The sequence below is a fragment of the Sulfitobacter sp. 1A13353 genome (assembly GCF_043557255.1).
In the GTDB taxonomy this organism is placed as follows: Bacteria; Pseudomonadota; Alphaproteobacteria; order Rhodobacterales; family Rhodobacteraceae; genus Sulfitobacter; species Sulfitobacter faviae.
On the sequence record NZ_JBIFFS010000005.1, the window covers coordinates 221,612 to 277,047 of the forward strand.

Here is a 55,436-nt window from a genome sequence, read left to right on the forward strand (position 1 = left end):
TAGCACCTTGTCGGTATCCAATGTGCGCTTGCGCAGCCAGTTTGGGGCCCAGAAATGCTCATACCCCAGCAGCATCCGCAGGGCGAGCAGCCCCACCAGAAGGGCCAGCGCAGTGGGAAAACCGGGAATGCCGCCCAAGGGGGTAAGCTCCATCAGCGGCAGAACGGCAAGGGCGGGGCCATAGCCGCGCTGGTCGAGCGCGTCGATCAATTGGCCAACTTCAACGGTCTCTTTCCCCTCGGAGGCGTCTTTCAACTCATCGACAACATCCGTCAGCGCCGTTGAATCATCGGCCATGATGCGCACTCCTTCTTTGCTGCTCTGCCAAGGCAACGCGGTAGGGCAGGCTCTGTTCCGAGGGGTGCCACGCAAAAGGGCGCGGAATGAACCGCGCCCTTTCGATCTTCTCTCTCGCCCCCGCGGGGCCGGTGGCTGATCAGCAGCTGTAGTACATGCCGAATTCAACGGGGTGCGGGGTCTGTTCGAATTTCAGAACTTCTTCCATCTTCAACCCGATATAGCCTTCGATCTGGTCGCGGGTGAACACGTCACCGGCCAGCAGGTAGTCCATGTCGTTGGACAGCTCGTCCAGCGCTTCGCGCAGCGAACCGGCCACTGTCGGAATGTCCGCCAGCTCTTCCGCGGGCAGATCATAGAGGTTCTTGTCCATCGCCTCGCCCGGGTCGATCTTGTTCTTGATGCCGTCAAGGCCGGCCATCAGCAGGGCGGAGAATGCCAGATAGGGGTTCGCCGCCGGATCGGGGAAACGGGCCTCGACACGCTTGGCCTTGGGGCTTTCGGTCCACGGGATACGCACGCAGCCCGAACGGTTACGCGCGGAGTAGGCGCGCAGAACCGGCGCTTCGAAACCCGGGATCAGACGCTTGTAGCTGTTGGTCGTCGGGTTGGTGAAGGCGTTGAGCGATTTGGCGTGGGCCAGAATGCCGCCGATGAACCACAGCGCTTCTTGGCTGAGGTCGGCGTATTTGTCACCCGCAAACAGCGGCTTGCCGTCTTTCCAGATCGACATGTTCACGTGCATGCCCGAGCCGTTGTCGCCAAAGACCGGCTTCGGCATGAAGGTCGCCGATTTGCCATAGGCGTGAGCCACGTTGTGGATCACGTATTTGTACTTCTGGATTTCATCCGCCTGTTTGGTCAGCTCACCAAAGATCAGACCCAGCTCGTGCTGGCAGGAGGCAACCTCGTGGTGGTGCTTGTCGACCTTCATGCCAAGGCGCTTCATGGTCGAGAGCATCTCGGCGCGCAGGTCTTGCGCTTCGTCCACCGGATTGACGGGGAAGTAGCCGCCTTTGAGGCCCGGGCGGTGGCCCATGTTGCCCATTTCATAGTCGGTGTCGGTGTTCCACGAGCCGTCGGACGCGTCAACTTCGTAGGATACCTTGTTGACTTCGTTCGAGAACTTGACGTTGTCAAAGAGGAAGAACTCGGCCTCGGGGCCGAAGTAGGCGTTGTCGCCAATGCCGGAGGAACGCAGGTAGGCTTCGGCCTTCTCGGCAGTGCCACGGGGGTCACGCTCATAGCTTTCGCCGGTGTCGGGCTCAACGATGGAGCAGTGCAGGCAGATCGTGGTTTCGGCATAGAAGGGGTCGACATAGGCGGTGCTAACGTCGGGCATCAGCTTCATGTCGGAGGCTTCGATGCTTTTCCAACCTGCGATGGACGAGCCGTCGAACATGAAGCCTTCTTCGAGGAAGTCTTCGTCGACCAGATCGCTCACGATGGTAACGTGCTGCAAGGCGCCGCGGGTGTCGGTAAAGCGGATGTCGACATATTCGATGCCTTCATCTTTGATTTTGCTCAGGAATTCCTGGGTATCCATCGTGTAGGTCCTTTATGGTCTATTCGTAGTCTGGGCCCGAGGGCCGTTGTCAAAGCGCGTCTGAACCGGATTCACCGGTACGGATGCGAATTGTTTGTTCAACAGGGGAAACGAAGATTTTGCCGTCACCGATTTTCTCCGTCTTGGCGGCGTCGACGATGGCCTCGATAGCGGCATCGACTTGATCGTCATCCAATACCACTTCGACCTTCACTTTGGGAAGGAAATCTACAACATACTCCGCACCGCGATAGAGCTCGGTGTGGCCTTTCTGGCGGCCGAAGCCTTTCACTTCAATCACACTCAGACCTTGAACGCCCACGTCTTGGAGGGCTTCTTTGACTTCGTCGAGTTTGAACGGCTTGATGATGGCTTCGATCTTTTTCATGGTAATCCCCTGACAATTCCCGCGCATTTATGCTCTGGTTTCGACAGAGCATCCCGCCCGCGTAACGTCCAGCGCCGGGCAGGGGGTAACATGGCGCGGCGGATGCATTTGCCAAGGGTCGCTGAGAATTTGCGCAGCGCGCCTAAAAAATAAGCATTCGTGAATCGGCTCCGGGCTGTACCTTTGGGCGCCAGTTGCTAGATCCCCTTGCATGCGTATTTCCGAGATCACCCGCGAGAGCCTGAACGTCGATTTACTGCGCAAAGAGCCGGGGCATAAATATGACCACGGCCATGCGCTCGTCCTGTCTGGCGGGCCGGGCCAGACCGGGGCCGCGCGTATGGCGGCGCGCGGGGCGCTGCGGATCGGGGCAGGGGCCGTGACCTTGGGCGTGCCGCCCGCCGCGCAGCTTGAAGCGGCGATGCAACTCACGGCGGTCATGCTGCAACGGATCCCGGATGGCGCGGCACTGTCCGAAACGCTCGAAGACAGCCGGATCAACGCGCTCTGCCTCGGGCCCGCCTTGGGATTGGGCGCGCGCGCAGCGGAGCTTGTCAAAGCAGCCCTCGCCGCGCCGCATGTCGTGTTGGACGCCGATGCGATCACCCTGCTGTCGCAAGATGCGGATCTGCGCGACGCCCTGCACGACGGCTGCGTTCTGACGCCTCATATGGGGGAGTTCGCCCGGCTCGCCCCAGATCTGGCCGAGGCAGCGAAGGCTGAGGGTGAGGGGGCCAAGGCGCAGGCCACCCGCGAGGCTGCCGCGCGGTTCGGTTGCGTGATCCTGTTGAAAGGCCCGGAGACGATCATCGCGACGCCCGAGGGAGAGGTACGGCGCCACCATGCGACCCAAGACCGGGCAACCCCTTGGCTGGCCACCGCTGGGGCGGGCGATGTCTTGGCGGGGCTTATCACCGGGCTGCTCGCGCGGGGGATCGCCCCGGTCGAGGCAGCCTCCACCGCGGCATGGATACATGCTGAGGCAGCGTTGCTGCATGGGCCGGGGCTGATCGCCGAGGACCTGCCTGACCTGATGCCGCAGGTGCTGCGGGACTTGGGGGTTTAGGCCGCGTGCAGCACCGCGCCGCGGGCGCGGGCGGCATCGGCGGTGCCAAGCTCCAGCCCATCGGCATAGATCACATGCGGGCCGTCGCAGAATATCTGGATCAGGGTCGTCTCTTCCTCCCCCAAATCGGTGATGAATTCATCGTCGACCAAGGCCCGCGCCGCGACTAAGGCGCGTTCGGAATGGAAAAGGGCCCGCGCGCGCCAATCGCGCACCAGCACCATCTGATCACCGGCAAGCGCGACGTCCCGTTCGGGCCGCGTGTGGCCCAGTGAGCCCGCCGCCAGCGCGATGCGCCGCACGCTGCGGGTCGTGCGTTGAATATGAAGGATTTTTGCAAAGCCACTATCGCGCGTGATGACCCGATCCCCGACCGAGAGATACTCAACCGGGATCTCACCATCCAACGTCAAAATAAGGGCGCCCTGCACAAGACCGGTGTCCAGCGCAGCGAAAGGGGAAAACTGCCCCCCATGGCGATCTTTGCCGCCTACGCACCCGACCGTATTCGGTTTCATGGGCGTCTCTTTCTATTGTACCTGCCTCAGGTATCACCAACCATATGCAAACATCCGGTTAATGTCTTGTGCTTTTTTGCTCTCGCATCTGCCGCGCGGGTTTGCTAATCAGCGCGGGCACCGGTTGGTGCAGTGCGGGTGTGGCGGAATTGGTAGACGCACCAGATTTAGGTTCTGGCGCCTTTGGCGTGGGGGTTCGAGTCCCTTCACCCGCACCACTTTTCCCGGTAAATCACAGATATAGCAAGCTTTTCACGGGTGGCCCGCTCAGCCCAGCACCGTGAGCCAAAGCCATACCGTAAGGATCGAACTGCCCGTCGCAATCAGCACGGAGCTGGCCGCCACACGGCGCGCGCGGCCGTACATATTGGCGAAAATATAGGCGTTGAACCCCGGTGCCATGGCCGCCGTCAGCACGCCCGACCGGAAACCGGCCTGCGGCAGCGACAGCATGGTGCCAAAGCTCCAGACCAGCGCGGGATGTACCAGCAGGGCGATGGCGCAGACCATCAGGATCGCTTTCATATCGCCTTCGGGCTTGTATTGCAGCAGCACGCCGCCAAGCGCGAAAAGCGCGGCGGGCAGGGCGGCGCGGACAATGAGCGACAGCGCGTCATCCACCACGCCGGGGATCGGCAGACCGCTGAGGTTGACGGCAAAGCCCCCAAGGATCGCCAGAACCAATGCGTTGCGAAACATTGCTCGGCTGACGTTGCGTAGCAGCGACAGGCCCGATTGCCCGCGGTTGCGCACGAATTCCATCACCGTGATGCCCAAACCGTAGCAAAAGGGCGCGTGGAACGACAGGATCGCATAGTTCCCGGCCAGCGCCTCGGGCCCGTAAGCGCGTTCGGTGATCGGCAGGCCCAGCAGGATCGAGTTCGAGAACAGGCAGCAAAACCCGATCGCCACGCTGTCTTCCCAATCGCGGCGGAACAAGAGCCGTGCGCCAAGGATGCCAAGCGCAAAGCAAAGCGCCGCGCCGCCGTAGAAACTGCCCAGAAGGCGCGGGTCATAGCTGCTTGATAGGTCAATGCGGGCGATGGCTTGGAACAGCAGACAGGGGATCGCGAAGTTTTGGGTGAATTTCATCACCCCGTCGATACCAGACACGGGGAAGAGCCCACGCCAGACCGCAACATAACCAAAACCGATGACCAGAAAGACCGGCAGAATGACGTCTAAAAGAGTTTGCACTTGAAAGGGGCCTTATGGGGTGCGGCGGGGGCGCCGACCCTCAGGCCCGCGCCCGGCGCTGCCTAGTCTGAATGGGGAAGGGGGAAATGAAGGGTCAGCCCGTCATAGGCCGGTTGAATGTGATCCGGCGTCTCTGCGGCGACGGTGTGGTAATCGAGGTCATTGTGCATATTGGTCAGGACCGCCGTCTGCGGCGCCACCCGATCGATCCAGCCAAGGGTCTGCGCCAGGTGGCTATGGGTCGGATGCGGCTCCCGCCGCAGGGCGTCGACGATCCAGCAGCGCAGGTTGTCCATCATCGGCCAGCAGTCCTCGGGGATGGCCGAGACATCGGGCAGGTAGACGATATCGTCAAAGCGAAAACCGAGCGCGTCGATATTGCCATGGGTGACGGTGAAGGGGTTGAACTTCAGGGTGCCACCCGGGCCGTCGATGCTGACCTCGCCAGTGATCTCATGCATGTCGAGGATGGGCGGGTAGCTTGACCATTCGGGCTGCACGAAGGCATAGCCAAACCGTTCGATCAGCGCGTCCCGCGTGGGCGCATCGGCCCAGACCGGCAGCCGCGCGCGCATGTTCATCACCACCATGCGCAAATCGTCCAGCCCGTGAACGTGATCCGCGTGGGAATGGGTGTAGATCACCGCATCGAGCCGCCCGATGCCTGCGTCCAAGAGTTGGCTGCGCATGTCGGGGGAGGTGTCGATCAAGACGGCGGTGCTGCCTGCCTCCGTCACCCGCTCCACAAGGATCGAGCAGCGGCGGCGGGCGTTCTTGGGCTCATTCGGGTCGCAAGCGCCCCAGTGGCCGCCGATCCGTGGGACCCCGCCGGAGGAGCCGCAGCCCAATATGGTCACCCGCAGGTCAGCCATCAGCGCGCAGGCTCCCAAGCGGCGGCTTTCGCGAAGATGCGTTCAAAATTCTCCTGCGTGCGGGCCGCGAAATCGGCGTAGTCGAGGCCAAAGGTCTCTGCCGCGCGGCGGGCGGTATGGGCGGTAAAGGCAGGCTCATTCGGTTTGCCGCGATGCGGCGGCGGGGCGAGATAGGGCGCGTCGGTTTCCACCAGAATACGGTCGAGCGGGGCGGCGGCGAAAATATCGCGCAGATCCTGCGATTTGGGGAAGGCGGTGATGCCGGACATCGACAGGTAGAACCCCAGATCGAGCGCGGCACGGGCCAGTTCAGCGGAGGAGGAGAAGCAATGCATGACGCAGCTATAGGCGCCATTCGCATGTTCCTCGCGCAGGATGCGGGCCATGTCGTCATCCGCATCGCGGGCGTGGATAATCAGCGGCAGGCCACTTTCCCGCGCCGCCGCGATATGAATGCGCAGGGAGGTCTTTTGCACCTCGGCACTCTCGGCGGTGTAGTGGTAGTCGAGGCCCGTCTCACCGATGCCGACCATCTTGGGGTGCTGGGTCAGGGCGAGAAGTTCGTCGACCGAAGCCATCGGCTCTTCCGCGGCGGACATCGGATGCGTGCCTGCGGCGTAGAACACCGGCTCATGCGCCTCGGCAATGGCCCGCACGCTGGGCTCGTTCGTTAGCCGGGTGCAGATGGTGACCATACGCGTCACGCCCGCCTCCGCCGCGCGGGCGATGACGCCGGGCAGGTCTTCTTGCAGGCTCTCGAAGTCGAGGTGGCAGTGGCTGTCGGTGATTTGGGGCGTGTCGGTCATGCTGTCCTTTCGGCTATCTTGGCGCCGTCTGGCCTATTTGCCGCAGGGTATCTAGGACCAGCGCGGCAGGGTCAAGGTTCACCGCCAGCCCGTGACGGGCGCGGTCGGATATCTGCTGCGCCGCGTCGGCCCATGCGCGCCCCTGTGCGGGGTTGGGCGAAAGGCGTTGCAGCACGGCGATCTCATCGGCGCAGGCGGGCTGGGCGGGCGGCGCACCGGTGGCTCCGGTGCGGGCCAGACGCACCAGCAGCAGGTCCAGCAGAGTAAAGAGCAGGTCGAGTTTCGCCTCCCCCCCGCGCTGTGCTGCGGCTTCGGCCAGTTTGATGGCGCGGCCCCGGTCAAGTTGCGGCAGCGAAGAGATCAGCCCGACGAGATCGGCATAGGTTTTGACCCCACCCATCAGCGACAGGCGCAGCGCCCCGCCGACCGACCCGCCAGAAAGCTCGGCCAGTGCGGCGGGATCGTCCTCGACTTCCATGCCTGAGCCGTCCAGCGCCTTGGCCATCTGGCCCGCGTCGAGCGTGCCGAGGCGTAGAGTGCGGCAGCGCGAGCGGATGGTGGGCAAAAGGCTGGAGGGCTGGTGGCTGAGCAGCAGCAGGACGGCGCGCTCTGGCGGCTCCTCCAGCATTTTGAGCAGCGCGTTGGCGGCATTGGGGTTCATCTCATCCGCGTCGTCGATGATGACCACGCGGCGGCCCCCATCGGCGGCGGACATCTGAAAAAAGCCGTTCAGCGCGCGGATGTCATCGACGACGATTTGCTTGCGCATCTTCTTGGTGTCGGGGTTCAGTGTGCGGGTGACGGATTTCAGCCCCGCTTCGGCCCCGGCGGCGACGCGGCGGGCGACCGGGTGCTCGGGGTCGATCTCAAGCGTCTCGGCCGGGGGCAGGTCGAACATCCCGCCATCGGGGTCGGGGGTCGCCAAAAGGAACCGCGCGATGCGCCATGCCAGCGTCGCCTTGCCCACACCGCGCGGGCCGGTCAGCATCCATGCGTGATGCAATTTGCCGCTGTTAAAAGCGTCGAGAAAGGCAGCCTCGGCGGCGCTTTGGCCGATCAGTTTCGGCGTGTCGCGCGGGTGGCGGGCACCTTCCACACGGTCTGGCTGGGGGGCGTCGTCTGTCATGGCCTCGGTCTAGCATGTTTCGCCGCAGAGGGAAGCGGGCAGGGCGCGTGGATCAGCCCAAACGCGCGGTGACGGTCGCGGTCACGTCGCGGGCCACGCTGTCGATGTCGCGGCCCCCGTCGATCACATGGAAGCGGTCGCAGAATTCCTCGGCGAGGCTCAGAAAGCCCCCACGCATCTTGGCTTGAAGTTCCACGCCGAAATCCTCGAACCGCTCCTCTGCCGTCTGGCGCGAGAGGGCGCGTTCAAGGCCATGGGCCGGATCCATGTCGATCAAGAGGGTCAGGTCAGGCTCGACGCCGATCATCAGCGCGTGCAGGTCGTCGACCATCTGACGCAGATCGCCGCGCGAAAGGCCCTGATACATCCGCGTGCTATCGGCGAAACGGTCGCAGATCACGACCTTTCCGGCGTCGAGCGCGGGGCGAATGGTGCGTTCAAGATGATCGCGGCGGGCGGCGGTGAAGAGCAGGATTTCCGTCTGCGCCGACCAGCGGTCGGGGTCACCCTGCAAGACAAGCGCACGAATTTCCTCGGCCCCCGGGCTGCCGCCCGGTTCGCGGGTCAGTACCACGTCATGGCCCTGTGCCGTCAGATGATCCGCCAAAAGCCGCGCTTGGGTGGACTTGCCAGAGCCATCAATGCCTTCGAAAGTGACGAAGAGGCCCGGCGCGCGGGCCTTCTCTGCGCTGGTCACGAAGTTTCCGCTTCCACGGTGGGGGCTGCCTGCGGCCCGGCGTTGAGGCGGTTCATCAGATGCAGGGCGGCGGCGGTCATCTTGACCATGAAACCGCCCGGCGCGATGGAGGCGGAGGCCACCAGCGGCACGCGCATCGCGGGCAATTCGCCGCGGTCGACCACCAGTTCGCCCAATTCGTCCCCCTTGCTGATCGGCGCTTGGAAAGGGCCGGTGTAGATCACCTCGGCCTCGATCTCATCCCCGCCGGTGACAGGCACCAGCATCGACAGATCGTCCTTCAGCTCAAGCCCGACCGATTGGGTCGTGCCAAGGGCCACGGGGGCTTCGGCGATGCGGGTGCCCGCTTCGCCCAGATCGCGCTGCGTGAACTGACGGAAGGCCCAGTTGACCACCGATTCAGCCTCCTGCGCGCGGGCGGCGGCACTGTCGAGACCCGAGAGCACAAAGATCACCCGGCGGTCGCCCTGTTTGGCCGAGCCGACCAACCCATAGCCCGCCTCATTGGTATGGCCGGTTTTCAGGCCATCCGCGCCGATGCCAAGCCCCAAAAGCGGGTTGCGGTTGGTCTTGTTCTGCGGCGCGCGGCCATCAAAGGCGAACTCCCGTTCGGCGAAAAGCGGGTAGAACTGCGGGAAATCGGTGATGATCCGGTTGGCCAGCAGCCCCAGATCGCGAACCGACATCAGATGCCCCGCCTGCGGCCAGCCGTTGGAATTGGCGAAGGTGGAATTGGTCATCCCCATCTGCTGCGCGCGCTGTGTCATCAGCCGGGCAAAGCCGTATTCGGTGCCATCGGGGCTCAGCGCTTCGGCAATCACAGCGCTGGCGTCATTGCCCGACAGCACGATGATCCCGCGGATCAGGTCTTCGACCGAGACACGGTCGGTCGTGTCGAGGAACATGGTCGAGCCGCCATAGGACATCGCGTGCTCCGAGACGGGCAGTTTCTCGACCAAATCGAGCCCGCCGTTCTGCTTGCCACGCTCCACGGCCTCGAAGGCCATGTAAAGTGTCATTAGCTTGGACATGGAGGCGGGCGGCAGCGGCTCATCCGCGTTCTTGGCCAGCAGCACGGTGCCTGTGGTCTGGTCCAACACATAGGCGGCGGTGGCACGGGTATCGAAAGCGGCGGCAGGCTGGAGCGTCAGCACCAGCGCCACGGCGGCGGCAAAAAGGCGGATCATAGGAAGCATTTCCTCCGGTTTGTCAGTTCGACACGGCGTAGGCGTCGGTAAAGCCCTCGGCCTTGACCTTCTTGAGAAGGGTATCGAGTTCGGATTTGCTGGTGGCGGGGCCGATCACCACGCGCCAGAAGGGTTTGTTATTGATCGCGCTTTGCTTGACGGTGGGCACCATGCCCGCGCCGCGCATCTGTTTGGCGGTGCGAGTGGCATTGGCCTCCACGCTGAAAATGCCCAGTTGCACGTAGGGTTTGGACAGTTTCGCACCAGCCGCAGGGCGCGCCGGTTTCGGGGCCGCAGGGGCGGGCGGTTTGGTCGCCGGTTTGGCGGTGGCAGTGGCAGCGGTGCTGGCCGTCGGCGCAGGGGCCAGCGCCGTGGCCGTCACGGGGGCAGGGCTGGCAAGAGTGGCTGCAGCGTCACCGCTGTTCTCGGCCTCAAAGCTCTCTTCCGGGGCGGCGCTTTCCTCGCGGCGCAGGGCGGTCACGTTCAGCGGCGTCGGAGCGCCCGCCAGAATGCCAAGCGCGGCGGCGGCATCCGAAGATATTTGCAGTTTGGGTCCGGGCAATTCACGCTCACGCCGGAACAGGGCACCGATAACGAATTTCCCGTTTGCCTCATTGCGCACGATGACGCGTTCAGGTTCGGTGACGTCCGGATGCGCCACCCAGACCCCGCCGAGCGAGGGGCGCCCGTCCCAAAGACCCTCATCCGTGGCTGAGAAAACCTCAGGCGCTTCGACATCACGTTCCACCAATTTGGTCGAGGTGCTGCGCGGCGCGCTGGCGCCTTCGTTTGCACCGAAGGGGAGTTTGAAATCGCCACCCTCGCAACCGGCCAGCAAACCAACTGTCAGAATGCCCACGCCCAAGCCCGCCGCGCGGCTTTTCTTGATGCGCAACGGTTGATTGTCCCTGCTCATGCCTTTGATGTCCTTGCCTGCTGTCGTCGCGCGCCGCGACCCATGTCCCGCGAGAATGTCGCGCCGTTGGATCGGCACGCCCTGCGCCCCTCTGAAAGGGGCTTTGGCGCAGAGTAACCCGACCGGGCGGCGCTTGAAAAGACCGCGCAGGGCAGATCGGCGAATTTCCCCAAAGGGGTGCGGGGGCTGGCCGCGAAAATGTGCGTTTGCCGAATCGATCCCGGCGCTCTAGGAGGAGCGTGCTGCGGAGGAGTGGCAGAGTGGTCGAATGCACCGGTCTTGAAAACCGGCGTGCGTGAGAGCGTACCGTGGGTTCGAATCCCACCTCCTCCGCCACCATGCATTCCTATTTGATTTGAATGGGCCGCGTTCGGCGACCTGTTGCCGTGGTTGCGGAGAAATATAGCTGCCTATCGTTTCTCTTGTGTTTCTTTCGGACGCGTCTGAATCCTTCCATTGACTGGTACGGAATGTGGAATTTTGTGAATAGCCCTGCCTGTCTCTCAGACAAAGCTGTATTTGAGCGGCAAGCCGATGCGGCTTTTCTCTATCACTGAGTTAAGCTTTTGAAGGTGAAAGCGGTAACCGATCTGCCTTGGAACGGTTTTCAAGAAGCCAATCACGGAACCGCAGCGCTGCAGGGGATGAAGCCTTCAAGCGCGGCAGGATAAGATGATAAGCATATGATGTTTCGAAATCTCGGCAGAAAGGACTAACCAACGCACCGCTTTCCAACTCCTCCTGCACTAGCCACGAGGCGAAAAGAGATACCCCTAAACCATTGATGGTCGAGCTGAGCTGAAAATGACGATCTTCAAGCATCATTTGCGGCTGGCTATGGACCATCTTCATTCCGTTCAAGTCGAACCATTCTTCCCACATTCCAGTATCGTCTACATGCAATAAGGTGCAGCCTGTCACATCTTTTGGTTCGGTGATCGGATGTTTTGCAAGATACTCGGGGCTGCAGACCAATGCCATCCTTTCGGGCCAAAGAGGGTGGACTTCAAAGCCATTCCAGTCGCCCTTTCCCCATTGAATGCCGATGTCCGCAAAGCTCCCGGGCTCGGGCATATAGGCATAGTTATTGTTGTGGTTGTGCATGGATAGGCGCACGTCAGGATATTGTTCGATCAAGTCACCCAACTCTGACGACAACCAGCGGCTAGAGAACATCGGCAAGAGCGCGATACGGATCGCGCCCGCTCGTATCGATAACTGATCGAGCCCAGTTTGGATCATCTCAAGCCCCCGCCCAACATGCTGCGCAAGCTCGACGCCCTCGTCCGTGAGGGTCAGCCCTTGGCCGGTGCGGTGGAAGAGCTGGTAGCCAAGATCCGATTCCAATTTTTTAATGTGATAGCTCACTGAGCTTTGGCTGATGTTCAAGAGTTGCGCGGCGCGGGTGACATTCCGAGTCTCGGCGGTGAGGCTAAACACCTGTACAGAATTGATATTCCTGATCGGTTTCACGGTGCCAAACTCCTCCGAAGTCTTCGCCCTCTCGAAATCTAACCATCTAAAAATTAGATATCCAAGCGGAATCTTTGAATTTGATTTGCGCCATGGGCCGTCGCTACGCTTCTCGAACCGCAGGAGGAGCGGGGAGGGGAATATATTATGGCGACACCTGTTTTGAGGGTCGAATCTCTGTGCAAGTCGTTTGGCGGCGTGCATGCGATCCGAGACCTGTCCTTTGATGTGAACGAGGCGCAGATCCTCGGTTTGATTGGACCGAACGGTTCCGGAAAATCGACCACTGTGAATAGTCTGGCGGGGTTGTTCCCAATCACATCCGGCGCAATTAGCTTGGCCGGCGCCAAGATCGATAATCTGCCTGAATATGATCGTGTGGCGAAAGGCCTGTCGCGGACCTTTCAGACAGCCAGTACATTCACGGAATTCACGGTACGTGACCATGTCGTGCTGGGCTGCAACGTTACGCGCACCTCGCATCCGCTGGCGTCTGTATTCGGCATGGGCCGGAAATCCAGCGAGGAAGAGGAACTGGCCGCGCGTGTCGACCGGATCCTCGAGATCACCGACCTCGCGCCGGTACAGGATCACCGCGTGGGCACCATTAGTTCGGCCCAACAACGCTTCCTGATGATCGCAACGGCACTGGCTTCAAATCCGAAAGTGATCTTGCTGGATGAACCCGCCGCCGGGCTGGTCTCGCATGAGCGCAAGACCTTAAGCGACCTGATCAAGAAGATCCGCGATCTGGGGACCTCTGTCCTGGTGATTGAACACCACATGGCGCTGATCATGGAGGTCTGCGATCGGATCGTTGTGCTCAACTTTGGCCAAAAGGTCGCCGAAGGCACGCCTGAGGAAATCCGCAACAATCCAGTCGTCATTGACGCATATCTCGGCGAGGCGGCCTGACATGTTGAACGTATCCAACCTGCGCGTCAGCTATGGCGCGATCGAAGTCATCCACGGCATCGACTTGCAGGTCAATCAGGGCGAATGCGTCGCGCTGATTGGCGCGAATGGCGCGGGCAAGTCTTCTACGCTCAAGGCGATCTGCGGGCTGGTTCCGGCTACTGCAGGAACCATTGAGTTCGAGGGCCAAGATATCACCAACCAAAGCGGCCACTCCATCGTCAAAGCGGGGATCACCATGTGCCCCGAAGGGCGTCAGATCTTTCCGCAAATGACAACGCTGCAGAACCTCAGGATGGGAGCCTATCCGCGTAAGGATGCAGAGCAGGCATCCGATGTTGAAGAGATGATGGACATGTTTCCTATCCTGCGCGACCGCGCCAGCCAGGCGGCGGGCACGTTGTCGGGGGGTGAGCAGGAGATGTTGGCCATTGGCCGGGCGCTTATGGCGCGGCCCAAGCTCTGCATCTTTGATGAGCCATCGTTAGGGCTCGCCCCGAAAATCGTCGCGGAGGTGGGGGAGACCATCGCGAGAGTCAAAGAGATGGGGAAAACCATCCTACTGGTCGAGCAGAACTCGGCCATGGCGCTGCGGCTTGCCGACCGGGCCTATCTTTTCGAAGCCGGAGAGATCGTGCTGAGCGGTACGGGCGCGGAGCTGCAATCACATCCGGATGTCGCAAAGGCGTATCTGGGCCACTGATACCAACGTTTCTGGGAGGAGACAGAACATGAGACTGACAGCAATAACAGCTGCAATGGTCATGACGGCGGGTGCCGCATGGCCCGAGGAAAAGACGCTCGACATCGGGGTTAGCGATGCGCTGACCGGGGGCGGGGCCGTTTACGGACTGCCGCAGACCAATGCGGTGAAACTTGCCGCGAAAGAGATTAACGCCAGTGGCGGGATCAAGGTGGGCGAAGACACCTACATGCTCAACGTCATCGCCTATGACGATAAGGCCAACCCGACCGAGGCCTCCAACGCCGTACGCAAACTGATCGACCGAGATGGCGTTAAGTATATTCTTGGTTTCTGCTGCTCGGGCGCGACCGGGGCTGTGGCATCTTTCATCGAATATGAAGATGCGGTGATGCTCGTGGGCAATGCGGCTGAGCGGTCGATCACGACCCGCGAAATCCCGAACCTCACACGCACGCGTCCACCAGCAGATTATACTGGTGCGGCGGCTGGTACCTTCGTCGCCGAAAAGGGCCACAAGCGGGTTGCCGTCTTGGGCGCGCTGGATGTGGGGTTCTACGCCAGCTACGTCGACGCCTTTGAAAAGGAGTTGGAAAAAGCGGGCGGAGAGATCGTGAGCCGGGAGGCATTTGGTCTGAAAGACCGCGACATGTCTCCGCAGTTGACCAAAATCCGCGGCCAAGAGCCTGACGCGATCCTTGTCGTCGGCTATGTGGAGCCAGCAGCCTTTATCTACCGTCAGGCAGTCGAGCTTGGCATCGACGTGCCGCGCTATGGTTTCACCTCCGGTAGCGAAGAGCAGTTTACCCGTGTGGCCACTTCGGAGCAGATGGAAGGCGTTTGGGACCTGCGCCCGACAGAGTTGACGCTGCTTTCGGCATCTGAAAACGGCAAGGCCTACCACGCCAACTATACCGAAGAGTACGGCATCGCGCCTTCACCAAGCTCACCTTATTCCTATGACCAAACCTATGCTTTGAAGGACGCCATCGAGGCGGCCGGGACCGTAGACGACACTGAGGCTGTGGCTGAGGCGCTGCGCGAGATTGCGGTGCCGGATGAGGTCGTCATGCAATACCTGCCTGTCGATGACAAAATGTTCGATGAAAACGGGCAGGCCTATACCTCCAATGGCGCTTTCCAGTGGCAGGGCGGCAATTGGGTCTTCGTACAAGACCTGCCGTCTGACGCCGCCGCGTATTCAGCATTCCTGAGCACGTTGGACGACTGATCCCTCCCCGGGCGGGGCGCGGGCAGGTTTCCTGCGCCCCATTCTTCTATCTTCTTTAATTCGCAGGGTGCGGCATGGTTGAGGTACTTCAACAGATTATTAACGGCATCGCCATCGGGGGTGTCTATGTGCTGATCGCACTGGGGCTGACCACGGTTTTCGGAATCCTCGGCATCGCGCATTTTGCCCATGGATCGGTCTCTATGTTCGGGGGCTATCTTACGTTCTTTTTCGTCACCAGTTGGGGCATACCCTTGCTACTGGCGATCCTGATTGCGCTTTTGGTCGGGCTTGCCCTTGGCGTATTGATCGAACTTCTGGCCTATCGCCCGGTACGAGATGCCAATCACATCAACGCCTTTATCGTGGCGCTTGGCCTGACCATGATGGTTGAGGGGATCAATCTCGAACTCTTTGGGCATGAGCAAGTCGTCCTCCCGACCGACTTCTCCCGCGTCTTCAACATCGGCGGTGTCACCATTCCTGAGCTGCGGCTTTACGTGATCCTTGCCGCCGCGCTTTTGATCGCCGCAATGACAGTGTTTGTCGAACGCACCAAAACGGGCCAAGCGATCCGCGCCGTGGCCGAGAACCGCGACGCCGCGATCCTTATGGGGGTCAACGTCAAGACGATCCCGCTGGTGGTCTTTGCGATCTCGACAGCGCTTGGTGTCTGCGCCGGGGTCATGGTCGGGTCGCTTTTTGCGATCGCGCCGGGCATTGGCGAGGGCTTGGTCGTCAAGGGGTTTGCCGTGCTCATCTTGGGCGGTCTGGGGTCGATCCCCGGCGCCGTGGTGGGAGGGCTCGTGCTTGGCATCACCGAAGCGCTCGCCGCCGGTTTCATTTCATCCGCTTATAAGGACGTGATCGCATTCGTGGTGATGATCGGCGTTCTGTTGTTCCGGCCTCAGGGCCTGATGGGGAAAGCATAATGGCTCGTAATCGTACCTTCATCCTTTATGGGCTAGCACTGGTTGGCTTTGTATTGTTGCCGCAGCTCATCTCTGTGAAATACTATATCCACCTGAGCGTGCTAGCCTTGATCTGGGTCATCGCAGCGCAAGGGCAGAACTTGATCCAAGGCTACACCGGCTATGTTTCCATCGTGCAGGCTGGCTTCATGGGGATTGGGGCTTATTCGACGGCGCTGATGGGCATGCACTTTGATCTGCCAGTCTGGCTGACGATCATCCTCGCGCCCTTTGTGACTGCCTTCTTCGCGCTGCTGACAGGTTACCCCAGCCTTCGGGTCAAAGGGCACTACTTCGCCATCGTCACGCTGGCGTTCAACATGGTGATTTTCATCGTCCTGATGAACTTCCACGAGCTTACCCAAGGCGAGGCCGGCATCACCGGCATCCCGAAGCCCGGTGGCAAGGATGCACTGTTCAATTGGCGCGACCGGGAGACGTATTACTACTTCGTACTGATCATCGCGGCATTGATGACGGGGTTGGCGGCATTGATCGTGCGGTCGCGTATCGGGCAAATCCTCGTGGCGATCCGCCAGAACGAAGACCTCGTCGGCGCGGTTGGTATCGCGGCTTGGAAATACAAGCTCTTTGCCTTCGTGACCTCCGCGATGTTCGCGGGCCTCGCCGGTGCGATCTACGCCCACTACCAAAGCTTCATCAATCCTGAGATCTTCGGCATTGCGCAGTCGCTTGATGCGATCCTCGCGGTCATCATCGGCGGATCGGGCACCATTGCCGGGCCAATCATCGGCGCGTTCTTCGTGGTCTTCCTGCCTGAATACCTGCGCTTTGCCGATAGTTTCAGGCTGATCCTCTACGGGCTGGTGCTGGTACTGGCGACGATCTTCATGCCGCGTGGCATTGCCGGTATCGCCCGCGACCTGATGGAAAAACGTCGGGGCCAGACATGAGCCAAGCTTTTCTGGATCAGGTCACGTACTTCGCCAAGGGACGTATTGCCGCGGAGGCGGCAGCATGGTCCATCGGCGCCGCGCCGGAGCCCGCGCTTTACCATGAGGCCGCCGCTTTGGGGCTTCTGGGTATTGAGGTGCCAGAAGAAATGGGAGGCAGGGGCTTCGGCTTTGCCACCCGCGCGGCAGCTTTGGAGGTGTTGGCCGGAGCAGATTTCGGTTTCGCGATGTCTCTGGTCAATACGCACAACATTGCCCTCAGGCTCTGTGAAGTAGGACAGGATGCCGCCGCACAATATCTGCCCGACCTGCTTTCTGGCCGGATGCACGCCTGCACCGCTTTGACCGAACCCGGCACCGGCAGCGATTTTGCTGCCATTCGCACCACCGCGCGGCAGGTTGCGGGCGGCTGGGAGCTCGATGGGGAAAAAGCATGGATTATCAACGGGCGGCAGGCGGGGCTTTCGATCGTTTATGCGCAATGCGCAGAGGTGGGCGACAGCGATGGCATCGCAGCCTTCCTCGTTGATCTGAATGCGCCGGGTGTCACCCGTTATGCCATCGACAGTGCCTTTTCGCAGACCAGTCTGGGCACCGGCGGGTTTTACCTTTCGGGGGTTAAACTCCCACATGAAGCCATGCTTGCTGCACCCGGCACAGCTTTCAAAGCGATCCTGCAAGAGATCAATGCCGCGCGGACCTATGTTGCCGCAATGTGCAACGGCATGGTGCAAGCAGCACTGGATAGTGCTGCGGCCTATGGCGCTGAGCGTTGCAGCTTCGGTAAACCGCTGAATGCCATTCCACGCTGGCAGACAGAGTTCGAGGCCGCGCGAACCACCTTGATGCAGGCCCGTCACGCTACGGAGCAGGCTGTCGACAAGGTGTCACAATGCGCGGATGCGCAACTTGCGGCTGCTGAGGCTAAGATCAGTTCGGTCTCCTGTGCGCAGACCCAACTGCCAAGACTCCTGCAACTGATGGGGGCCGAAGGCTTGCGCCCGGAGCACCCCTTTACCCGCCACATCGCCGCCGCACAGATGGCGGGCTTCACCGATGGGGCAACAAATATCCTCAAAGACAGGGTGGCGCGTTTGACCGCCCGGAAGGAGAGCTGAACCATGCGTGTATTCCAGATTGAAGGCGACTGGGGATTCGACAACCTCACGCTGACAGAGTGCGACGAGCCAAGCTGCGGACCGGGAAAGGTCATTGTCGAGATGCGGATGGCGTCGCTCAACTCACGCGATCTGATCGTGCCCGAACGGGGCTATGGCCGAGCGACGGGTGAACTGCCCTTGATCCCTGTGTCCGACGGTGTGGGTGAAGTTGTCGAAGTAGGGCCGGGTGTGACCCGGGTTGCCGTCGGGGACCGTGTCTGCCCGACCTATTTCCAAAATTGGACCGCGGGCGCGCCGAGCCCTGAACGCTTTGCGTCAGCCTTGGGGGGGCCGCTGGACGGGGTTATGGCCGACCGCATCTGTCTATCTGCGGAAGGGGTGGTCAAGGTTCCTGACTACCTGACCGACGCCGAAGCGGCGACGCTGCCCTGCGCCGCGCTCACGGCATGGAGCGCGGTCGTCACCCACGGCCAAACCCGCGCCGGGGACAAATTGCTGGTCCAAGGCACCGGCAGTGTCGCGCTCTTCGCCTTGGCCTTTGCCAAGATGCAGGGGGCGCATGTCACTGTGATTTCCTCCAGCGATGACAAACTCGCGAAAGTCACTGAAATGGGCGCAGACGCGACAATCAATTACCGCAGCGAAGAAGATTGGGCTCGTGCCAGCCGACCCATCACCGCCGACTGCGGCGGCTATGACAATATTATCGAGTTAGGCGGCGCGAAAACATTGCCTCTGTCTCTGAAGGCCGTGCGGCCGGGCGGGACGTTGTCCATGATTGGGGTGCTTTCGGGGCTTAACATCGACGCCTCGCTGGGTCCGATTGTCGCCCGGCAGGTCCGCCTCCAAGGCGTCACCGTGGGCCATCGAGACGGGTTTGAGGCGATGCTGCGCGCCATGGCTCAGCATAACATGCGGCCTGTTCTGGGCGAGACCTTCAAGTTCGATCAGCTGAAAGAGGCACTAACGCATCTGCGCGCCGGCGGCCACTTTGGCAAAACCCTCATCGAGTTCTAACATGTCCGACATTGATACTTCTTGGCAGCCTCGCCACCATCCGGCGGACAAGGCAGCCTTTGTCATGGCCGCCACCGGCGAAAGTGTCAGCTTTGCTGCGCTCGAAGCCCGGGCCAATCAAGGCGCGCATTTGTTGCGCGCTATGGGCATCGAAACGGGTGCGCATATTGCCATTCTGATGGAGAACCGTCGCGAAATGCTGGAGGTCTGTTTCGCGGCAGATCGTGCCGGCGTGTACTACACGACCATCAGTACCCATCTGGGGCCGGAAGAGATCGCTTATATCCTTAAGGATTGCGATGCTCAGCTGCTAATTACAAGCGATCGGTTCGCGGGAATAATCGCAAAACTACAGACGGATTTTGGCAAAGCCCTCGCTGTGCGCGTCGTAGGCGGGGGGGCGGAAGGATTGCCAAGTTGGGATCATGGCGTCGCGGATCGGCCAACCACGCCAATCCCAGACGAGGCACAAGGGCTTGATATGCTCTATTCCTCAGGTACGACGGGGCGGCCAAAAGGTATTAAATGGCCGTTGGAACCCGCGCCGCTTGGAACGCGCACGATGCTGGTCAATCTGCTAGCCGATCTTTTCGGCTACGGGCCGGATACCCGATACCTGTCCACGGCGCCGCTTTACCATGCAGCCCCATTACGACACTCGATGGTCACGATAAAATCGGGTGGTACTGCGGTTGTCATGGACCGCTTTGACGCCGAAGAGGCGCTAAGGCTTATTGAAGAACATCGCATTACCCACAGCCAATGGGTGCCGACCATGTTCGTGCGCCTGTTGAAACTACCTCAGGAGGTACGTGAGAAATACAACCTTTCCTCCATGCAAATGGCTGTGCATGCCGCAGCGCCCTGTCCGATTGAGGTCAAGCATGAGATGCTGGAGTGGTGGGGGGATATTATCCACGAGTATTATGCTGGTACGGAGAATAATGGTTTCACCGCGATAACAAGCGGTGAGTGGCGGGGGCATCCCGGTTCAGTGGGCCGGGCCAAACTGGGGGTCATCCATATCTGCGGCGAGACCGGAGAAGAGCTTCCAGTTGGCCAAGAAGGAGAGATTTTTTTCGAGAATGGCCATCAGTTCGCTTATCATAAAGACCCGGAAAAAACCCGGCGTGCCACAAATGAAAAAGGCTGGACAACCCTCGGGGATATCGGTCGGGTCGACGCGGAAGGTTATCTTTACCTGACAGATCGCAAATCTTTCATGATCATTTCGGGCGGAGTGAACGTTTATCCGCAAGAGACTGAAGATACGCTGCTAAACCATCCGGCCGTGCTCGACGCAGCCGTTATCGGCATTCCACATGAGGATTTTGGTGAAGCCGTTCATGCTGTCGTGCAGTTGCTGCCAGATGTCGACGCTTCAGATGAACTGCGTGACGCCTTGTTTGAATTTTGCCGAACAAAGCTGTCTTCGATCAAATGCCCACGGAGTATCGAGTTCCGCAAGAGGTTGCCCCGGACAGAGACGGGAAAGCTGCACAAGAGGCTCCTAAGGGATGAGTATTTGGCGCCAAGGTGAATGATCAGACCAAAGGGTCGAATGGCGCTATATCGCGCCCGGCTAGCGGATACAGAACGGCCTCCTTAGAGAGTATCGACGGAGGGATGCGGGGTGAATTGCTTGATGAGACCATGTTTGAACGCCGGCATTCGGCGTTGTGTGTTCTGACCTCGGTCTATTACGCGCGAACCCTGACTATTGCAGTCACTCGCTCCTCTGCGAAAAATGGAAGCGCCGCACGATGGGCGATCGCTCAAGCGGCGGCATCTATTGTAAAGACGAAACGGGCTTTGGGTGCGGCTGGGTGAAAATTCGATAACAGGTCACGCCTCCAATAGAGCCCGAATTGGTTTGCGCGTTTGCTTCGAACCATCAACTTAACCAATCGCCTGTTCTAACGCCGCGCGCTCAAAACCACAGGCCAGAAAATACAACAGCCAGCCCACCTGCGCAAAGTGCGAGCGTCGGCACGGGCCGTCGCGCTCCGATCAAACCGTATGAAAGCAGGGTCAGCCCCAATGCGACACGACCAGCCGCCAAGAGAGCTGCCAATGGGGCGTCCGATAGGCTTAGCATATCCGGGTTCGCGACCATGCCCAGTGGGATGATGTAAAGCCCAATGCCAAGCGCCATCGCTGTCAGAGCGACCTTCAACCAATTCTCGCCAATCATTCCCGCGGCGATAAAAACAGCGCCGCAGACCGGGGGCGTGATTGTCGAGAGAAGCGCGAACCAAAAGACAAAGAGATGCGCTTGAAGCGGCGAAAGACCCAGTTCAATGAGCGCAGGACCGGCGACGGAGACGCAAATCACATAGGCCGCCGTGGTGGGCACTTCCATGCCCAAAATGAGGCAAGCAAGCGCCGTGAGCAGCAGGGACGGCCAAAGAAGCCCCCCAGACCCCGCCAGAATGAGAGAGGTGATTTTCACGCCAAGCCCGGTGATCGACAGCACACCGATGATGATTGAGGCGCAAAGGATGATGGAGGCGATCAGGGCAACCTGCCGCGCGGCATTGAGAACTGCACTTGCCATTCGCGTGGCGATCTGGCGCGGCTCGAAAGTGAGCTTTGCGTTGAAGAACAAGAGCAGCGCCGCTGCGAGGATCGCCATAGCCGCCGCATATTCCGGCGTGAACTGCGCGACGAACATCCCCCATAGCAGGACCGAGAAGGGGACGAGAAAAAAGAGCGATGTGACAACCACGTCGCGCAATGCAGGGCGATCCGCTTCTGCGATCCCTTTGAGGGCGAAGCGCTGCGCGTAGGCGTTGATGCCAACCCAGACCGCCACGAAGTAAAGCACGGCCGGAAGCGCGGCGGCAGCCATGATGCCGGTGTAGGGCACGCCGGTCAGCTCGACCATCACGAAAGCGCCTGCGCCCATCAGGGGCGGCATGATTTGCCCGCCTGAGGAGGCCACGGCCTCGACCGCGGCGGCGAGGCGTTTGGGGTAGCCAAGCTTGGTCATCGCGGGCAGGGTGATCGCGCCGGTGGAAGCGACATTTGCGGAGGCCGAGCCGGAGATCGACCCAAAGAGCGCCGACGACAAAACAGACACCTTTGCCGCGCCGCCTTTCAGCCGCCCCGCGGCGGCGGCGGCGACATTCATGAAACCTTGCCCCGCTTCGCCAGCGTTCAGAACTGCGCCGAAGATGACAAAGATCGCCACGACAGAGACCGAGACACCGGTGAGCGTTCCCCAGATGCCGCCCTCGGCAATGGTCAGTGTTCCGAAATAGCTTTCGATCGGCGTGCCGGAATGGCCGAACTCGCCGGGAATATGCTGCCCGAACAGGCCATAGAGCAGGGCGAGTGCCGCAACCAGTGGCAAGGGCCAACCGATCACGCGCCGCGCCGTTTCCAGCACTACCAAGAGGAGCGTAACCGCCACGGCAAGCTGGAAGTTGCTTTCGATGAACCCGTATTGATCGCCAAGCGCATCGCAGTTGAAGGCCACCCAAAGCGCTGCGGCGATGCCCAATGCGGCCAAGAAGCTGCCAGTGATCCGCCGCAGCGGTGTCTGCGCGTCAAAGACCAAAGCGAAGGGCAGAATGAAGGCCATATGCAGCGGCCTGCTGATCAAGTTCGGCACCAGACCCGAAAACACCAGAGCCAAGTGATAGCTAACGAGCGCGATGGCCAGCGCGATCCAGAAACTCGCCGCCAATCGGCTTTCGGGGAGGTTTGTCATCTATGGGGGTCCGGCTTTGGCTGGGCAAGCGCGGCGCGGAAAACCCGCGCCGCGCGTCTTGTTATTGCGAGGTTTCTGTCGCGATCCCGGCTTCTTCGTAATAGCGCAGCGCGCCGGGGTGGAGTTCAGTGGTGATATTGGCCATCAACTCAGGCGTGACATTGCCCCACCAAGGCGATGTATCGGCCATCTTGGCCTTGTTTTCCCAATAGGTCTTGGTCAGCTGATAGGCCGTTTCATCGTCCATCTTGGTTGTCGTGAAGGCGACGACGGGCAGGGATGTTGTGGTCACATCCTGTTCTTGGCCCGCATAGGTGCCCGCCGGAATGACAATGCGGGTCCGTTTGGATTGGGTGATCTGCTCGTCTGACAACGGGACCACGGTCACGGGGGTGGAAGCGGCGGCTTCGACGACATTTGGCGCCGGGAAGGAACCCGCGGTGACAAAGCCGTCAATCTGCCCGTTTTTCAAAGCGGCCACGGCATTGCTCAATTCCGCATCCGCGATCTCGACACTGTCTGCCAGCCCGAACATATCCAGATACTTCGCGCCTTCGGTCGCGCCGAAAGACCCTTTGCCCAGCAGGATGCTCTTGCCTTCCAGATCCGCAAGCGCGGTGGCGCCGCTGTCCTGAGACATCACGAAATGCATGGTCAGCGATGGGATCGGGAAAAGCGCGCGAATCTCATCAAAAGCAGGTGCGGTCTTGCCTTCAAACATAGCCTTGCCGTTTTGGGCCAGACCAACGAGGGAGGGCGGGGTGGTAAAGACATAGTCGGCCCCGCGCGCGCGGACTTCCATGACGTTCTGAACCGATCCTTGGCTCTCTTCCACGGTAACCGAGATGTCTCCGCCGCTGCCCGCTTTCATAGCCTCGGCAAGCTCCACGCCCATTTGATAGTAGGACGAGCCCGATTTGGCCGACTTATAGGTCACTCTGGTTTCGGCGCTTGCGGCGCCCCCGACAAGCCCCAGGGCCAATGCCGCGCCAATAGTTTGTCTCAACGCATTCATGGTTTTTCCTCCTCCAAGCGCAAGGCGAACGATCTCCCGGCGAAACAGGTGCGGGACTGCCTTTGGGTGACTTTGTGGCAGCACACTACGACATTGTCGAGAATGGGGTTTCGCTGTTGGGTGGCTATTACGGACCAATACGGCGGGCCGCTTCGGTCTTGCGAGGTCGAAGATATGGGAAGATGGCAGAGGCGGCAGGTTCGCTGCGCCCCGCAACCAGTTCTGCGATGCGCGGATTGCAGGCCATAGAGGGCGAAAGATATCGACGCTTGAGTTGCGAAGAAGCTCAATTGTCTGCGCTCCTTCGCCAAGGTCGAAGCCCGATCAAAGGTCCATCCCCTTACCACTCGGGCAAGGCACAGTGCGTCAGCTATCGCCCTTCAGAGGGTCGTGGCCCCAATTCATCAGCGAATAGCGCCATTTCGAGTCTTTAACGTCATCCTTCGGCCCGCCTTGGGAGAGATGCCGTTTGATATAGCCGACGACGGTCGCCATGTGATCCCACTGATCGTCGGTCAGATCGTCCTTGTTGGCGCGTTTGATCTTGACGATCCGGCGGCCGGACTTGTGCCCGGTGCTTTCACCGCTTCCGCTGTCGCCCACGGACTTGGACTCCTCGGTCTCCAGCCAGTCCTCAAGCTCCGCCGGTGCCATGTTGACCAGATCGCGCCACTCGTCCCAGATTTCGTCCTTCGATTTCGATGAAGACATTTTCTTTCCCAATCCATTATTGGGAAGAAACCGGCCCGCGCGCGCTTTGTTCCGATCGGCCACAGCGGTCTGCCATGGTCGGCGGGACGCGCGCCAATCTGTCTGCCGTCAGCTTGTCAGTGTCCGAACGGCCCGCGCCTCGGGCGGGCCGGATAAAGCTCAGGAAGCTTGCGAATAGCGCATGCCCTCCGGCACCTCCTGGTCCAGCATCGATGCGATCATGCGGGTCAGGGCGCGACCTTCGGGCAGGATGTCGAGGCGCGTTCCGGACAAGCGCACGAATGGCGTGTAGCGGGTCGCGATGGCCTTTAACTCGGGCGCGAGATCGAAGGCCCCCGCGCCGAAGGTTTCTGCCAAGGCGTTCAGATCAAGAGTGAAGTCGCACATCAGACATTCGATCGCCCGCGCGGTCAGGCGCTCAGCGTCGTTCAAAGCGTAGCCGCGCGTTCCGGGCAAGTCGCCAGCGGCGATGTGCGCGGTATAGGCCGCCGTCGCGGGGGCGTTCTGTACGTAGCCCCCCGGAAAACGCGAGATTGACGAGGCGCCGAGGCCGATCAGGGTTTGGCAATTGTCATCGGTGTAGCCTTGGAAATTCCGGCGCAGGCGGCGGTTGTTCTTTGCTTGGGTCAGCCCATCCTGCGGCGTGGCGAAATGATCAATGCCGATTGCCTCCATGCCCGACGCGGCGAAGCGTGCCGCGGCCCTCTCAGCGAAGTGATAGCGTGCGACGGCGTCTGGCAGTGTCGCCTCGCGGATGAGTTTCTGCCGTTTCGCGACCCATGGCACATGCGCATAGCCGAAAAGCGCCACGCGATCCGGGGCAAGGGACAGGGTCTTGTCGATCGTATCCTCCAGCCGCGCCATGGTCTGATGAGGCAGGCCGTAAACCAAGTCAGCATTGAGCGAGGTGACCCCTTCGGCGCGCAACTGACCGACACAGCGGCGCGTGACCTCGAAGGACTGGAGGCGCCCGATGGCCTGCTGCACCTCAGGGTCGAAATCCTGAATGCCGATAGAGGCCCGTGTGAGGCCCGCGGCGCGCAGGGCGGCGATTTTGGCGGGGTCAATCTGGGTGGGGTCGATCTCGACGGAGAACTCGAAATCCTCGGTCGGGGTGAAGATCTGATGAAGGGCGCGGTTCAGGCGTTCGATGAGGGTAGGCGGTAGGATGGTCGGTGTCCCGCCACCCCAATGCATCCGCCCCATCCGCATGCCCGCAGGCATCGCGGCGCGCAGAAGCTCAAGCTCGGCCTCAAGAGCTTCGATATAGCGCTCGACAGGGCTGAGCGTCTTGGTGCCCTGCGTGTGGCAGGCGCAGAAATAGCACAGGCGCTCGCAAAAGGGGATGTGAACATAGGCCGAGACCGGCGCGCCGGGGTCCAACGCGCCAAGCGCTGAGCGCTGAAACGCGGCGCCGACCGCGGGGGTGAAAGCCGCCGCGGTGGGATAGGAGGTGTAGCGCGGCACGCGCGCGTCGAAGAGGCCGAGAGCCTCGAGCATCTGTATCTGTTCCATGGCACCGGTTTAGGGGGGTGCCGTTCTGCGGTCTTTGCGCTGGATCAATTCGGACGCAAAGATTGCGCATTGCCGTCGGTTGGGTGATCGTCGGCGGCTTGGGCTTTGCTACGGTTTTCACGCTCTTTCTGACACCGATCCTCTACCGCGGTATCGCCGTCTTGGGTGCCGCCCCCGGCGGGGCAGCGCAGCGGCTGAGTGCGGAAGCGGAGGGGGCGGTATAGGCCGTCGCGGGATTGATGCACGCCGCGCCTGCGGTTTCCCGGAACTGCACGAAGGACAACAGGATGACGAGGGCAGCAGCGCGCTATTCCCGCGGCGCGCGCCACAGGTTGGAATAGCAAACGTGCCGGCAACCTATGCAAGCAGCGCATTTCTCCTGCCCTTTTCGATCTCTACTCCGGGCGGGTCGGACTCCCATCTTGGACTTGAGATTGGAGACATCATGCACACCGCCGTTCCAGAACCTCTTTCCGTTCCCCTCCCGCTTCTAAAGCAGACCCTATGCGAACATTACCAAAGACTTAGCCCCGCTTCGCGCGAGCTCAGGTTCATGGGCCAACTTAACGATGATGCCTTGCTGCGCGTGGTGCGGGGGTCCAACCTCGACCTGACGCTCGGCGTCGAATGCGATGATGCTTTGCGTGCGATACTGGAGCTTCATTGCATTGACAGCACCCATGCGGAGATCGGGCTTTCGGTTGAAGACGCCTATCAAGGGCGCGGCTATGGCCGGAGGCTCTTCCATCGCGGTCTGGCCGAAGCGCGCGCGCGAAATATTGAGACGGTGGATGTGAACTTCTTACGCAGCAATATCGCGATCAAAAAACTCTGCATCGAAGAAGGGGGAGAGATACGTTGCCGCGGGGGCGAATGTGTCGCGCAGCTGTCGTTGAACTGAGCAAGAAATTCGAGGCGGGCATGCGTAATCTTCCGGCGGCCAATTTTCACGTTTTAGCTTTTAGGGGATGGTGAACCCGCGCCCGACGGTGTCGGTTTCATCGATTAACCATTTCACATAGCCGATAACTTTGGCTGTGACCGGATATCCTTGGACGCTGGGGCGCGGATCACCATGCCGTGCCGCATACGAGCATCACGCTGACCATGGGGTTTCAAGGCACCTAAAACCGCCGTGCCGTCCAGCGGGCGAGCGCTTCGACCGCGGACCAGAGCAGCAGCGACAGCGCCGCGAGCACGATCAGGGCCGCGAACATGAGCGCGGTTTGGCCGCGGCCATTGGCCATCAGCATCAGATGCCCCAGACCGCGGGATGAGCCGACCCATTCGCCAATCAGCACCGCGAGGGGGCCGTAGACCACCGCAAGACGCAGGCCCGAGATCAGGCCCGGCACGGCATGGGGCAGGCGCAGCAGCAGTGTTTCGTGCCAGCGGTTGGCTCCTGAGAGATGCGCCAGATCGCGCAGGCCCGGGGGCAGCGCCATCAGCCGGTCGAAGAGGGCCGAGGCGATGGGAAAATAGGTGACCAGCGCGATGGTCACGATCTTGGAGGGCATCCCGTAGCCGAGCCAAAGGGTGATGACCGGGGCGAGGGCGAAGACAGGCACGGCCTGAGCCACCACCAGCATCGGGCGCAGCAGCCAGCGCGCGCGGCGCGAGAGGGTCAGCAACAGCGCGGTCTCAATGCCGAGGAAAATGCCTAAGCTTAGGCCCAGCGCAAGATTGCCCGCCGACCACAGCGCATTCTGCCAGAGCAGCGCGGCATTCCCGCCCAGCGCTTGCAAGACAAGCCAAGGTCCCGGCAGGATGAAACGCGGCACGCCGCTGAGGGTGACAACAAGCTGCCATATCGCGACGGCGAGGGCGAAGCAGACCATGCCACGCCATAATTTATGCAACGTAGATACCATCAGGCGATCTGCGCGGGTGAGGCCAGCCCCATGCGGCGCAGCAGATCGGCTTGGGCGGCGAGGGTCTCGAGGGCGTCGATCCGGCGGGGTGGCGGCGTTTTGGGCAGGGGGCAGGGGGCGGCCCCATGGCGGCTCACGATCCAAGCGTGATCGGCGAGCCTCAGGGCCTCCGCCGGGTCATGGGTGATCAACACGACGGTTCGCCCGCAAAGCAGCCGCGCCGCTAGATCCTGCATTTTAAGGCGGGTCACCACATCGAGGGCCGAGAACGGTTCGTCCAGCAGGACCACGGGGCGGTCTTCGTAAAGCGTGCGGGCAAGGGTGACGCGCTGGCGCTGACCGGCGGAAAGCTGGGCAGGTTTGCGGCGCAGCTCCGCGCGAAGCCCGACCTCGGCCAAAAGTGCTGCGGCGCGGGCAGGGTCCGCCCGTTCTCCGCGCAGCCGGGCGGGGATGGTGACATTCTCAACCGCATTCGCCCAAGGCAGCAGTTGATCGTCCTGCGCCATCATCGCAACACGGGGGGCGAGGGGACGGTCGTCATCCGTAGCAATACGGCCCTCCAGCCGGGCCACAGTGGGCAGACCCGCAAGCAGACGCAGCAGCGAGGTTTTTCCCACACCCGAGGGGCCGAGCAAGACGTTCCATTGCCCGGCCTTGAGGATAAGATCGAAATGGTCGATCAAGAGGCCCGCAGCGCCGTGGAGCGCGCCCGATAGATGCACCGTAGGGGCGGTCATGTTGCTGCGGGCGACAGGGCCATGTCCCAAAAGCCAACCTCAAGGGCGGTGGCCGTGTTGAAACGCTCTTGCAAGGTCTTGGCTCGGGGCAGGGTTTGCCAGCTTGCGCCCAGACGCCGCTCTAGCCCCCCGTCGATCAGCGCGCCGACATCGCGGCACAGTGCTTGATACTCTTCACCCCCATAAACCGCGCACCAATCGGCATAGGGGCCGTCATTGCCCCGCAGGGCCAACCCAATCTCACCATAGCCCAGAACGCAGGGGGCGAGGGCGGCCATCAGGTCAAGGAAATCCCCGGAATAGCCCGCCTCCAAAACATAGCGTGTATAGGCGAGGTTGCCGGGGGCCTCTGCCGTGGCCTCAAGCGTGGCGCGGCCGATGCCATGGCCTGCGCAGGTTTCCACATGGAGGGGCATCTCCACATGCACGAGCGCATGGACCGTGGCACTCGCAGCGGCCATTTCATCCAGCGTTTCCGCCTTGGCCGCGGCAAGCGCCCAAGCGCGGGCGAAGTGAATCAGGAAAACATAGTCCTGCCGCAGGTAATGCAGATAGCTGGCCTGTGGCAGACTGCCGTTGCCCAACTGTTCGACAAAGTCATGGCGGGTATAGGCCCGCCAAGTCTCTCCGGCGCCACTGCGCCATGCTGCGAAGGCCTTGCCGTAATCGGGCGCCGTCATGGTTTCGCCTGCGCCGTGACGTCGACCACCAGATCGGCGGCGGGGATCACGGTTTCCACCACGCCGCTTTCCTGCATGAAGGTCTCGAACCGGTCATAGCGCCCGTGGTCCACCGCGGCGGGGCGGGTGGCGAAGCGCGGCCATGTGTCTTCCCATGCGCGGGTGTTCAGCTCGTTGCGCAGCTCGGCGTCGGAGGCAAAGAAGACCTCTCCGCTGGCGGCCGGATCATTCACGATATCGGCGGCGGCCCGTTCGGTGGCACGCAGGAAGCGGGCGATCATGTCGCGGTCCATCTCTTCGGCATGGGCGACGTAGATCAACTCGTCATAGGCGGGCACGCCCTCGGCTTCGGGGTAGAAGCAACGGCCCTCATAGCCTTCGATTTGCATCTGGTTCAGCTCGAAATTGCGGAATGCGCCGATTACTCCGTCGACTTGTCCCGACATTAGCGCGGGCGAGATCGACCAGCCGATGTTGATTTGCTCGACCTCGGCAGGCGCCACGCCATTGTGGCTCAGCATCGCATCCAGCAGCATCTCTTGCACGCCCGCCACGGCGAAACCCACCTTTCTGCCCTTCAGGTCCGCCATCTCCTGCACCGGCCCATCGGCTCGGACGACGAGGCAGGTGAGCGGGGTTTCGACCAGCGTGCCCACACGGCGCAGGTCCAACCCCTCGCGCTGGGCGAGATGCAGTTCCGGCTGGTAAGAGACTGCCAGATCGACCCGGCCCGCCGCCACCATGCGCGGCGGCTCATTCGGGTCGGCGGGGGAGACGAGTTCGACTTCCAGCCCCGCATCGGTGAAATAGCCCTTCTCCTGCGCTAGAATGATCGGCCCGTGATCGGGGTTCACGAACCAGTCGAGCATGACGGTCATTTTGTCTTGGGCCACGGCGGGGGCGGCGATCAGCGTAAGGGCAAGGGGTGCGAGTATGTTTTTCACGGAATGGCTCCAATAGATTGTTTGTTCGGGGAAAAGGTCAGGCATCGGGCAGTGCGATCAGGGCGATCTCGCCCGGCCAGCGTGCGCGGAGGGTGTTGGCCGCGTGATGCGCGCGCAGGCCGGTGCGGCAGGCAAGCACAATGCGCGACGTATCGGGCGGCAGCGTCAGGTCAGGCAGCGCCTCGGGCGGGACATGACGGGCTTGGGGTGAGAAAGGCGCAGGCGCTTCGGCGCGCAGGTCAATGACCATATCGCGCGGGGCGATCTGGCTTTCAGCGATGAAACGCGCGGTGGGTGCAGGCTCGGGCGCATTGTCAAAGCGAAAGCCCGACATGCGCCATTGCGCGGTATCCCAAGTCAGGAGTTGCCCGAGCGGGGAGGGCGACAGCCCCAGCAGCACCGACAACGCCATCTGCGCCTGTGCCGCGCCGATCATCCCGACCACGGGCCCCAAGACGCCCGCCGTGTCACATGTCGCTGCCGTCTGCGGCAGGTCAGGGAAGACGGCGCGGAGCGAGGGAGCACCCCCGCAGAAACCACCGACATAGCCCGACAGCCCAAGGGCCGAGGCTGAAATCAGCGGTTTGCCCTGCGCGCGGGCTTCGTCCGACAGGGTCAGGCTGGCGGCGAAAGTGTCGGCGCAGTCGAGCGCGATATCGCAGTCCGCCAGCAGGGCGGGCGCATTGGCGGGGGTGAGCCATTCGGCACGCGGGGCAAGCGTCACCTCGGGGTTCAGCGCCGCCATCGCCTCGGCGGCGGCACGGACCTTGGGCCTGCCGATATCGTCCATCCGGTAGAGCGGTTGGCGGTGCAGATTGCTCAAGGCCACCTGATCGCCGTCGACCAATGTGATCCGCCCGACACCGGCCCCGACGAGATATTGCAGCACAGGCACCGCCAGCGCTCCGGCCCCGACGACCAGCACATGCGCCGCCGTGAGCCGCGCTTGCCCCCCGGCACCGACCTGCGGCAGAACGGTCTGGCGGACATAGCGGCTCATGCCGTCACCTCAAGCCATTCGCGCACCCGCGCTTCGGGGTCTGCGTTCAGCGTGATATCCGTGACCGCCGCCACCGTATCGGCCCCGGCGGCAAAGGCCCCCGGCGCACGGGCGACAGACATGCCGCCGATGGCGCAAAGCGGAATGTCCCCGATCCGCGCCTTCCATTCCGTCAGCCGGTCGAGGCCCTGTTCGGTCCATTTCATCTTTTTCAGAATGGTCGGATAGACGGGGCCGAGGGCGATGTAATCGGGGGCGAGGGCCAGCGCGCGGTCAAGCTCGGCATGGTCATGGGTCGACAGGCCCAGCTTCAGCCCGGCGGCGCGGATCGCGGGGATGTTGGCACTGTCCAAATCCTCTTGCCCCAGATGCAGCCAATCGGCCCCCAGTTCAATCGCCAGTTGCCAATGGTCATTCACCACCAGCAGTGCGCCGTGCTGGCGGCAGAGGTCGAGCGCGGTGGTGATCTCGGCGCGCAGCACCTCTTCGGGCGCGTCCTTGATGCGCAGTTGCACCAGCTTCACGCCCAAGGGCACGGCCCGCGCGACCCATGCGGCACTATCGAAGACGGGGTAGAAACGCGGCAAGCTCATAGCCAAGCCTTTCCGATGACGGGGGTGGAGGGCACGGCCATGTCGCGCTGGCCCATAGGGCCGGAAGCGGCGGCAAGCGCGCCCGCGCGGCAGGCCAGCGCAAAGGCTTCGGCCATGGCGGCGGGGTCGCGGGCCTCAGCCACGGCGGTGTTCAAAAGCACCGCGTCGAACCCCATCTCCAACGCCTGTGCCGCATGGCTGGGCAGGCCGAGGCCCGCGTCGATCACCATGGCCACATCGGGAAATGCTGCCCGCAGACTGCGCAGCCCGTGCAGGTTGTTCAGCCCCAGCCCCGAGCCGATGGGCGCACCCCAAGGCATCAGCACCCGGCAGCCCGCATCGACCAACCGCGCGGCCAGCACCTGATCCTCGGTGGTATAGGGGAAGACCTCGAAGCCATCGGCGCAGAGCGCCTCGGCAGCCTCGACCAGCCCGAAGGGGTCAGGTTGCAGCGTGTCGGCATGGCCGATGACCTCGAGCTTGATCCAATTGGTGCCAAAATACTCCCGCGCCATCTGCGCCGTGGTGATCGCCTCGCGCGCGGAATGGCAGCCGGCGGTGTTGGGCAGCAGATGCACGCCCAAGCCGCGCACCATGTCCCAAAACGCCTGTCCTGCGCCTTGTTCGCGGCGCAGCGAAACCGTGGCGACCGGCGCGGCGCTTTGGCGAAAGGCAGCCTCCATCACTGCGGGCGAGGGGTAGCGCGCGGTGCCCAGCATCAGCGGCAGGGGCAGGGTGGTGCCGTAGAAATCGCGCATCGTTCAGCCCCCCTGCATGGCGCTGAGCACTTCGAGCCGGTCGCCGTCGCTCAGCATGGTCTCGCCCCGCGCGCCTGCGGGAACGAAGCTGCCGTTGAGGGCGGTGGCGACTTTCGCTTCGCCCCAGCCCAGCTCTGCCAATGCCGCGTCAAGCTGCGCGGCGGTGACCTCACGCGTCTCGCCGTTCACTTCAATCTTCACGGAATAAATCCCCCGTTGTCGCTGTTGCCAGAAAGCCCGCAGCCTGTTCGGCCAAGGCGGGCGCCATGAGAAAACCGTGCCGGAACAATCCGTTCAGATGCAGCACCGCCCCGCGCTGCACGATGCCGGGCAGGTTGTCGGCGAAAGCCGGGCGCAGGTCGGCGCCCATCTCGATGATCTCGCCCTCGGCAAAGCGCGGGTCGAGCGCATAGGCGGCTGAGAGCAGTTCCAGCGCCGAGCGGGCGGTCATGCCGCTGCGGCTGGCGCTTTCGATCTGGGTCGCGCCCAGCATGTAGATGCCTTGCCCGCGCGGCACGACGTAGAGCGGATGGCGCGGGTGCAGCAGGCGGATCGGGCGGGTGAGGGCGATCTCAGGCGCGCGCAGCAGGATCATCTCGCCGCGCACGGCACGCAAACCGGGCAGAGCGTCGCGGGCCACCATGCCGCGGCAGTCGATCACCGGGCCTGTGACCTCCGAAGGGGTGAGGGCCGTGGTCTTAACCGTCACGCCCTCGGCGGCCAGCGCATGGGTCAGGTCTTGCAGCGCTTGGCGCGGGTTCAGATGCGCTTCCTCGGCAAAGAACAACCCGCGGCGATGGCGCCCGGCGAGGTCCGGCTCACAGGCCGCGATGGCTTCGGCGTCGCAGTCGCTGTGGCCTTCGGTGCGGGCGGCGAAACGCTGCAATTCCGCGCGGTCCCGCTCGGGGGCGAGGACCAGCGTGCCCCGATGGGTGACTTCCGTGATCTTCCCCCATAGCGCCGCGGCACGCCGCCCATGGGTTACCACCGCAGGCTCGCTCAGCGCGCCTTCGCAAAAGGGGGCGAGCATGCCGCCCGCCCACCACGAACAGCCGTGCGGCCCGGGCGGGCCTTTGCGGTCAACGAGCCTTGGCCGCAGCCCCTGCGCCAGACAGGCCCGCGCGGCCCAGAGCCCTGCCACGCCCGCGCCGATGATCGTGACATCACTCATGGGGCCAAACGCCGTGAAAATGATGCACCGGCCCGTGGCCATGGCCGATGTTGAGGGCGTCCGCCGCGGCAATGGCGCGTTGCAGATAGCTATGGGCGGCTTCCACCGCCTGCGGCAGAGGCTGGCCCCGCGCCAGACCGGCGGCAATGGCGGCAGAGAGCGTGCAGCCGGTGCCATGGGTGTTCGCCGTCTGCTGGCGGGGCGCGGAAAGGCGCAGGGTGTCGGCCTCGGAAATCAGCAGATCGACACAGGTCTCGCCCTTGCCATGGCCGCCCTTCATCAGCACCGCGCGGGGGCCGAGCGACAGCAGCGCGCGGCCCTGCGCGAGCATGGTGGCCTCGTCGGTGGCTTCTTCTGTGTCCAGCAGCCGTGCGGCCTCGGGCAGGTTTGGCGTCAGCACATAGGCGCGGGGCAGCATCCGGTCGCGCAGGGTTTTGACCGCTTCGGCAGAGAGGAGCGCATCGCCGGATTTCGCCACCATCACCGGGTCGAGCACAATGGGCGCGGCGCAGTCGGCCAGCTCCTCGGCCACGGCGGAGATCGTGGCCGGGTCGCCCAACATGCCAATCTTGACCGCGCCGATGGCCAGATCGCCAAAGACCGCCGCCATCTGCGCGCGGATCATCGCAGGCGCGATCATGGCGACCGCGGTGACGGCGCGGGTGTTCTGTGCGGTCACGGCGGTGAGCACGCTGGCCCCATAGACGCCAAGCGCGCTGAAGGTCTTGAGATCGGCCTGAATCCCCGCCCCGCCGCCGCTGTCGGACCCCGCAATCGTTAGTGCTTGAAACGCCATTCGGCCCCCCATTCGTTAGATGGGCCGAGGGCATGGAGATACGGGGTAAACGACCGCCCGGATGGGCCGATGCTTGCTTCCGTTCCCTACGCCGGTACGACCCGGATCAGGTTCGATGGGTCGGTTTTCACCTCTCAGCCTTGCGGCACCCCAACGGATTTCCGGCAGGCTAGCGAGGGGCGTTCAGAGGGTCAACAGGGGATCGGTTATTTATTGGTTTGCTTTTTATATCATGTAGTTGCGGTGTGTACCTCATGCATTGCATGAGGATTCGTTAATGAAAATCCCGCGATTTGGGGATCACCTTGGCATCGCGCGGGTGGCCGTGCATGGCCACCTGACCGGGCAGCGGATGGGTTGGGTGATCGCCGCGCGTCGTGATGCCGGGCATCGGTGCCTCCGATAGTGCTGCCAGCCGGTCAGAGCGGTTCTCAAGCCGCTCGGCCACCACGTGTATCACCCGCCCGTCGGTCTGCACGCGCCCCTCCACGACCAGAAGCCGCGACGACATGATCGTGGGGCGGTAGAGCTTGAACATATTGGGCCAGATCACGAGGTTGGCGACGCCAAATTCATCCTCCAGCGTGATGAAACACACCCCCTTGGCGCTGCCGGGTTTCTGGCGCACCAGCACCAGCCCCGCCAGCTTTACCCGCCGCCCGTGGCCCATGCGCGAAAGGTCCCGGGCCGAGGAAAACCCCTGCGCCGCAAGGCTCCCGCGGTAGAAGGACATCGGATGCGCCTTCAGCGACAGGCGCAGCGTCTGGTAGTCGGCCACCACCTGCTCCGCCTTCGGCATCACCGGCAGATGCACCTCCGGCTCCGGGCCGCGGGCCGAGGCTTCGACATGGTCGAAGATCGGCAAGGCGGGCGCGTCGCGCAGCCCTTGGGCCTGCCAGAGCGCTTGGCGCCGGTCGATCCCCATGCTGCGCATCGTATCGGCGGCGGCGAGCTGGCGGATCGCCTTGGCATCCAGCCCGGCGCGGCTCTTGAGGTCTTCGACATCCGCGTAAGGCGTCTCGCGCCGGTCCATGATCCGCGCGCCCGCCTTTTCCTGCAGGCCGTCCACCATGCGCAGCCCCAAGCGCAGGGCAAAGCCCTCGCCACAAGGCTCCAGCGTGCAGTTCCAGTCCGAGAGGTTCACGTCCACGGGCCGCACCTCGACCTGATGTTCACGCGCATCGCGCACGATCTGCGCCGGCGCGTAAAACCCCATCGGTTGCGAGTTCAAGAGCGCGCAGGCAAAGGCCGCCGGGTAGTGGCATTTCATCCATGACGAGACATAGACCAGCTTGGCGAAACTCGCCGCATGGCTTTCGGGGAAACCGTATTCGCCAAAGCCCTTGATCTGGTCGAAGCAGCGCTGCGCGAAGACCGGATCGTAGCCGCGTTTTGTCATGCGGCCCACCATCTTGTCCTGCAGCTTCTCGATCGTCCCGCGCGAGCGGAAGGTGGCCATGGCCTTGCGCAGCTCGTTCGCCTCGGTCGGGGAAAACTGTGCCGCGTCGATGGAGATTTTCATCGCCTGTTCCTGAAAGATCGGCACGCCCAGCGTCCGGCTGAGGATGCTGAAAAGCTCGTCCTGCGGATAGGCTGGGCCGGGGGCGGGGTAGACGACGCTCTCCAACCCCTGACGGCGGCGCAGATAGGGGTGGACCATGTCGCCCTGAATGGGGCCGGGGCGGACGATGGCGACTTCGATCACCAGATCATAGAAGACGCGGGGGCGCAGTTTTGGCAGCATGGCCATCTGCGCGCGGCTTTCCACCTGAAAGACACCAAGGCTGTCGCCGCGGCAGAGCATGTCGTAGGTCGGTCGCCCCGTGGCGTCGTCCTCGTGATCCTCCACCGGCACCGTGGCCAGTTCCAGCGGGCGGTCGTAATGCGCCTCGATCAGGTCGAAGCACTTGGCGATGCAGGTCAGCATGCCGAGCGCGAGGATATCGACCTTGAAGATCTGCAGCGCGTCGATGTCGTCCTTGTCCCATTCGATGAAACTGCGCTCGGGCATGGCGCCGTTGCCGATGGGCACGATCTCGGTCAGGGGGCGCTCGGTCAGGATGAAACCGCCGACGTGCTGGCTCAGATGCCGCGGCATGCCGATCATCTGGCTGGCCAGCGTCAGCACCATACGCAGATAGGGGTCCGACAGGTCCAGCCCCGCCTCGCGGGCGCGGGCGTCGTCCATCTCGCCCTCGAAACTGCCCCAGACGGTGCCGGCGAGTTTTGAGGTCACGTCTTCGGACAGCCCCATCGCCTTGCCGACCTCGCGGATGGCCGAGCGCGGGCGGTAGTGGATCACCGTGGCGCAGAGCCCGGCGCGGTGGCGGCCGTATTTGCCGTACATGTACTGGATGACTTCCTCGCGCCGCTCGTGCTCGAAATCGACATCGATGTCGGGCGGCTCGTCGCGTTCCTCGCTGAGGAAGCGCTCGAAAAGCAGGTCATGCACCGCCGGGTCGACCGAGGTGATGCCAAGGCAAAAGCAGACGGCGGAGTTGGCCGCCGAGCCGCGCCCTTGGCAGAGGATCGGCGGCTCAGCCTCCTCGCGGGCGAAGCGCACAATGTCATAGATGGTCAGGAAATAGCGGGCGATCTTCTTGGTCTCGATCAGGGCGAATTCCTTCTCGATGGTCTTTTTCACCGCCTCGGGCACGCCCTCGGGGTAGCGCCGCGCGGCGCCCTCCCATGTGAGACGGGCCAGTTCCTCCATCGGGGTGCGGCCTTCGGGGACGATCTCATGGGGGTATTCATAGGCCAGATCGGTGAGGCGAAATTCGATCCGGTCGGCAAGGCGGCGCGTCTCGGCGATGGCATGGGGCCAGTCGGCGAAGAGGCGCACCATCGCCTCGGGGGATTTCAAGTGGCGTTCGGCATTGGCGGCCAGAAGATAGCCCGCCTTGGGCACGATCACCCCCTCGCGGATCGCCACCATCACGTCCTGCAACGGGCGGCGGTGGCGGGCGTGGTAAAGCACATCGTTGGTGGCAAGCAGCCTCAGCCCATGGGCACGGGCCAGCGCATCCAGCCGGTTGATCCGCGCCCGGTCATCGCCACGGTAGAGGAAGCTCGCGCCGATGTGGCGCATCCCCGGCAGCGCTTTCAGCAGCCGCGGCAGGCCCGCGGCGAAGAGGTCGAGGTTCTCGGGCGGCATGACGATGAGGTGCAGCCCTTCGGCGTGGCCTTGCAGCATCTCCAGCGTCAGATGGGTCTCGCCCTTTTGCTGCCATTCCCCGTCCACCGATTGCATCTTGCCCGCCGAGAGCAGCGTCGAGAGCCGCGCATAGGCGGCGCGGTCCTGCGGATAGGCCAGCAGTTCAGTCCCACAGAGCAGCACCAGCCGCGCCCCGATCAGGGGGCGAATATGGGCCTTCTCGGCCTCCACATGCATCCGCACCACGCCCGCGAGGGTGTTGTGATCCGCGATGCCGATACTGTCATAGCCGTGGTGATGCGCCGTTTCGACCAGATCGACGGCGTCCGAGGCGGCACGCAGAAAGGAAAAGCAACTCGCCAGCCCGAACTCCACGTAGTCCGCCCGGGGTGGCGGACTGAAGCCGTCTTCGCCCAGCGTGCGGCGCTTATGTCCTTCTTGCTCGGGCATCAGGCGAAGAGCCCATGCAGGAACCAGCGCGGCTCGGCCCCGCGGCCATCGTGGATCACGCCCTCGCGGTAGAGCCAGAAGCGCTGGCCGCCCGCGACCTCGACTTTATAGTAATCGCGCAGACGGGTGCCGGGGCGGTCGCGCCACCATTCGGGGGCGATCCGCTCAGGCCCGGCGTGGCGGGTGGTCTTGTAGGTGACGCGGCGCCAGTTGAACTGCGAGGGCGGGCCTTCGGGCACGGCGTAGATGACGCGCACCTCCTCGGGCGGGGTGAGCAACCGCAGGGGACGCTCGCGCAGCAGGGTGGGGGCGGCGGCGGGGGTGCCTTGCAGGGCGTCGACGCGGTGCTCCACCCGTTCGGGTTTGTGGGTCTCGCGCCAAGCGGGCCAACTCACTTTGTCGCTGCCCAGCTTGGCCGCCAGACGGTCGAGCAGCCCGGCCACATCCGCCGAGGGGTCGCGTTTGCCGTCGAGGTGGTCTTGGATCAGCGGCAGCTGCTCGCTGTCCGTCGCCTCCAGCGTCAGCAGGTCAAAACCAAAGCCGCTGTCGATGTTCTCCAGCTTGCCATCGAAAAGCCTGCGCAGATGCGCCGGATCGCGGCTGGCCCGCGCCGTGGCGACGCCGAGGGTGCGCCAATCGCCGTCGATCCGGTAGATCGTCAGACGCAGCCGCCGTGCGCCCAATTCGGCGCGGGCCAGAAGGGTGCAGAGGTCTTCGACCAGCGCGGGCAGATGCGGGGCGGGGTCGATCACCGGCTCGGGCAGACGGCTGCGGGTCATGAAGTGGCGATGGTCCGGCGGGGCGTTGAGCGGGTCGGGGGCTTGGCCGAGCGCTTTGTCGAGCAGGATCAGCGGGTTGCGGTCGGGCTTGAGGCTGGCAAAGCGGCGCATCAGCGCGGCGCGGGGCAGATCGCTCAGCGCGCCGATGGTCTTGAGGCCGAGCCGGTCCAAGAGCCGCGTGGTCTGAGCGTCGAGCCGCAGGGCGGCGACGGGCAGGGGGGCGAGGGCGGCGGCCAGATCCTCGGCCCCGCAGATCTGCGCACCGGAGCCGAAACGCGCCAGTGCCTGCGCGGCACCGGGGGTGGGGGCCATGGCGCAGCGCGCGGTCAGCCCCTGCAGGGCAAAGCGGCTGCGGATATCGCGCAGCATCGCCGCCTCGCCGCCGAAAAGATGCGTGCAGCCGGTCACATCGAGCAGCAGCCCGTGATCGACGTCCCGCGCGGTCCAGGGGCACCAGCGCCGCGCCCAATGCACCAGCCGCTTGATCAGGGCGATATCGCCCTCCAGATCGGCGGGCTCGACATGCAGGTCGGGGTGGATCGCCTGCACGTCGACCACCCGCGCGCCCGTCTCGATGCCGCGGGCGCGGGCGGCGGTGCTCAGCCCATGGACCACCGGCCCGTGCGTCCCGTCGCACGACAGGACCACCGGCACCTCATCCCCCGGAACGCTGCGGTATTGGGCGATCACCCGGCGCCACCGCTCCATCGTCAGCATAGGGAACCAGACGGAGACGATCCGCGGCGCGGGGGCTGTGGCGTTTGTCGGGCTCATGGTCGGCCACCCATCGGCCCGGCGCATGGCCGCGCGCGCGAAACAGCTCCAGATCCCAGCGGGCCGCGCCCGGGGCCTGCGGATCGTCGGGATGCGCCTGCGCGGGCAGGGAGGCGATGCGCCAGCGCATCCGCGCCGCGCTCAGGCCCCCGGGGTCGCCGCTGCGGATGAGGTAGAGCGGCACGCCCGAGGCCTCGGCCCGCAGCGACAGCCGTTTGGTGGCGGTGAAATCCAGCACCTCCGGCCCGCCATGCACCTCTCCCACCACGGCTGAAAGCCCCGCGCAGGCGGCCCCTTCCTCCATCGTCCAGAGCACGTCGCGCGGATGGCTGGCGGTGACCAGCAGCACCGGCTGTTCCAGCCCGAAGGCCGCGAGGCTCGGGGTATAGGGCGCGCCGTTTTCGCGCCGCGACAGGAAGTCCTGCACCCAGAGCACCGGCCCCTTGCCGCGCGGCAAGAGCGACAGCACGAAGCCACTCGCCGAAGCACTGGCGAAGGCCCCCGGAAAGACATCCGTCAGCGGCGCATGCGTGGCCAGAACCCCCGGCTCGGGCGGTGTCGACGGCCGTCGCCGCGGCAGGGTAAGGACCTGCCCATATGTAGAATCGGTTGTCATGCACGACTCCATATGTTCACATTTTGTTCTATTCATAAACGATGAACTGCGGCCCTGTCAAAATTTTGAGCCGCCCCCGCGAAGCCCTTGTCGGGGCGCGGAAAACCCGCATCTACTGGGCCAAGGCTGCGACAGGAGGCGACCAATGTGCAATCTTTACTCCCTCACCAAGGGGCAGGACGCGATCCGCGGCTGGTTCGACGGGATCAACGACCAGGCAGGCAATCTGCCGCCGATGCCCGGCATTTACCCCGACTACCCGGCCCCGGTGGTGCGCCATGGCGATGGCGGCCCGGTGCTGGAGATGATGCGGTGGGGGATGCCCTCGCCGGCCTTCGCGCTCAAGGGCAAGAAGACCGACCGCGGCGTCACGAACATCCGCAACATCGCCTCACCGCATTGGCGGCGCTGGCTGGTGCGGGAGCATCGCTGCGTGGTGCCCTTCACCGCCTTTTCCGAGCCGCTGAACCGCCCCGGCGAACGCTCGCGCCCGATCTGGTTCGCGCTTGGCGAAGACCGCCCGCTGGCCTTCTTCGCCGGGGTCTGGACGCAATGGACGAGCGTGCGAAAACTCAAGGACGGCGAGACCACCGATAACCTCTATGGCTTTCTCACCACCGAACCCAACGCCGAGGTCGGGGCCGTCCACCCCAAGGCCATGCCAGTGATCCTGACCACGCCCGACGAAGTGCATACGTGGCTGAGCGCCGAGACTGCCGATCTGCCCGCGTTGCAACGCCCCCTGCCGGATGGTGCCCTGCAGGTCATCGACCCCGAGGATTAAGCCGCCTCGGCCATCATCCGCGCCGCCATCGCCAGATCGGAGCGGAACTGCGCCTCTGCCTCCTCGCGCACGGCTGGGTCGGGCACGCGCAGCAGGTAGGAGGGGTGCAGGGTTATCAGCACAGGGATGCCCTCGGGCCCCGCCTCGATCGTGCCGCGGCGTTTCAGGATACCCGTGCCCTTGCCGGTGAGACTCTGCGCCGCCGTAGCGCCCATGGCGAGAATGAGCTTGGGCTGCACCTGCGCCACCTCGGCGTTCATCCACCAGCGGCACTGGTCGATCTCCGGCATCTCGGGGCGCTGGTGGATGCGGCGTTTGCCGCGGGCGGTGAACTTGAAGTGTTTGACCGCATTGGTGACGAAGGCGGCGTCTCGGTCCAGCCCCGCTTCGCCGGCGATGCGGTCGAACATCTGCCCCGCCGGCCCGACGAAGGGGCGGCCCGCGAGGTCTTCTTGATCGCCGGGCTGTTCGCCCACGACCATGAGATCGGCATGCGTCGGCCCTTCGCCCGGCACGGCCTGCGTGGCGTGGCAATGAAGTGGGCAGCGGGTGCAGGCGCGGATCGCGGACGGAAGCTCTTCCATCGAGCCGTCCCAAGCGGACTCAAAAGCCGAAAGCTGCGCCTGCACCCGGTCCATGCGCGCGGGCGGCAGGGTGGGGGCGGCCTCGGCCATGGCCCGGGCGCGGGCCGGGGCCTCGGCGATCATCTGGGGAATGAAGGCGGCCTCGGGCATGTTCTTCCAGTATTTCTTGGGCATCTCCGACTGCATCGCCTTCACCATCAGGCGGGCGGGGTTGAAGATGTTCTGGAAGTAGGTGATCCACAACTGCTCGCCCGCGTCCTCGGGCAGGTCAGGCTTGGCGTGGCCTTCTTGAAAGCTGAGCTTGCCGCCCTCGAAGATGGCCGAGACATCGGGCGTGAGGATGCGCCAGTCCATGTCCGAAAACCGCCGCACGAAGAAATCCGCCGTAGGCTCCACCGTGTGATGCGTGGGTTCGAACCACGCGGCGAAGCTGCGGCGCGGGGCGTTCGGATCGCCGATCTCGCGGAAGCGGACGAAGGCCTTCATCTTGTGCTGGCAGCGGCGGACGTTCTTCTCCATCCCGCGCAGCACGGCGAGGTCGGCATCGCCCCGGTCGGACATCAGATGCGGCGCGTCCTTCACGCGCCAGAGAAAGGCATAGAGACGGGCGAAACGTTCGGGATCACTGTGCCAGACGGCGGTCTCGGCCATGGACACGAAACTGCGCGGCACCGCGACGCGGCCCGTGGCGGCCGGTGCGGCTTCCCCACCGAAAAGATCGGGGGCGGCGGCATGGTCACCCCAAAGGATATCCTCAGGCGGTACGCCCGCGGCAAGAAAACCGCGCGCCGCCTCGCGCCATGCCTTGGCGGTGCCGATGGGGGGCAGGGAGACGCGGTGCATCAGAACAGGGTCAATTGCTCGGGCGGCGGCGCGAAACGCGCGCGCAGGTCGGCGCTGTCGGTGAGGCCACCGGGGGTCCAGCCGCCCGCGGTGACGAAGGCACGGGCCTTTTTCATCGAGGCGCCCATGCGGGTGAGGTCTTCGTAGCGCAGTGCGCGGTGACGGCGCGCGGCGAGGATGCGGTTCACGGTTTTGACGCCAAAGCCCGGCACCCGTAGCAGCTTCTCGCGGCTGGCGCGGTTGACGTCGAGCGGGAAGTGTTCGCGGTGCACCAGCGCCCAGGCGAGCTTGGGGTCGACCTCAAGATCAAGGTTGCCGTCGCGGGTGACGGAGGTGATCTCATCCAGTTGAAAGTCGTAGAACCGCAGCAGCCAGTCGGCCTGATAAAGCCGGTGCTCGCGTTGCAGGGGCGGGCGGATCAGCGGCAGTTTCGACGAACTGTCGGGAATGGGCGAAAAGGCGGAGTAATAGACCCGCTTCAGCTTGTAGCTGGAATAGAGCCGCGTCGATTGCCCCAGCACCGTGGCATCGTTTGACCCATCCGCGCCGATGATCATCTGCGTCGACTGGCCCGCGGGCGCGAAGCGCGGCGGGCGCTTGCCGGAGAAGGATTTATCCTTGCTCGCCTCCTTGGTCATCCGCACATTCGCCATGGCGCGGCGGATCTGCTCAGGCTTTTTCTCGGGCGCATATTGCTGCACCGCCGTGTCGGTGGGCAGTTCCACGTTGATTGACAGACGGTCGGCGAGACGGCCGGCCTCCTCGATCAACTCGGGCGAGGCATCGGGGATCGTCTTAAGGTGGATGTAGCCGCGAAAATTCTCCTCATGCCGCAGCTTGCGGGCGATCTGCACCATGTCGGACATCGTGGCATCGGGCGAGCGGATCACGCCGGAGGACAGAAACAGCCCTTCGATGTAATTGCGGCGGTAGAACTCGATGGTGAGTTTCACCACCTCGTCCACGCTGAAGCGCGCGCGCTCCACGTTCGAGGAGACGCGGTTGATGCAATAGCTGCAATCATAGATGCAGAAATTCGTCATCAGAATCTTGAGCAGACTGATGCACCGCCCGTCCGGGGCATAGGCGTGGCAGATGCCGCTGCCTTCGTTGGAGCCCAGCCCCTTGCCATCGCGCGAGTCGCGCTTGGTGGAGCCCGAGGAGGCGCAGGAGGCGTCGTATTTCGCCGCATCGCTGAGAATCGCCAGTTTTCGATCGAGTGTCTGTTTGGTCATGCGTTCTATATATGTTCTCAACGGAGCGGCGTCATTAATCTATCTTAATGCCGCGACAATTTGCGCGGGGGGCTGCTGAGGGGGCGGGAAGATTTCGCGCGGTCGGGGTTGCTGCGCGTCTGGCTACGGGCCGCTAATCCGCAGGGCGACGCATTTGAGTGTCGCCCTACAAGCTATTGCCTCGGTTCAACATTTCCCCTCACCGCAGCCATACGCAGCCCTCCGCCTGCTTGCATTACCCTGCGTAATACGGTTGTAATTCCGCGAGGAGGCAATCGGCTTTCCCAAGAACAACACGTGAGGAGCACTGTGATGGCAAACCCCCTTTATGACACTCTGTTTGGCCGTCACGCGGGCAAGACGACCGCCTTTTTGCACCTTGAGGGCGGGGTGACGCTGACCCATGCGGGCTTTCTCAGCCGGGCGGGCCGCTTTGCCAATGTGCTGTCCGAGCTGGGGGTGAAGCCGGGCGACCGGCTGGCGGTGCAGATCGACAAATCCGCCGATGCGCTGGCGCTCTATGCCGCTTGCGTGCAGGCGGGGGTGATCTTTCTGCCGCTGAACCCGGCCTATACGGCGGAGGAGGTGCGCTATTTCGTGACCGACAGCGGGGCGGCGGCTTTTGTCTGCCAGCCTGCGCGGCGCAATGAGATGGCGCCGCTGGCCAAGGATACGGGCTGCCAGCTTGAGACGCTGGGCACCGAAAACGATGGCAGTTTTGCGGACCGCGCAGCCTCGGCCCCCGATCAGTTCGAGACCGTCGCGCGTGAGGCTGATGATCTGGCGGCCTTCCTCTATACCTCCGGCACGACGGGGCGCTCCAAGGGGGCGATGCTGACGCAGGCGAACCTTTTGTCCAACGCGCAGACGCTGGCCGATCTGTGGCGTTTTACCAATGCAGACGTGCTGCTCCATGCGCTGCCGATCTTCCATACCCACGGGCTTTTCGTGGCGACGAATGTGTCGCTGGTGGCGGGGGGCGCGATGATCTTTATGCCCAAGCTCGACATCGACCGGTTGATCGACCGGATGCCCCATGCCACCGCGATGATGGGGGTGCCCACCTTCTACACCCGGCTGTTGGACGACGCGCGTTTTACCAGCGAGACGGCGGCGAATATGCGGCTGTTCATCTCGGGCTCCGCCCCGCTGCTGGCGGAAACCCATGTGGATTTCGAGACCCGGACTGGCCACCGTATCCTTGAGCGTTACGGCATGACCGAGACCAATATGAACACCAGTAACCCCTATGAGGGCGAGCGCCGCGCGGGCACTGTGGGCTTGCCGCTGCCGGATGTGGAGTTGAAGATCACCGACCCCGAAACCGGCGCGACCCTGCCGGATGGCGAGATCGGCAGCATCGAAGTGCGGGGGCCCAACGTCTTCAAGGGCTATTGGCAAATGCCCGAGAAGACTGCCGCCGAATTGCGCGAAGATGGGTTTTTCATCACGGGCGATTTGGGGCGACGCGATGCGGATGGCTATGTCACCATCGTGGGCCGCGACAAGGATCTGATCATCTCGGGCGGCTATAACATCTACCCCAAAGAGGTCGAACTGCTGCTCGACGACCAACCGGGCGTCTTGGAAAGCGCGGTGATCGGCGTGCCGCACCCCGATTTCGGCGAAAGCGTCGTGGCGGTGCTGGTGGCACGCCGGGGTGTGGAACTGGATCTGGAGCAGATCGCTGAGGGCGTGGCCGGATCGCTGGCCAAGTTCAAACAGCCCCAGAAGTTGATCGTGCTGCCGGAACTGCCGCGCAACACGATGGGTAAGGTGCAGAAGAACGTGCTGCGCGAAAACTACCGGGACCTCTTCCAACCGGAGTGACACGGCCCGAGGGGGACTGTCGGACGGGCAAAGGCACGGGCATCCCCCTCCCACGGGGCAGGGCGGGGGGCGTAACCTGCGACAATCTGGCGTTTAATGCCCGGTTTCGCTTGAGGTGCCGGGAAAATTTCTACAGAACGTGGTGACCTTTCAGTCCGCTAGATCAGGAGTTCGCGTGTCCCTCTTCCTTATCGTTGCCTTGCCTTTCCTTGGTGCTTTGCTACCCGGACTGATGAATTCCGCAGGGCGCCAAGCCTGCGCCGGGGTCACCTTCATGGTTACCCTCGTGGCCTTTGTCGGCCTGCTCACCCATTTGCCCGCCGTATTGGCCGGAGAGGTGCTGACCGCGCGGGTTGACTGGATTCCGCAGCTTGGTCTGAACCTGACCTTGATGCTCGACAGTCTTGGCTTTTTCTTTGCCTGCCTGATCCTTGGCATCGGTCTGCTCATCATCGCCTATGCGCGTTCTTATCTGTCGCGCGACGATCATATGGGTGAGTTTTTCACCTATCTCTTGCTCTTCCAAGGTGCGATGGTCGGCATCGTTCTAAGTGATAACGTGTTGATTCTGCTTATCTTCTGGGAGCTGACCTCGCTGTCGTCCTTCCTGTTGATCGGCTATTGGAAGCATCTCCCCGAAGGCCGCCAAGGCGCGCGGATGGCGCTGACCGTGACGGGCATGGGCGGGCTTGCGATGATCGGTGGCATGTTGCTGCTGGGGCAGGTCGTGGGCAGCTATGACCTGAGCGTGATCTTGGAGAACCGCGAGGCGATCCAAGCCTCGCCGCTCTATCTGCCCGCGCTGATCTTGATCCTGCTGGGCTGTTTCACCAAATCGGCGCAGTTTCCCTTCCACTTCTGGCTGCCCCACGCCATGGCCGCGCCCACGCCGGTCTCGGCCTATCTGCACTCCGCCACGATGGTGAAGGCAGGTATCTTCCTGATGGCGCGGATGTGGCCGGTGCTCTCGGGCACGCCCGAATGGTTCGTCATCGTCACCACGGCGGGGCTGATCACCATGGTGCTGGGCGCGGTGATTGCGCTGTTCAAACATGACCTGAAGGCGCTCTTGGCTTTCTCGACCGTCAGCCACCTTGGTCTGATCACCATGCTCTTGGGCACTGGCACGGCCTTTGGCGCGCTGGCGGCGGTGTTTCACATCCTGAACCACGCGACCTTCAAGGCGGCACTCTTTATGTCGGCGGGGATCGTGGATCACGCGGTGCATACGCGCGACATCCGCCGTTTGGGCGGACTGCGGCATCTGATGCCGGTGACCTTCGTGATCGCCACGCTGGCGTCGCTTTCGATGGCGGGGATCCCGCTGTTCAATGGCTTCCTGTCGAAAGAGATGATGCTGGAAGAGACGCTGCACACCACGCTTTTCGATCTGCCGTGGCTGGTGCCCGCGCTGGCGACCTTTGGCGCGCTCTTCTCTGCGGCCTATAGTTTCCGGCTGATCGGCCATACTTTCCTTGGCAAGGAACGCGACGACTATCCCGACCATCCGCATGATCCCAAGCCCGGCCTGTGGTTGCCGCCAGCGCTGTTGATCATCCCCGTGGTGGTGATCGGCCTCGCGCCGTTTCTGGCCGAGCCTTTCGTCAAGCTGGTGACCGCCTCTGTCCTCGGCGACGCAGCCGAGATGTCTTCTGCGCATTTCAAAATCTGGCACGGGCTGGGTCCGGCGCTTTATATGTCGATCATCGCGGTCGTGGGCGGGCTGATCCTGCTGGCGCTCTTCACCCCGCTGCTGCGCGTCTGGGATGCCGCACCCCGGCCCGAGGCCAAGCGTATCTTTGACCGGATCATCGCGGCCTCTGTCGGCCTGTCGCAGGCGGTATCGCTGCGGCTGCACAATGGGGCCTTCTCGCGCTATGCCGCCGTGATGGCGGTGACCGTCGTGGGCGTGGGCTATTACGCTTGGGCCACCGGCACGGTGAGCGCGGCGAGCCGTGCGCTGCAGCCAACGAATGCTGTGCAGATCGCAGGCTGGCTGATGTTGGTCGCGGCGGCCTGCGGCCTTGTCTTCCTGCACCGCAACCGCCTGTTGTCGCTGATCCTGATCGGCATCGTCGGGCTGATCGTCTCGGCCGGTTTCGTCTTCTTCAGCGCGCCTGACTTGGCGATGACCCAGCTGACGGTCGAGGTGGTGACGATCATCCTGCTGCTTTTGGCGCTGAACTTCCTGCCCAACCGCACACCGATCGAAAGCAGCGTGCTGCGCCGGACGCGGGACGTTGTCGTCTCCCTCGCGGCGGGGGCAGCGACCATGGCGCTGTCCTATCACTACCTGCTGCGCGACACCGTGGCGCCGAGCATTTCCGAATTCCACCTTGCCAACTCCTATAAGGGTGGCGGCGGTACCAATGTGGTGAACGTGATCCTCGTCGATTTCCGCGGTTTCGACACCTATGGTGAGATCATCGTGTTGGGCATTGCCGCCCTGCTGATCTACGCGCTGACCGAGACGCTGCTCTCGGGCCCGGTGCGCGCGCGTTTGCTGAACCGCAAGCCCGACCAGCCGCGCGCGGGCGACCGGCACCCGATGATGATGGTGGTGATGACCCGCGTGATCATGCCGGTGGTGCTGATGGTGGGTTTCTACATCTTCCTGCGCGGCCATAACGAGCCGGGCGGCGGTTTCATCGCCGGTCTGATCGTCTCCATCGCTGTGGTGATGCAATATATGGCCAGCGGCTTTGCCTGGGCCTCGGCACGGCTGCGTTATCCCTATCATGGGATCATCGGCACCGGCGTCTTGATCGCGGGGCTGACGGGGATCGGCTCGTGGCTCTTTGCCAAACCCTTCCTCACGTCGGACTTCACCTATGTGCGCATCCCGCCCTTCGACAAGTTCGAACTGGCGACGGCGGCGCTGTTCGATCTGGGCGTGTTCCTTGCCGTGGTGGGGGCGGTGATGCTGTCGCTCGAAAGCTTCTCGCGGCTGGCCCGCCGGGCGCATGTGCCCGAGGCCGATCACCCGATGGACATCGACCCATCGCGCGAAGACAACACCAAGGCGGAGGCATAACATGGAACTTCTCGTCGCATCCGCCATCGGCATCCTGACGGCCTCTGGCCTCTACCTCGTGCTGCGCTTGCGGAGCTTTCCCGTCATCATGGGCACATCGCTGCTGACCTATGCGGTGAACGTCTTTCTCTTTGCCTCGGGCCGCTTGACCGTGGGCGCGCCGCCGATCCTGAGTGATGCCGCGCGCTATACCGATCCGCTGCCCCAAGCGCTGGTGCTGACCGCCATCGTGATTTCCTTTGGCATGACCGCCGTGGTGGTGATGATCGCCCTCGGGGCCTATCTGGGCAATAAGGATGATTATGTGGACGAGCCGCTGACCGATACCAAGGCGGAGGACCGCACATGACCCATTGGCTGATCCTGCCCATCGTGCTGCCTGCGTTTATCGCGCCTTTCATCATTCTGGCCGCACGCTATCACATCACCATCCAGCGGGTGCTGTCGCTGTTTGGCGCGCTGGCGCTGGTCGTTGTGGGGCTTGGCCTCTCGGTCGAGGCGGCGAGCGGCAATGTCATGCTCTACCGTCTCAGCGATTGGGCCGCGCCCTTCGGCATCGTGCTGGTGGGCGACCGCCTGTCGACGCTGATGGTCACGCTGACGGCGGTGCTGGCGCTGTTTGTGCTGCTCTATGTCATCGGGTCGAAATGGGACGAGCGCGGGCGGCATTTTCATGCGCTGTTCCAGTTCCAACTGATGGGCATCATGGGCGCCTTCCTGACCGGCGACCTTTTCAACCTTTTCGTCTTTTTCGAAGTGCTGCTGATCGCCTCCTACGGGTTGATGATCCACGCCGGTGGCACGCCGCGCCTGCGGGCGGGGGTGCAATATGTGCTCTATAACCTGCTGGGCTCGACGCTGTTTCTCTTTGCGCTTGGCGCCATCTATGCCGAGACGGGAACGCTCAACATGGCCGATCTGGCGCAGCGCGTTGCCCTGATCGACGCGGGCGCGACCGTGGGCATCCGCATTGCGGCGGTGTTGCTTTTGATGGTCTTTGCGGTCAAAGCCGCCGTGGTGCCGCTGCACTTCTGGCTCCCGTCGAGCTATGCCGAAGCGCCCGGCCCGGTGGCGGCGCTTTTCGCCATCATGACCAAGGTCGGCGCCTATGCGATCATCCGCGTCTATACGCTGATCTTCCCGCCCGAACTGGCCGTAACGGCGGATCTGCACACCACATGGCTGTTGCCTGCCGCACTGCTGTCGCTGGCGCTTGGCATGATCGGCGTGCTGGCGGCCAAGCAGCTGGACCGTATGGTGGCCTTTTCCGTCATCGGCTCCATGGGCATGGTGATGATCTCAATCGCGCTGTTCACGCCCGAGGGGATCGCGGCGGCGCTCTATTATATCGTGCATTCGACACTGGCCGCGGGCGCGCTGTTCTTGATCGCCGATCTGGCGCGGGCCGGGCGCGACAACCTTGATCTGACGGCGCAGCCGCAGGTGGCGGGGGCCAAGCTGACCTCGGCCCTGTTCTTTGTCGCGGCTATCGCCATGGTCGGCGTGCCGCCGCTCTCGGGCTTTCTGGGCAAGCTGCTGATCATGGATGCCGCTGCCGCCAGCGACTTCTGGGTCTGGATCTGGGCCGTGATCTTGGGCGCGAGCCTTTTGAGCCTCGTGGGCTTTGGCCGCGCGGGCAGCGTGGTCTTCTGGAAGGCGCGCAGCGTCAAGCCGGAGGAGGGGGCAACCCCGGCAGAGCGCCCCTCGGCGCTGAGCTATGTCGCGGTGGGCGGGCTCTTGGCCCTGCTGGTGGCACATACGCTGCTGGCCGGACCGGCCACCCAATATGCCACCACGATTTCAAAGCAATTGTTCGGGCCGGAACGTTACCTGACCACCGTGTTGGAGACCCCCGGCAAACTATCGGACGGCAAAGAGGAGGCCCATTGACATGATGCGACCGATCCGTTGGCTTTTGCCGCACCCGTTTCTGACCCTGCTGCTGACGGCGGTGTGGATCCTGCTGCAAAACAAGTTCAGCGCAGGCATGTTGGTCTTCGGCCTGATCCTCGGGATCGTGATCCCGGTATTGACCGCGCGGTGGTGGACCGACCGGCCCCAAGGCATCCGCCCGCTGCGCATGATCGCGTATGTGATCTTGGTCCTGTGGGATATCATCATCGCCAATATCCAAGTGGCGTGGATCATCCTGACCAAATCCAACGCCAGCATGTCGCCCGCTTGGGTCGTCGTGCCGCTGGATCTGAAAGAACCCGAGGCGATCACGATCCTGATGGGCACCATCACACTGACCCCCGGCACCGTCTCGGCGGACCTGTCGGACAACGGGCGCTACCTCTTGGTACACGCGTTGGACGCGAGCGACCCCGACGCGGTGCGCGATGAGATCAAAGACCGCTACGAACGCCGCTTGAAGGAGATTTTCGTATGACCCAAGCGACCGACCTTTTGACGCTGGCGCTTTATGGGGCGCTGACCCTCGTCGCCATTGCGCAGTTCATGGCGATGATCCGTCTGTGGATCGGCCCCGGCACCGGGGATCGTATTCTGGCGCTGGACACGATGTTCATCAACGCCATCGGCATCATCGTGCTTCTGGGCGTTTTGCAAGGCACGCAAATCTACTTTGAGGCCGCGCTGATCATCGCCATGCTCGGTTTCGTCTCGACCGTGGCCTATGCCCGTTTCGTCCTGCGCGGAGATATCATCGAATGAGCCCCGACGTCATCGCCACCTATTTCGTTATCGCGCTGCTGGTGATCGGCAGTTTCTTTGTGCTTGTCGCCGGGATTGGCTTGCTCAAGCTGAACGACCCGATGACGCGGCTGCACGCGCCGACCAAGGCCGCGACGCTGGGGATCGGGGCCTATCTGCTGGCGGCCATGGTGAACTCCTTCCTGTCGGGCACGGGGTCGCTGCACGAGCTGCTGATCATGGCATTCATCTTTGTCACCGCGCCGGTCTCGGCCAACTTCATGGCCAAGGCGAATATCCACCGCCGCGATTGCCTGCCGCATCCGCCCGAACTGCCGGATGGCGATACTTGGGCCACGCTGAACGTGCCGGAAGAAGACCGCGAGATCGAAGAGACTTCGCCCAACGCCTGAGGCGCGGGGCCAAGGTCGGATTCATTTCAAACTGTTACGATGGTGGAAACCTTTTCCTGCCAGCATAGGTTAATGGGCGGCGCTGCCCAACCGAAGCTGACCGAAAGGATCCTGCCATATGCGTCCGACCGCGCTTCTACTGATGTTGTTCCTGCCCTTCGCCGCGGCAGCGCAAGACCGTGTGGCGATGGTCATCGGGAACTCCGCCTATGAGGATGCCGCCACGCTCGACGGCCCGCGCGCGGATGCGGCGCGGCTGACTGAGGCGCTGGAGGGGCAGGGCTTCGACGTCACCACGCTGATCGACGCTGAGAGCGCGGCGTTCAAACAAGCGCTTTCCGACTTTGCCTTTCAGGCCGAAGCAGCGGATATCGCCCTGATTTACTACGCGGGCCGCCGTGTTGCCTCCGGTGGGCAGAGCTATCTGATCCCGGTTGATGCGCCCTTGGCCCCAGCCTCGGCGCTGCGGCGCGAGGGGGTGGCCCTGCCTGCGCTCCTGCGCGCGGCGGGCAAGGCGCGGCAGATACGGCTTGTTCTGCTCGACAACTGCCACGCCGCCCCGCAGCAAGCCACCGCGCCCCTGCCACCGCCTGAGCCACGCCTTGGCACCTTGGTCGTGACTTCTGGCGAGGTGGGCGCTTGTGACGAGAGCGGTGAAAACGCGGGCCTTTTCGCCGAAACGCTGGCCGAGGTGGTGGCCCAGCCGGAGGTCGAGGTCGGGGCCATGCTGGACGATTTCCGCGCGGCTTTGCGCAGCCGCAGCGGTGGCAGCCTCTCGGCGCGGCGCTTTGGGCGGCTGAACCCCACGCCGTTCTTCCTCGGCAGCGGTGACGGGGAAGCGGCCTCGGGGGGCTGGTCCGATTTGAACGAGACACAGGGCCAGCGTTTGGCCGAATTGGCGGGGCAGGGCGATACCCGCTCGCAACTCGGCCTCGCCGTCCTGCAAAGCGATCCCGACGATCCGCGCTATGATCCGCAGAATGCGGCGGCGCAGCTCATGCGCGCGATTGAGACCGGCTCAGCCGAAGCGCGCTATCAACTGGCCCAGCTCTACGAAGAGGGTCGGGGCGTGGAGCAAGACGAGGCCCGCGCGATGCAGCTTTATCGCGACGCTGCCGAGCGGGGCCATGCCGGGGCGTTGAACGATCTGGGCTTCATCCATTTGCAGGGCGAATTGGGGCAGGAGGCCGACCCCGAACTGGCGCTTGATTACTTCCGCCGTGCAGCCGACAGGCGACACCCTGCTGCGATGTTCAACTTTGCCGCGATGATCGACGATGACAAAGTGCCGGGGCGCGGGGCTGCGGATGCCGCGCTCTATCTCTACCGGGCACTGCGGGCGGGCGATGGCACGCTGCTGGGACTGATGCAGGAGGAGCCGCGTTTGTTCGACAGTGACACCCGTAAAGCACTGCAACGCAAGCTGTCGGATTCCGGGTTCTACGACGGTGCGATCGACGGGCTTTATGGCGATGGCACCCAAGCCGCGATCCGCGCGGCATTTGGGATGGAGGCTGGCGCGCTTCCGGGCGAAGCCACTGAAGCAACTGAGGAAACGCCGGAGGCCGAGACGTCGGAAACCTCTCCGATAGCGTCCGAGACGCCGCAGGAGGAGCCTGACCAAGAGCCGACAACCCAAGCCGAGGATGCCCCCGAAATTAACGCCGAGCCAGAGCCCGGCGTGGGTGAAAATGTCACCCCGGTTCTGCGCCCCAAACAGGCCGCGCGGGAGTAAGTTTTGAAACAAGTAGTATTGCGTTTTGCCCTCCAGTAAGTTGGCAAGATTAATCCGGTTGCAATATCGCGGCCGATGGCTTTTGATTGGCGCACCAGTCAATAAAAACTTCTCTGGGGAGAACACCAATGAAAAAACTGCTTATGACATCCGCTTTGGCGACGGTCGCCGCGACCTCGCTGGCCGCTGCCGAGTGTAGCGAAGTCACCTTCTCCGACGTCGGCTGGACCGACATCACCGCCACCACCGCCGCCACCTCTGTCGTGCTCGACGCGCTCGGCTATGACACCGAGACCAAGATCCTCGCCGTGCCGGTGACCTATACCTCCATGGCGTCCGGCGACATTGACGTGTTCTTGGGCAACTGGATGCCGACGATGGAAGGCGATATCGCCAAATACCGCGAAGAGGGTAGCGTCGATACCGTGCGCGCGAACCTTGAAGGCGCGAAATACACGCTGACCGTCAACAAGGCCGCCGCTGACATGGGCATCAAGACCTTCGCCGACATCGCTGCCAATGCCGACGCACTCGAAGGCAAGATCTACGGCATCGAGCCGGGCAATGACGGCAACCGTCTGATCCAGTCGATGATCGACGAGAATGCCTTTGAACTGGGCGACTTCGAAGTCGTCGAATCCTCCGAACAGGGGATGCTCGCTCAGGTGCAGCGCGCGAGCCGCAAGGAAGAGCCTGTTGTCTTCCTTGGTTGGGAGCCGCACCCGATGAACGCCAACTTCGACCTGACCTATCTTGAAGGTGGTGACGATTACTTTGGCCCCGATCTGGGCGGTGCGACGGTTTACACCAACACCCGCGCTGGTTTCGTCGAAGAATGCCCGAACCTTGGCAAATTTCTCCAGAACCTCGAATTCAGCCTTGAGATGGAGAATGAGATCATGGGCGCGATCCTCGATGACGGCGAAAAGCCGGAAGATGCCGCCGCCGCTTGGATCAAGGCGAACGCCGACGTGCTCGACACATGGCTGGACGGTGTGACCACCGTCGATGGCGGCGATGCGATGGAAGCTGTCGCTTCGTTGAAGTGATCCTCACGCTATGATGGAAAAGACCCGCTCCAGATTGATGGGGCGGGTCATTCTCATGCGCATTCTCCAATCCTGAAGGACTGACATGGACTGGCTGACAGAAAACAAGATCCCCGTGGCCGATGTGGCCGAAGACGCGCTGGATTGGTTGCAAACGAACGGGGCGTGGTTCTTTGACGGGCTGTCGGACCTGATGGAGCGGCTGATCGAGGCGATCCTCTGGGTACTGCAAACCCCGCATCCGCTGATCCTGATCGCCGTCTTCGCCGCGATCACTTGGGCCATTCAGCGCAACTGGAAAACCGTGGCATTTGTGGTGCTGGGCTTTCTGTTCATTCTGAACCAAGATTACTGGGAAGAGACGATGGAGAGCCTGACGCTGGTGCTCTCGGCCTGTGTGGTCTGCATGGGCGTGGGCGTGCCGATTGGCATCGCCGTCGCGCATCGGCCCCGGCTTTATGCTTGGGTGGCCCCGGTTTTGGACCTCATGCAAACGTTGCCAACCTTCGTCTATCTGATCCCCGCGATTGTCTTTTTCGGCATTGGCATGGTGCCCGGGTTGATCGCCACGGTGATCTTCGTTTTGCCCGCGCCGATCCGGCTGACGCAGCTTGGCATCTCCTCGACCCCCAAGGCGCTTCTTGAGGCGGCGCAGGCGTTCGGCGCCAAGCCGCGCCAGACGCTGTGGAAGATTGAGCTGCCCTATGCGTTGCCGCAGATCATGACGGGTCTGAACCAGACCATCATGCTGTCGCTGTCGATGGTGGTGATCGCAGCATTGGTGGGCGCAGACGGTTTGGGCGTGCCGGTGGTGCGTGCCCTGAACCAAGTCAACACAGGCTTGGGATTTGAATCCGGGTTGGTGATCGTTGTCGTGGCGATCATGCTCGACCGTATCCTGCGGGTGGGACGGAAATGACGAAAGCAGTAGAATTCGATAACGTATCCATCGTCTTTGGCGACAAGCCGGAGAAGGCGCTGCCGCTGATGGACGAAGGCCAAAGCCGCGCCGAGATCGAAGCGGCGACCGGGCA

54 protein-coding genes, 2 tRNA genes and 1 riboswitch (2 of these 57 running past the window's edge) are annotated in these 55,436 nt (G+C 63.0%); of the genes, 25 read left to right on the top strand and 31 right to left on the bottom strand.

Annotated features, from left to right (window positions below; all coding sequences use genetic code 11):
- The 3 genes from ACGYLO_RS13985 to ACGYLO_RS13995 form a co-directional block, all read right to left on the bottom strand.
- Positions 1-297 carry the 5' portion of an exopolysaccharide biosynthesis protein gene (locus ACGYLO_RS13985; RefSeq protein ID WP_271689687.1) on the bottom strand. The gene continues 294 nt to the left of window position 1, outside the view, so the window shows 297 of its 591 coding nt (coding positions 1-297); its start codon is at positions 295-297; its stop codon lies off the left edge, out of view.
- A gap of 139 nt (positions 298-436) precedes the next feature.
- Positions 437-1,843 (bottom strand): type I glutamate--ammonia ligase, encoded by a 1,407-nt coding sequence (gene glnA / locus ACGYLO_RS13990; protein ID WP_168613076.1) that lies wholly within the window; start codon positions 1,841-1,843, stop codon positions 437-439.
- A 49-nt stretch (positions 1,844-1,892) separates the two neighbouring features.
- The gene (locus ACGYLO_RS13995; RefSeq protein ID WP_067266338.1) at positions 1,893-2,231 is read right to left on the bottom strand and encodes a P-II family nitrogen regulator; all 339 of its coding nucleotides are present in this window, start codon (positions 2,229-2,231) and stop codon (positions 1,893-1,895) included.
- Between the two features lie 211 nt (positions 2,232-2,442).
- On the opposite strand from ACGYLO_RS13995, the gene ACGYLO_RS14000 reads away from it, so the two are divergent.
- The gene (locus tag ACGYLO_RS14000) at positions 2,443-3,297 is read left to right on the top strand and encodes an NAD(P)H-hydrate dehydratase (protein WP_271689688.1); all 855 of its coding nucleotides are present in this window, start codon (positions 2,443-2,445) and stop codon (positions 3,295-3,297) included.
- Here ACGYLO_RS14000 and ACGYLO_RS14005 read toward each other — a convergent pair.
- Positions 3,294-3,815, bottom strand: a complete 522-nt coding sequence (locus ACGYLO_RS14005; RefSeq protein WP_271689689.1) for a Hint domain-containing protein — start codon at positions 3,813-3,815, stop codon at positions 3,294-3,296. The two genes, ACGYLO_RS14000 and ACGYLO_RS14005, sit on opposite strands and share 4 nt — an antisense overlap.
- 134 nt (positions 3,816-3,949) lie before the next feature.
- Here ACGYLO_RS14005 and ACGYLO_RS14010 point away from each other — a divergent pair.
- Positions 3,950-4,033 (top strand) — tRNA-Leu (locus ACGYLO_RS14010).
- Between the two features lie 49 nt (positions 4,034-4,082).
- Here ACGYLO_RS14010 and ACGYLO_RS14015 read toward each other — a convergent pair.
- From ACGYLO_RS14015 to ACGYLO_RS14045, 7 genes are all read right to left on the bottom strand, one after another.
- Positions 4,083-5,012, bottom strand: a complete 930-nt coding sequence (locus ACGYLO_RS14015) for an AEC family transporter (protein ID WP_067266328.1) — start codon at positions 5,010-5,012, stop codon at positions 4,083-4,085.
- A 62-nt stretch (positions 5,013-5,074) separates the two neighbouring features.
- Entirely contained in the window at positions 5,075-5,884 is an 810-nt protein-coding gene (locus ACGYLO_RS14020) for an MBL fold metallo-hydrolase (protein ID WP_271689690.1), read from the bottom strand.
- The gene (locus tag ACGYLO_RS14025; RefSeq protein ID WP_271689691.1) at positions 5,884-6,690 is read right to left on the bottom strand and encodes a TatD family hydrolase; all 807 of its coding nucleotides are present in this window, start codon (positions 6,688-6,690) and stop codon (positions 5,884-5,886) included. The genes ACGYLO_RS14020 and ACGYLO_RS14025 overlap by 1 nt, the downstream gene beginning before the upstream one ends.
- A 13-nt stretch (positions 6,691-6,703) precedes the next feature.
- The gene (locus ACGYLO_RS14030) at positions 6,704-7,816 is read right to left on the bottom strand and encodes a DNA polymerase III subunit delta' (protein WP_271689692.1); all 1,113 of its coding nucleotides are present in this window, start codon (positions 7,814-7,816) and stop codon (positions 6,704-6,706) included.
- A gap of 52 nt (positions 7,817-7,868) precedes the next feature.
- Complete coding sequence (gene tmk, locus ACGYLO_RS14035; RefSeq protein ID WP_271689693.1) at positions 7,869-8,513, bottom strand: dTMP kinase; 645 nt, start codon at positions 8,511-8,513, stop codon at positions 7,869-7,871.
- Positions 8,510-9,700, bottom strand: a complete 1,191-nt coding sequence (locus tag ACGYLO_RS14040; protein ID WP_168613135.1) for a D-alanyl-D-alanine carboxypeptidase family protein — start codon at positions 9,698-9,700, stop codon at positions 8,510-8,512. Before ACGYLO_RS14040 ends, tmk begins: the two co-directional genes overlap by 4 nt.
- Before the next feature lie 22 nt (positions 9,701-9,722).
- Complete coding sequence (locus tag ACGYLO_RS14045) at positions 9,723-10,616, bottom strand: SPOR domain-containing protein (RefSeq protein ID WP_271689694.1); 894 nt, start codon at positions 10,614-10,616, stop codon at positions 9,723-9,725.
- A gap of 246 nt (positions 10,617-10,862) precedes the next feature.
- Here ACGYLO_RS14045 and ACGYLO_RS14050 point away from each other — a divergent pair.
- Positions 10,863-10,952, top strand: a tRNA-Ser gene (locus tag ACGYLO_RS14050).
- 222 nt (positions 10,953-11,174) lie between these two features.
- Here the strand turns inward: ACGYLO_RS14050 and ACGYLO_RS14055 are convergent.
- The gene (locus tag ACGYLO_RS14055; protein ID WP_271689778.1) at positions 11,175-12,089 is read right to left on the bottom strand and encodes a LysR family transcriptional regulator; all 915 of its coding nucleotides are present in this window, start codon (positions 12,087-12,089) and stop codon (positions 11,175-11,177) included.
- A 147-nt stretch (positions 12,090-12,236) separates the two neighbouring features.
- On the opposite strand from ACGYLO_RS14055, the gene ACGYLO_RS14060 reads away from it, so the two are divergent.
- The 8 genes from ACGYLO_RS14060 to ACGYLO_RS14095 all read left to right on the top strand — a co-directional run bounded on the left by ACGYLO_RS14060 (position 12,237) and on the right by ACGYLO_RS14095 (position 20,501).
- Complete coding sequence (locus ACGYLO_RS14060; protein WP_271689779.1) at positions 12,237-13,004, top strand: ABC transporter ATP-binding protein; 768 nt, start codon at positions 12,237-12,239, stop codon at positions 13,002-13,004.
- Between the two features lies 1 nt (position 13,005).
- A complete protein-coding gene (locus tag ACGYLO_RS14065) occupies positions 13,006-13,707 on the top strand; it encodes an ABC transporter ATP-binding protein (protein ID WP_271689780.1) in 702 nt (233 codons plus the stop codon).
- 28 nt (positions 13,708-13,735) lie between these two features.
- On the top strand, positions 13,736-14,938 hold the full coding sequence (locus tag ACGYLO_RS14070) for an ABC transporter substrate-binding protein (protein WP_271689781.1): 1,203 nt from the start codon (positions 13,736-13,738) through the stop codon (positions 14,936-14,938).
- A 74-nt stretch (positions 14,939-15,012) separates the two neighbouring features.
- The gene (locus ACGYLO_RS14075; protein WP_271689782.1) at positions 15,013-15,870 is read left to right on the top strand and encodes a branched-chain amino acid ABC transporter permease; all 858 of its coding nucleotides are present in this window, start codon (positions 15,013-15,015) and stop codon (positions 15,868-15,870) included.
- Entirely contained in the window at positions 15,870-16,823 is a 954-nt protein-coding gene (locus ACGYLO_RS14080; protein WP_271689783.1) for a branched-chain amino acid ABC transporter permease, read from the top strand. Before ACGYLO_RS14075 ends, ACGYLO_RS14080 begins: the two co-directional genes overlap by 1 nt.
- Positions 16,820-17,941, top strand: a complete 1,122-nt coding sequence (locus ACGYLO_RS14085; protein WP_271689784.1) for an acyl-CoA dehydrogenase family protein — start codon at positions 16,820-16,822, stop codon at positions 17,939-17,941. The genes ACGYLO_RS14080 and ACGYLO_RS14085 overlap by 4 nt, the downstream gene beginning before the upstream one ends.
- Positions 17,942-17,944: 3 nt before the next feature.
- On the top strand, positions 17,945-18,961 hold the full coding sequence (locus ACGYLO_RS14090) for an NAD(P)-dependent alcohol dehydrogenase (protein ID WP_271689785.1): 1,017 nt from the start codon (positions 17,945-17,947) through the stop codon (positions 18,959-18,961).
- Position 18,962: 1 nt separating this feature from the next.
- Positions 18,963-20,501, top strand: coding sequence for an acyl-CoA synthetase (locus ACGYLO_RS14095; RefSeq protein ID WP_271689787.1), 1,539 nt, complete (start codon positions 18,963-18,965; stop codon positions 20,499-20,501).
- Positions 20,502-20,891: 390 nt separating this feature from the next.
- Here ACGYLO_RS14095 and ACGYLO_RS14100 read toward each other — a convergent pair whose 3' ends face one another.
- The 4 genes from ACGYLO_RS14100 to hemN all read right to left on the bottom strand — a co-directional run bounded on the left by ACGYLO_RS14100 (position 20,892) and on the right by hemN (position 25,917).
- Positions 20,892-22,676 carry a TRAP transporter fused permease subunit gene (locus ACGYLO_RS14100; protein ID WP_276154425.1) on the bottom strand — a complete coding sequence of 595 codons (1,785 nt, stop codon included), beginning with the start codon at positions 22,674-22,676 and terminating at the stop codon, positions 20,892-20,894.
- A 61-nt stretch (positions 22,677-22,737) separates the two neighbouring features.
- Positions 22,738-23,691, bottom strand: a complete 954-nt coding sequence (locus tag ACGYLO_RS14105) for a TAXI family TRAP transporter solute-binding subunit (protein ID WP_394376863.1) — start codon at positions 23,689-23,691, stop codon at positions 22,738-22,740.
- A 366-nt stretch (positions 23,692-24,057) separates the two neighbouring features.
- Complete coding sequence (locus ACGYLO_RS14110) at positions 24,058-24,402, bottom strand: DUF3140 domain-containing protein (protein ID WP_271689790.1); 345 nt, start codon at positions 24,400-24,402, stop codon at positions 24,058-24,060.
- A gap of 159 nt (positions 24,403-24,561) precedes the next feature.
- A complete protein-coding gene (hemN, locus tag ACGYLO_RS14115; protein WP_271689791.1) occupies positions 24,562-25,917 on the bottom strand; it encodes an oxygen-independent coproporphyrinogen III oxidase in 1,356 nt (451 codons plus the stop codon).
- 62 nt (positions 25,918-25,979) lie between these two features.
- Between hemN and ACGYLO_RS14120 the strand changes: the two genes are divergently transcribed.
- Positions 25,980-26,141 (top strand): hypothetical protein, encoded by a 162-nt coding sequence (locus tag ACGYLO_RS14120; RefSeq protein WP_271689792.1) that lies wholly within the window; start codon positions 25,980-25,982, stop codon positions 26,139-26,141.
- A gap of 329 nt (positions 26,142-26,470) precedes the next feature.
- Positions 26,471-26,818, top strand: coding sequence for a GNAT family N-acetyltransferase (locus ACGYLO_RS14125; RefSeq protein ID WP_276154423.1), 348 nt, complete (start codon positions 26,471-26,473; stop codon positions 26,816-26,818).
- A 223-nt stretch (positions 26,819-27,041) separates the two neighbouring features.
- Here ACGYLO_RS14125 and ACGYLO_RS14130 read toward each other — a convergent pair whose 3' ends face one another.
- The 13 genes from ACGYLO_RS14130 to ACGYLO_RS14190 form a co-directional block, all read right to left on the bottom strand.
- Positions 27,042-27,755 carry an ABC transporter permease gene (locus ACGYLO_RS14130; protein WP_271689951.1) on the bottom strand — a complete coding sequence of 238 codons (714 nt, stop codon included), beginning with the start codon at positions 27,753-27,755 and terminating at the stop codon, positions 27,042-27,044.
- Positions 27,756-27,787: 32 nt separating this feature from the next.
- Positions 27,788-28,525, bottom strand: a complete 738-nt coding sequence (locus ACGYLO_RS14135) for an ABC transporter ATP-binding protein (protein ID WP_271689794.1) — start codon at positions 28,523-28,525, stop codon at positions 27,788-27,790.
- Positions 28,522-29,205, bottom strand: a complete 684-nt coding sequence (locus ACGYLO_RS14140; protein ID WP_271689795.1) for a TenA family protein — start codon at positions 29,203-29,205, stop codon at positions 28,522-28,524. Before ACGYLO_RS14140 ends, ACGYLO_RS14135 begins: the two co-directional genes overlap by 4 nt.
- Positions 29,202-30,149, bottom strand: a complete 948-nt coding sequence (locus ACGYLO_RS14145; RefSeq protein ID WP_271689796.1) for an ABC transporter substrate-binding protein — start codon at positions 30,147-30,149, stop codon at positions 29,202-29,204. Before ACGYLO_RS14145 ends, ACGYLO_RS14140 begins: the two co-directional genes overlap by 4 nt.
- A 37-nt stretch (positions 30,150-30,186) precedes the next feature.
- Positions 30,187-31,149 (bottom strand): HesA/MoeB/ThiF family protein, encoded by a 963-nt coding sequence (locus ACGYLO_RS14150; protein ID WP_271689797.1) that lies wholly within the window; start codon positions 31,147-31,149, stop codon positions 30,187-30,189.
- A complete protein-coding gene (locus ACGYLO_RS14155) occupies positions 31,146-31,742 on the bottom strand; it encodes a thiamine phosphate synthase (protein ID WP_271689798.1) in 597 nt (198 codons plus the stop codon). The genes ACGYLO_RS14150 and ACGYLO_RS14155 overlap by 4 nt, the downstream gene beginning before the upstream one ends.
- The gene (locus ACGYLO_RS14160) at positions 31,739-32,500 is read right to left on the bottom strand and encodes a thiazole synthase (RefSeq protein ID WP_093925876.1); all 762 of its coding nucleotides are present in this window, start codon (positions 32,498-32,500) and stop codon (positions 31,739-31,741) included. Before ACGYLO_RS14160 ends, ACGYLO_RS14155 begins: the two co-directional genes overlap by 4 nt.
- Before the next feature lie 3 nt (positions 32,501-32,503).
- Positions 32,504-32,701 (bottom strand): sulfur carrier protein ThiS, encoded by a 198-nt coding sequence (gene thiS, locus ACGYLO_RS14165; RefSeq protein ID WP_067260908.1) that lies wholly within the window; start codon positions 32,699-32,701, stop codon positions 32,504-32,506.
- The gene (locus tag ACGYLO_RS14170; protein ID WP_271689799.1) at positions 32,691-33,671 is read right to left on the bottom strand and encodes an FAD-dependent oxidoreductase; all 981 of its coding nucleotides are present in this window, start codon (positions 33,669-33,671) and stop codon (positions 32,691-32,693) included. The genes thiS and ACGYLO_RS14170 overlap by 11 nt, the downstream gene beginning before the upstream one ends.
- On the bottom strand, positions 33,664-34,467 hold the full coding sequence (gene thiD, locus ACGYLO_RS14175; protein WP_271689800.1) for a bifunctional hydroxymethylpyrimidine kinase/phosphomethylpyrimidine kinase: 804 nt from the start codon (positions 34,465-34,467) through the stop codon (positions 33,664-33,666). Before thiD ends, ACGYLO_RS14170 begins: the two co-directional genes overlap by 8 nt.
- Positions 34,468-34,533: 66 nt before the next feature.
- Positions 34,534-34,630, bottom strand: a riboswitch (TPP riboswitch).
- A 111-nt stretch (positions 34,631-34,741) separates the two neighbouring features.
- The gene (locus tag ACGYLO_RS14180; protein ID WP_271689801.1) at positions 34,742-38,071 is read right to left on the bottom strand and encodes an error-prone DNA polymerase; all 3,330 of its coding nucleotides are present in this window, start codon (positions 38,069-38,071) and stop codon (positions 34,742-34,744) included.
- Positions 38,071-39,558: a Y-family DNA polymerase gene (locus tag ACGYLO_RS14185; protein WP_394376866.1), complete on the bottom strand. Its 1,488-nt coding sequence runs from the start codon at positions 39,556-39,558 to the stop codon at positions 38,071-38,073. Before ACGYLO_RS14185 ends, ACGYLO_RS14180 begins: the two co-directional genes overlap by 1 nt.
- Complete coding sequence (locus ACGYLO_RS14190) at positions 39,506-40,240, bottom strand: ImuA family protein (protein ID WP_271689802.1); 735 nt, start codon at positions 40,238-40,240, stop codon at positions 39,506-39,508. Before ACGYLO_RS14190 ends, ACGYLO_RS14185 begins: the two co-directional genes overlap by 53 nt.
- A gap of 145 nt (positions 40,241-40,385) precedes the next feature.
- On the opposite strand from ACGYLO_RS14190, the gene ACGYLO_RS14195 reads away from it, so the two are divergent.
- A complete protein-coding gene (locus ACGYLO_RS14195; RefSeq protein WP_271689803.1) occupies positions 40,386-41,024 on the top strand; it encodes an SOS response-associated peptidase in 639 nt (212 codons plus the stop codon).
- Here ACGYLO_RS14195 and ACGYLO_RS14200 read toward each other — a convergent pair.
- Positions 41,021-42,451, bottom strand: coding sequence for a UdgX family uracil-DNA binding protein (locus tag ACGYLO_RS14200; protein WP_271689804.1), 1,431 nt, complete (start codon positions 42,449-42,451; stop codon positions 41,021-41,023). The genes ACGYLO_RS14195 and ACGYLO_RS14200 overlap by 4 nt on opposite strands.
- Positions 42,451-43,686: a putative DNA modification/repair radical SAM protein gene (locus tag ACGYLO_RS14205; protein WP_271689805.1), complete on the bottom strand. Its 1,236-nt coding sequence runs from the start codon at positions 43,684-43,686 to the stop codon at positions 42,451-42,453. Before ACGYLO_RS14205 ends, ACGYLO_RS14200 begins: the two co-directional genes overlap by 1 nt.
- 312 nt (positions 43,687-43,998) lie before the next feature.
- Here ACGYLO_RS14205 and ACGYLO_RS14210 point away from each other — a divergent pair, with 312 nt between their 5' ends.
- The 11 genes from ACGYLO_RS14210 to choV form a co-directional block, all read left to right on the top strand.
- Positions 43,999-45,516 (top strand): malonyl-CoA synthase, encoded by a 1,518-nt coding sequence (locus tag ACGYLO_RS14210; RefSeq protein ID WP_271689806.1) that lies wholly within the window; start codon positions 43,999-44,001, stop codon positions 45,514-45,516.
- A 175-nt stretch (positions 45,517-45,691) separates the two neighbouring features.
- Positions 45,692-48,550 carry a monovalent cation/H+ antiporter subunit A gene (locus ACGYLO_RS14215; protein WP_271689807.1) on the top strand — a complete coding sequence of 953 codons (2,859 nt, stop codon included), beginning with the start codon at positions 45,692-45,694 and terminating at the stop codon, positions 48,548-48,550.
- Position 48,551: 1 nt separating this feature from the next.
- Positions 48,552-48,899 carry a Na+/H+ antiporter subunit C gene (locus ACGYLO_RS14220; RefSeq protein WP_271689809.1) on the top strand — a complete coding sequence of 116 codons (348 nt, stop codon included), beginning with the start codon at positions 48,552-48,554 and terminating at the stop codon, positions 48,897-48,899.
- A complete protein-coding gene (locus tag ACGYLO_RS14225; RefSeq protein ID WP_271689810.1) occupies positions 48,896-50,440 on the top strand; it encodes a monovalent cation/H+ antiporter subunit D in 1,545 nt (514 codons plus the stop codon). The genes ACGYLO_RS14220 and ACGYLO_RS14225 overlap by 4 nt, the downstream gene beginning before the upstream one ends.
- 1 nt (position 50,441) lies before the next feature.
- Positions 50,442-50,942 (top strand): Na+/H+ antiporter subunit E, encoded by a 501-nt coding sequence (locus ACGYLO_RS14230; RefSeq protein WP_271689811.1) that lies wholly within the window; start codon positions 50,442-50,444, stop codon positions 50,940-50,942.
- Entirely contained in the window at positions 50,939-51,226 is a 288-nt protein-coding gene (locus ACGYLO_RS14235; RefSeq protein ID WP_067260936.1) for a K+/H+ antiporter subunit F, read from the top strand. The genes ACGYLO_RS14230 and ACGYLO_RS14235 overlap by 4 nt, the downstream gene beginning before the upstream one ends.
- Positions 51,223-51,618: a monovalent cation/H(+) antiporter subunit G gene (gene mnhG / locus ACGYLO_RS14240; RefSeq protein ID WP_271689812.1), complete on the top strand. Its 396-nt coding sequence runs from the start codon at positions 51,223-51,225 to the stop codon at positions 51,616-51,618. Before ACGYLO_RS14235 ends, mnhG begins: the two co-directional genes overlap by 4 nt.
- 118 nt (positions 51,619-51,736) lie before the next feature.
- Complete coding sequence (locus ACGYLO_RS14245) at positions 51,737-53,353, top strand: caspase family protein (protein ID WP_271689813.1); 1,617 nt, start codon at positions 51,737-51,739, stop codon at positions 53,351-53,353.
- 128 nt (positions 53,354-53,481) lie between these two features.
- Complete coding sequence (choX, locus tag ACGYLO_RS14250) at positions 53,482-54,402, top strand: choline ABC transporter substrate-binding protein (protein ID WP_394376864.1); 921 nt, start codon at positions 53,482-53,484, stop codon at positions 54,400-54,402.
- Positions 54,403-54,487: 85 nt separating this feature from the next.
- The gene (choW, locus tag ACGYLO_RS14255) at positions 54,488-55,321 is read left to right on the top strand and encodes a choline ABC transporter permease subunit (RefSeq protein WP_067260944.1); all 834 of its coding nucleotides are present in this window, start codon (positions 54,488-54,490) and stop codon (positions 55,319-55,321) included.
- On the top strand, positions 55,318-55,436 hold the beginning of the coding sequence (gene choV / locus ACGYLO_RS14260) for a choline ABC transporter ATP-binding protein (protein ID WP_271689815.1). 898 nt of this gene lie beyond the right edge of the window; only the first 119 of its 1,017 coding nucleotides appear in the window; its start codon is at positions 55,318-55,320; its stop codon lies beyond the right edge, outside the window. The genes choW and choV overlap by 4 nt, the downstream gene beginning before the upstream one ends.

What these genes read in the sequence shown, in the direction of transcription:
- ACGYLO_RS14085 (WP_271689784.1), top strand. Translation starts at nt 16,820, where the DNA reads ATGAGCCAAGCTTTTCTGGATCAGGTCACGTACTTCGCCAAGGGACGT.
- ACGYLO_RS14005 (WP_271689689.1), bottom strand. Translation starts at nt 3,815, where the DNA reads ATGAAACCGAATACGGTCGGGTGCGTAGGCGGCAAAGATCGCCATGGG.
- ACGYLO_RS14190 (WP_271689802.1), bottom strand. Translation starts at nt 40,240, where the DNA reads ATGACAACCGATTCTACATATGGGCAGGTCCTTACCCTGCCGCGGCGA.
- ACGYLO_RS14040 (WP_168613135.1), bottom strand. Translation starts at nt 9,700, where the DNA reads ATGATCCGCCTTTTTGCCGCCGCCGTGGCGCTGGTGCTGACGCTCCAG.
- ACGYLO_RS14160 (WP_093925876.1), bottom strand. Translation starts at nt 32,500, where the DNA reads ATGCGCGATTTCTACGGCACCACCCTGCCCCTGCCGCTGATGCTGGGC.
- ACGYLO_RS14135 (WP_271689794.1), bottom strand. Translation starts at nt 28,525, where the DNA reads ATGACCGCCCCTACGGTGCATCTATCGGGCGCGCTCCACGGCGCTGCG.
- ACGYLO_RS14110 (WP_271689790.1), bottom strand. Translation starts at nt 24,402, where the DNA reads ATGTCTTCATCGAAATCGAAGGACGAAATCTGGGACGAGTGGCGCGAT.
- glnA (WP_168613076.1), bottom strand. Translation starts at nt 1,843, where the DNA reads ATGGATACCCAGGAATTCCTGAGCAAAATCAAAGATGAAGGCATCGAA.
- ACGYLO_RS14070 (WP_271689781.1), top strand. Translation starts at nt 13,736, where the DNA reads ATGAGACTGACAGCAATAACAGCTGCAATGGTCATGACGGCGGGTGCC.
- ACGYLO_RS14075 (WP_271689782.1), top strand. Translation starts at nt 15,013, where the DNA reads ATGGTTGAGGTACTTCAACAGATTATTAACGGCATCGCCATCGGGGGT.
- mnhG (WP_271689812.1), top strand. Translation starts at nt 51,223, where the DNA reads ATGAGCCCCGACGTCATCGCCACCTATTTCGTTATCGCGCTGCTGGTG.
- ACGYLO_RS14180 (WP_271689801.1), bottom strand. Translation starts at nt 38,071, where the DNA reads ATGCCCGAGCAAGAAGGACATAAGCGCCGCACGCTGGGCGAAGACGGC.
- ACGYLO_RS14060 (WP_271689779.1), top strand. Translation starts at nt 12,237, where the DNA reads ATGGCGACACCTGTTTTGAGGGTCGAATCTCTGTGCAAGTCGTTTGGC.
- ACGYLO_RS14235 (WP_067260936.1), top strand. Translation starts at nt 50,939, where the DNA reads ATGACCCAAGCGACCGACCTTTTGACGCTGGCGCTTTATGGGGCGCTG.
- ACGYLO_RS14210 (WP_271689806.1), top strand. Translation starts at nt 43,999, where the DNA reads ATGGCAAACCCCCTTTATGACACTCTGTTTGGCCGTCACGCGGGCAAG.
- ACGYLO_RS14220 (WP_271689809.1), top strand. Translation starts at nt 48,552, where the DNA reads ATGGAACTTCTCGTCGCATCCGCCATCGGCATCCTGACGGCCTCTGGC.
- ACGYLO_RS14155 (WP_271689798.1), bottom strand. Translation starts at nt 31,742, where the DNA reads ATGAGCTTGCCGCGTTTCTACCCCGTCTTCGATAGTGCCGCATGGGTC.
- ACGYLO_RS14030 (WP_271689692.1), bottom strand. Translation starts at nt 7,816, where the DNA reads ATGACAGACGACGCCCCCCAGCCAGACCGTGTGGAAGGTGCCCGCCAC.
- ACGYLO_RS14200 (WP_271689804.1), bottom strand. Translation starts at nt 42,451, where the DNA reads ATGCACCGCGTCTCCCTGCCCCCCATCGGCACCGCCAAGGCATGGCGC.
- ACGYLO_RS14195 (WP_271689803.1), top strand. Translation starts at nt 40,386, where the DNA reads ATGTGCAATCTTTACTCCCTCACCAAGGGGCAGGACGCGATCCGCGGC.
- ACGYLO_RS14185 (WP_394376866.1), bottom strand. Translation starts at nt 39,558, where the DNA reads ATGGAGCGGTGGCGCCGGGTGATCGCCCAATACCGCAGCGTTCCGGGG.
- ACGYLO_RS14125 (WP_276154423.1), top strand. Translation starts at nt 26,471, where the DNA reads ATGGGCCAACTTAACGATGATGCCTTGCTGCGCGTGGTGCGGGGGTCC.
- ACGYLO_RS14130 (WP_271689951.1), bottom strand. Translation starts at nt 27,755, where the DNA reads ATGGTCTGCTTCGCCCTCGCCGTCGCGATATGGCAGCTTGTTGTCACC.
- hemN (WP_271689791.1), bottom strand. Translation starts at nt 25,917, where the DNA reads ATGGAACAGATACAGATGCTCGAGGCTCTCGGCCTCTTCGACGCGCGC.
- ACGYLO_RS14090 (WP_271689785.1), top strand. Translation starts at nt 17,945, where the DNA reads ATGCGTGTATTCCAGATTGAAGGCGACTGGGGATTCGACAACCTCACG.
- ACGYLO_RS14140 (WP_271689795.1), bottom strand. Translation starts at nt 29,205, where the DNA reads ATGACGGCGCCCGATTACGGCAAGGCCTTCGCAGCATGGCGCAGTGGC.
- ACGYLO_RS14080 (WP_271689783.1), top strand. Translation starts at nt 15,870, where the DNA reads ATGGCTCGTAATCGTACCTTCATCCTTTATGGGCTAGCACTGGTTGGC.
- ACGYLO_RS14095 (WP_271689787.1), top strand. Translation starts at nt 18,963, where the DNA reads ATGTCCGACATTGATACTTCTTGGCAGCCTCGCCACCATCCGGCGGAC.
- ACGYLO_RS14230 (WP_271689811.1), top strand. Translation starts at nt 50,442, where the DNA reads ATGATGCGACCGATCCGTTGGCTTTTGCCGCACCCGTTTCTGACCCTG.
- ACGYLO_RS13995 (WP_067266338.1), bottom strand. Translation starts at nt 2,231, where the DNA reads ATGAAAAAGATCGAAGCCATCATCAAGCCGTTCAAACTCGACGAAGTC.
- ACGYLO_RS14105 (WP_394376863.1), bottom strand. Translation starts at nt 23,691, where the DNA reads ATGAATGCGTTGAGACAAACTATTGGCGCGGCATTGGCCCTGGGGCTT.
- ACGYLO_RS14245 (WP_271689813.1), top strand. Translation starts at nt 51,737, where the DNA reads ATGCGTCCGACCGCGCTTCTACTGATGTTGTTCCTGCCCTTCGCCGCG.
- choW (WP_067260944.1), top strand. Translation starts at nt 54,488, where the DNA reads ATGGACTGGCTGACAGAAAACAAGATCCCCGTGGCCGATGTGGCCGAA.
- ACGYLO_RS14225 (WP_271689810.1), top strand. Translation starts at nt 48,896, where the DNA reads ATGACCCATTGGCTGATCCTGCCCATCGTGCTGCCTGCGTTTATCGCG.
- ACGYLO_RS14170 (WP_271689799.1), bottom strand. Translation starts at nt 33,671, where the DNA reads ATGAGTGATGTCACGATCATCGGCGCGGGCGTGGCAGGGCTCTGGGCC.
- ACGYLO_RS14205 (WP_271689805.1), bottom strand. Translation starts at nt 43,686, where the DNA reads ATGACCAAACAGACACTCGATCGAAAACTGGCGATTCTCAGCGATGCG.
- ACGYLO_RS14025 (WP_271689691.1), bottom strand. Translation starts at nt 6,690, where the DNA reads ATGACCGACACGCCCCAAATCACCGACAGCCACTGCCACCTCGACTTC.
- thiD (WP_271689800.1), bottom strand. Translation starts at nt 34,467, where the DNA reads ATGGCGTTTCAAGCACTAACGATTGCGGGGTCCGACAGCGGCGGCGGG.
- ACGYLO_RS14020 (WP_271689690.1), bottom strand. Translation starts at nt 5,884, where the DNA reads ATGGCTGACCTGCGGGTGACCATATTGGGCTGCGGCTCCTCCGGCGGG.
- ACGYLO_RS14150 (WP_271689797.1), bottom strand. Translation starts at nt 31,149, where the DNA reads ATGAGCCGCTATGTCCGCCAGACCGTTCTGCCGCAGGTCGGTGCCGGG.
- ACGYLO_RS14000 (WP_271689688.1), top strand. Translation starts at nt 2,443, where the DNA reads ATGCGTATTTCCGAGATCACCCGCGAGAGCCTGAACGTCGATTTACTG.
- ACGYLO_RS14100 (WP_276154425.1), bottom strand. Translation starts at nt 22,676, where the DNA reads ATGACAAACCTCCCCGAAAGCCGATTGGCGGCGAGTTTCTGGATCGCG.
- ACGYLO_RS14045 (WP_271689694.1), bottom strand. Translation starts at nt 10,616, where the DNA reads ATGAGCAGGGACAATCAACCGTTGCGCATCAAGAAAAGCCGCGCGGCG.
- choX (WP_394376864.1), top strand. Translation starts at nt 53,482, where the DNA reads ATGAAAAAACTGCTTATGACATCCGCTTTGGCGACGGTCGCCGCGACC.
- ACGYLO_RS14065 (WP_271689780.1), top strand. Translation starts at nt 13,006, where the DNA reads ATGTTGAACGTATCCAACCTGCGCGTCAGCTATGGCGCGATCGAAGTC.